The 57,671-nt window shown below is 31.8% G+C and carries 54 protein-coding genes, 1 other RNA gene and 1 pseudogene (2 of these 56 only partly in view); 49 read left to right on the plus strand and 7 right to left on the minus strand.

The window, feature by feature from the left end:
• The 4 genes in view from recJ to SYNTR_RS02515 are tightly spaced (at most 14 nt apart) and all read left to right on the plus strand, a layout consistent with a single transcriptional unit that may run on beyond the window.
• Positions 1 to 1,083, plus strand: the 3' portion of a protein-coding gene (gene recJ / locus SYNTR_RS02500; protein WP_156203040.1) for a single-stranded-DNA-specific exonuclease RecJ. 1,740 nt of this gene lie to the left of the window's left edge; only the last 1,083 of its 2,823 coding nucleotides appear in the window; the start codon falls outside the window, past its left edge; the stop codon is at positions 1,081 to 1,083.
• A gap of 2 nt (positions 1,084 to 1,085) precedes the next feature.
• The gene (locus SYNTR_RS02505; RefSeq protein ID WP_156203041.1) at positions 1,086 to 3,257 is read left to right on the plus strand and encodes a RelA/SpoT family protein; all 2,172 of its coding nucleotides are present in this window, start codon (positions 1,086 to 1,088) and stop codon (positions 3,255 to 3,257) included.
• A 2-nt stretch (positions 3,258 to 3,259) separates the two neighbouring features.
• Positions 3,260 to 3,709, plus strand: a complete 450-nt coding sequence (gene dtd / locus SYNTR_RS02510; RefSeq protein WP_156203042.1) for a D-aminoacyl-tRNA deacylase — start codon at positions 3,260 to 3,262, stop codon at positions 3,707 to 3,709.
• Positions 3,710 to 3,723: 14 nt separating this feature from the next.
• Positions 3,724 to 4,344, plus strand: coding sequence for an MBL fold metallo-hydrolase (locus tag SYNTR_RS02515; RefSeq protein WP_156203043.1), 621 nt, complete (start codon positions 3,724 to 3,726; stop codon positions 4,342 to 4,344).
• A gap of 32 nt (positions 4,345 to 4,376) precedes the next feature.
• Here SYNTR_RS02515 and SYNTR_RS02520 read toward each other — a convergent pair whose 3' ends face one another.
• Genes SYNTR_RS02520 through SYNTR_RS02530 form a run of 3 tightly spaced genes read right to left on the minus strand, consistent with a single transcriptional unit; the run spans position 4,377 to position 6,759 of the window.
• Positions 4,377 to 5,069: an ABC transporter ATP-binding protein gene (locus SYNTR_RS02520; RefSeq protein WP_156203044.1), complete on the minus strand. Its 693-nt coding sequence runs from the start codon at positions 5,067 to 5,069 to the stop codon at positions 4,377 to 4,379.
• Positions 5,054 to 5,800: an ABC transporter permease gene (locus SYNTR_RS02525; protein ID WP_156203045.1), complete on the minus strand. Its 747-nt coding sequence runs from the start codon at positions 5,798 to 5,800 to the stop codon at positions 5,054 to 5,056. The genes SYNTR_RS02520 and SYNTR_RS02525 overlap by 16 nt, the downstream gene beginning before the upstream one ends.
• Positions 5,797 to 6,759, minus strand: coding sequence for an ABC transporter substrate-binding protein (locus SYNTR_RS02530; RefSeq protein ID WP_197079163.1), 963 nt, complete (start codon positions 6,757 to 6,759; stop codon positions 5,797 to 5,799). Before SYNTR_RS02530 ends, SYNTR_RS02525 begins: the two co-directional genes overlap by 4 nt.
• Before the next feature lie 157 nt (positions 6,760 to 6,916).
• Here SYNTR_RS02530 and hemZ point away from each other — a divergent pair, with 157 nt between their 5' ends.
• From hemZ to SYNTR_RS02570, 8 genes are all read left to right on the plus strand, one after another.
• Positions 6,917 to 8,398, plus strand: coding sequence for a coproporphyrinogen dehydrogenase HemZ (gene hemZ, locus SYNTR_RS02535; RefSeq protein WP_156203046.1), 1,482 nt, complete (start codon positions 6,917 to 6,919; stop codon positions 8,396 to 8,398).
• A 34-nt stretch (positions 8,399 to 8,432) separates the two neighbouring features.
• A complete protein-coding gene (gene hisS, locus SYNTR_RS02540) occupies positions 8,433 to 9,689 on the plus strand; it encodes a histidine--tRNA ligase (protein ID WP_156203047.1) in 1,257 nt (418 codons plus the stop codon).
• Between the two features lie 22 nt (positions 9,690 to 9,711).
• On the plus strand, positions 9,712 to 11,472 hold the full coding sequence (gene aspS, locus SYNTR_RS02545) for an aspartate--tRNA ligase (protein ID WP_156203048.1): 1,761 nt from the start codon (positions 9,712 to 9,714) through the stop codon (positions 11,470 to 11,472).
• Positions 11,473 to 11,587: 115 nt separating this feature from the next.
• Positions 11,588 to 11,763, plus strand: a non-coding RNA gene (gene ssrS, locus SYNTR_RS02550) — 6S RNA.
• An 18-nt stretch (positions 11,764 to 11,781) separates the two neighbouring features.
• The gene (locus SYNTR_RS02555) at positions 11,782 to 12,483 is read left to right on the plus strand and encodes a tRNA threonylcarbamoyladenosine dehydratase (RefSeq protein ID WP_243140222.1); all 702 of its coding nucleotides are present in this window, start codon (positions 11,782 to 11,784) and stop codon (positions 12,481 to 12,483) included.
• 51 nt (positions 12,484 to 12,534) lie between these two features.
• A complete protein-coding gene (locus tag SYNTR_RS02560; RefSeq protein WP_197079164.1) occupies positions 12,535 to 13,206 on the plus strand; it encodes an endonuclease III domain-containing protein in 672 nt (223 codons plus the stop codon).
• 16 nt (positions 13,207 to 13,222) lie between these two features.
• Positions 13,223 to 14,521, plus strand: a complete 1,299-nt coding sequence (locus tag SYNTR_RS02565; RefSeq protein ID WP_243140223.1) for a phenylacetate--CoA ligase family protein — start codon at positions 13,223 to 13,225, stop codon at positions 14,519 to 14,521.
• Between the two features lie 14 nt (positions 14,522 to 14,535).
• Entirely contained in the window at positions 14,536 to 14,964 is a 429-nt protein-coding gene (locus SYNTR_RS02570) for an ACT domain-containing protein (protein ID WP_156203050.1), read from the plus strand.
• Between the two features lie 195 nt (positions 14,965 to 15,159).
• Here SYNTR_RS02570 and glnA read toward each other — a convergent pair whose 3' ends face one another.
• Positions 15,160 to 16,485, minus strand: coding sequence for a type I glutamate--ammonia ligase (gene glnA / locus SYNTR_RS02575; RefSeq protein ID WP_420885504.1), 1,326 nt, complete (start codon positions 16,483 to 16,485; stop codon positions 15,160 to 15,162).
• Between the two features lie 311 nt (positions 16,486 to 16,796).
• On the opposite strand from glnA, the gene SYNTR_RS02580 reads away from it, so the two are divergent.
• The 23 genes from SYNTR_RS02580 (at position 16,797) to SYNTR_RS02690 (ending at position 41,986) form a co-directional block, all read left to right on the plus strand.
• Complete coding sequence (locus SYNTR_RS02580) at positions 16,797 to 17,840, plus strand: PHP domain-containing protein (protein WP_156203051.1); 1,044 nt, start codon at positions 16,797 to 16,799, stop codon at positions 17,838 to 17,840.
• Between the two features lie 307 nt (positions 17,841 to 18,147).
• Entirely contained in the window at positions 18,148 to 18,579 is a 432-nt protein-coding gene (gene mraZ, locus SYNTR_RS02585; RefSeq protein WP_156203052.1) for a division/cell wall cluster transcriptional repressor MraZ, read from the plus strand.
• A 2-nt stretch (positions 18,580 to 18,581) separates the two neighbouring features.
• A complete protein-coding gene (gene rsmH / locus SYNTR_RS02590; RefSeq protein WP_156203053.1) occupies positions 18,582 to 19,508 on the plus strand; it encodes a 16S rRNA (cytosine(1402)-N(4))-methyltransferase RsmH in 927 nt (308 codons plus the stop codon).
• A 28-nt stretch (positions 19,509 to 19,536) separates the two neighbouring features.
• Positions 19,537 to 20,019, plus strand: coding sequence for an FtsB/FtsL family cell division protein (locus SYNTR_RS02595; RefSeq protein ID WP_156203054.1), 483 nt, complete (start codon positions 19,537 to 19,539; stop codon positions 20,017 to 20,019).
• A 20-nt stretch (positions 20,020 to 20,039) separates the two neighbouring features.
• A complete protein-coding gene (locus tag SYNTR_RS02600; RefSeq protein WP_156203055.1) occupies positions 20,040 to 22,154 on the plus strand; it encodes a stage V sporulation protein D in 2,115 nt (704 codons plus the stop codon).
• A 35-nt stretch (positions 22,155 to 22,189) separates the two neighbouring features.
• Positions 22,190 to 23,644, plus strand: coding sequence for a UDP-N-acetylmuramoyl-L-alanyl-D-glutamate--2,6-diaminopimelate ligase (locus tag SYNTR_RS02605; RefSeq protein ID WP_156203056.1), 1,455 nt, complete (start codon positions 22,190 to 22,192; stop codon positions 23,642 to 23,644).
• 6 nt (positions 23,645 to 23,650) lie between these two features.
• A complete protein-coding gene (locus SYNTR_RS02610; RefSeq protein WP_156203057.1) occupies positions 23,651 to 25,048 on the plus strand; it encodes a UDP-N-acetylmuramoyl-tripeptide--D-alanyl-D-alanine ligase in 1,398 nt (465 codons plus the stop codon).
• A gap of 46 nt (positions 25,049 to 25,094) precedes the next feature.
• Positions 25,095 to 26,069 (plus strand): phospho-N-acetylmuramoyl-pentapeptide-transferase, encoded by a 975-nt coding sequence (mraY, locus tag SYNTR_RS02615; RefSeq protein ID WP_156203058.1) that lies wholly within the window; start codon positions 25,095 to 25,097, stop codon positions 26,067 to 26,069.
• 15 nt (positions 26,070 to 26,084) lie between these two features.
• Positions 26,085 to 27,470, plus strand: a complete 1,386-nt coding sequence (gene murD / locus SYNTR_RS02620; protein WP_156203059.1) for a UDP-N-acetylmuramoyl-L-alanine--D-glutamate ligase — start codon at positions 26,085 to 26,087, stop codon at positions 27,468 to 27,470.
• An 87-nt stretch (positions 27,471 to 27,557) separates the two neighbouring features.
• Positions 27,558 to 28,658 (plus strand): stage V sporulation protein E, encoded by a 1,101-nt coding sequence (gene spoVE, locus SYNTR_RS02625; RefSeq protein WP_156203060.1) that lies wholly within the window; start codon positions 27,558 to 27,560, stop codon positions 28,656 to 28,658.
• 12 nt (positions 28,659 to 28,670) lie between these two features.
• Entirely contained in the window at positions 28,671 to 29,762 is a 1,092-nt protein-coding gene (murG, locus tag SYNTR_RS02630) for an undecaprenyldiphospho-muramoylpentapeptide beta-N-acetylglucosaminyltransferase (protein WP_156203061.1), read from the plus strand.
• Between the two features lie 329 nt (positions 29,763 to 30,091).
• Positions 30,092 to 31,483, plus strand: a complete 1,392-nt coding sequence (murC, locus tag SYNTR_RS02635; RefSeq protein ID WP_243140224.1) for a UDP-N-acetylmuramate--L-alanine ligase — start codon at positions 30,092 to 30,094, stop codon at positions 31,481 to 31,483.
• An 18-nt stretch (positions 31,484 to 31,501) separates the two neighbouring features.
• Entirely contained in the window at positions 31,502 to 32,767 is a 1,266-nt protein-coding gene (murA, locus tag SYNTR_RS02640; protein ID WP_156203063.1) for a UDP-N-acetylglucosamine 1-carboxyvinyltransferase, read from the plus strand.
• A gap of 109 nt (positions 32,768 to 32,876) precedes the next feature.
• On the plus strand, positions 32,877 to 33,662 hold the full coding sequence (locus SYNTR_RS02645) for a cell division protein FtsQ/DivIB (protein WP_156203064.1): 786 nt from the start codon (positions 32,877 to 32,879) through the stop codon (positions 33,660 to 33,662).
• Positions 33,655 to 34,377, plus strand: a complete 723-nt coding sequence (locus tag SYNTR_RS02650; protein WP_156203065.1) for a DUF881 domain-containing protein — start codon at positions 33,655 to 33,657, stop codon at positions 34,375 to 34,377. Before SYNTR_RS02645 ends, SYNTR_RS02650 begins: the two co-directional genes overlap by 8 nt.
• Positions 34,378 to 34,381: 4 nt before the next feature.
• Positions 34,382 to 34,717 carry a small basic family protein gene (locus SYNTR_RS02655; RefSeq protein ID WP_156203066.1) on the plus strand — a complete coding sequence of 112 codons (336 nt, stop codon included), beginning with the start codon at positions 34,382 to 34,384 and terminating at the stop codon, positions 34,715 to 34,717.
• A 98-nt stretch (positions 34,718 to 34,815) separates the two neighbouring features.
• Complete coding sequence (gene ftsA, locus SYNTR_RS02660; RefSeq protein WP_279285962.1) at positions 34,816 to 36,024, plus strand: cell division protein FtsA; 1,209 nt, start codon at positions 34,816 to 34,818, stop codon at positions 36,022 to 36,024.
• 20 nt (positions 36,025 to 36,044) lie between these two features.
• Positions 36,045 to 37,109 carry a cell division protein FtsZ gene (gene ftsZ, locus SYNTR_RS02665; RefSeq protein ID WP_156203068.1) on the plus strand — a complete coding sequence of 355 codons (1,065 nt, stop codon included), beginning with the start codon at positions 36,045 to 36,047 and terminating at the stop codon, positions 37,107 to 37,109.
• 257 nt (positions 37,110 to 37,366) lie between these two features.
• Positions 37,367 to 38,254 carry a sigma-E processing peptidase SpoIIGA gene (spoIIGA, locus tag SYNTR_RS02670; RefSeq protein ID WP_156203069.1) on the plus strand — a complete coding sequence of 296 codons (888 nt, stop codon included), beginning with the start codon at positions 37,367 to 37,369 and terminating at the stop codon, positions 38,252 to 38,254.
• Between the two features lie 13 nt (positions 38,255 to 38,267).
• On the plus strand, positions 38,268 to 38,993 hold the full coding sequence (sigE, locus tag SYNTR_RS02675) for an RNA polymerase sporulation sigma factor SigE (RefSeq protein WP_156203070.1): 726 nt from the start codon (positions 38,268 to 38,270) through the stop codon (positions 38,991 to 38,993).
• A gap of 213 nt (positions 38,994 to 39,206) precedes the next feature.
• On the plus strand, positions 39,207 to 39,977 hold the full coding sequence (gene sigG, locus SYNTR_RS02680) for an RNA polymerase sporulation sigma factor SigG (protein WP_156203071.1): 771 nt from the start codon (positions 39,207 to 39,209) through the stop codon (positions 39,975 to 39,977).
• Positions 39,978 to 40,006: 29 nt separating this feature from the next.
• A complete protein-coding gene (gene spoIIR / locus SYNTR_RS02685) occupies positions 40,007 to 40,591 on the plus strand; it encodes a stage II sporulation protein R (protein WP_156203072.1) in 585 nt (194 codons plus the stop codon).
• Between the two features lie 69 nt (positions 40,592 to 40,660).
• On the plus strand, positions 40,661 to 41,986 hold the full coding sequence (locus SYNTR_RS02690) for a DNA methyltransferase (RefSeq protein WP_197079165.1): 1,326 nt from the start codon (positions 40,661 to 40,663) through the stop codon (positions 41,984 to 41,986).
• 50 nt (positions 41,987 to 42,036) lie between these two features.
• On the opposite strand, the gene SYNTR_RS02695 is transcribed toward SYNTR_RS02690, so the two are convergent.
• The 3 genes from SYNTR_RS02695 to SYNTR_RS02705 form a co-directional block, all read right to left on the minus strand.
• Positions 42,037 to 42,831 carry a S1 family peptidase gene (locus tag SYNTR_RS02695; RefSeq protein ID WP_156203074.1) on the minus strand — a complete coding sequence of 265 codons (795 nt, stop codon included), beginning with the start codon at positions 42,829 to 42,831 and terminating at the stop codon, positions 42,037 to 42,039.
• Between the two features lie 167 nt (positions 42,832 to 42,998).
• Positions 42,999 to 43,145 carry a hypothetical protein gene (locus SYNTR_RS02700; RefSeq protein ID WP_156203075.1) on the minus strand — a complete coding sequence of 49 codons (147 nt, stop codon included), beginning with the start codon at positions 43,143 to 43,145 and terminating at the stop codon, positions 42,999 to 43,001.
• Between the two features lie 19 nt (positions 43,146 to 43,164).
• Complete coding sequence (locus tag SYNTR_RS02705) at positions 43,165 to 43,347, minus strand: hypothetical protein (RefSeq protein WP_156203076.1); 183 nt, start codon at positions 43,345 to 43,347, stop codon at positions 43,165 to 43,167.
• A gap of 192 nt (positions 43,348 to 43,539) precedes the next feature.
• Between SYNTR_RS02705 and dprA the strand changes: the two genes are divergently transcribed.
• From dprA to fliI, 14 genes and pseudogenes are all read left to right on the plus strand, one after another.
• Positions 43,540 to 44,634, plus strand: a complete 1,095-nt coding sequence (dprA, locus tag SYNTR_RS02710; protein ID WP_156203077.1) for a DNA-processing protein DprA — start codon at positions 43,540 to 43,542, stop codon at positions 44,632 to 44,634.
• A 46-nt stretch (positions 44,635 to 44,680) separates the two neighbouring features.
• Positions 44,681 to 46,756 (plus strand): type I DNA topoisomerase, encoded by a 2,076-nt coding sequence (gene topA / locus SYNTR_RS02715; protein ID WP_243140225.1) that lies wholly within the window; start codon positions 44,681 to 44,683, stop codon positions 46,754 to 46,756.
• Positions 46,743 to 48,059 carry a methylenetetrahydrofolate--tRNA-(uracil(54)-C(5))-methyltransferase (FADH(2)-oxidizing) TrmFO gene (gene trmFO, locus SYNTR_RS02720; protein WP_156203079.1) on the plus strand — a complete coding sequence of 439 codons (1,317 nt, stop codon included), beginning with the start codon at positions 46,743 to 46,745 and terminating at the stop codon, positions 48,057 to 48,059. The genes topA and trmFO overlap by 14 nt, the downstream gene beginning before the upstream one ends.
• A gap of 60 nt (positions 48,060 to 48,119) precedes the next feature.
• Entirely contained in the window at positions 48,120 to 49,034 is a 915-nt protein-coding gene (gene xerC, locus SYNTR_RS02725; RefSeq protein WP_156203080.1) for a tyrosine recombinase XerC, read from the plus strand.
• 3 nt (positions 49,035 to 49,037) lie between these two features.
• Positions 49,038 to 49,571, plus strand: a complete 534-nt coding sequence (gene hslV / locus SYNTR_RS02730; RefSeq protein WP_156203081.1) for an ATP-dependent protease subunit HslV — start codon at positions 49,038 to 49,040, stop codon at positions 49,569 to 49,571.
• A 217-nt stretch (positions 49,572 to 49,788) separates the two neighbouring features.
• Positions 49,789 to 51,189, plus strand: a complete 1,401-nt coding sequence (gene hslU / locus SYNTR_RS02735) for an ATP-dependent protease ATPase subunit HslU (protein ID WP_156203082.1) — start codon at positions 49,789 to 49,791, stop codon at positions 51,187 to 51,189.
• Positions 51,190 to 51,201: 12 nt separating this feature from the next.
• Positions 51,202 to 51,986: pseudogene (gene codY / locus SYNTR_RS02740) on the plus strand (GTP-sensing pleiotropic transcriptional regulator CodY).
• Between the two features lie 466 nt (positions 51,987 to 52,452).
• Positions 52,453 to 52,878, plus strand: coding sequence for a flagellar basal body rod protein FlgB (gene flgB, locus SYNTR_RS02745; RefSeq protein WP_156203083.1), 426 nt, complete (start codon positions 52,453 to 52,455; stop codon positions 52,876 to 52,878).
• A 3-nt stretch (positions 52,879 to 52,881) separates the two neighbouring features.
• A complete protein-coding gene (gene flgC, locus SYNTR_RS02750) occupies positions 52,882 to 53,337 on the plus strand; it encodes a flagellar basal body rod protein FlgC (RefSeq protein WP_156203084.1) in 456 nt (151 codons plus the stop codon).
• Between the two features lie 11 nt (positions 53,338 to 53,348).
• Positions 53,349 to 53,648: a flagellar hook-basal body complex protein FliE gene (gene fliE / locus SYNTR_RS02755; protein ID WP_156203085.1), complete on the plus strand. Its 300-nt coding sequence runs from the start codon at positions 53,349 to 53,351 to the stop codon at positions 53,646 to 53,648.
• Between the two features lie 22 nt (positions 53,649 to 53,670).
• Positions 53,671 to 55,287: a flagellar basal-body MS-ring/collar protein FliF gene (gene fliF, locus SYNTR_RS02760; protein WP_156203086.1), complete on the plus strand. Its 1,617-nt coding sequence runs from the start codon at positions 53,671 to 53,673 to the stop codon at positions 55,285 to 55,287.
• Between the two features lie 10 nt (positions 55,288 to 55,297).
• A complete protein-coding gene (gene fliG / locus SYNTR_RS02765) occupies positions 55,298 to 56,311 on the plus strand; it encodes a flagellar motor switch protein FliG (protein WP_156203087.1) in 1,014 nt (337 codons plus the stop codon).
• Positions 56,304 to 57,107, plus strand: coding sequence for a FliH/SctL family protein (locus SYNTR_RS02770; protein ID WP_197079166.1), 804 nt, complete (start codon positions 56,304 to 56,306; stop codon positions 57,105 to 57,107). Before fliG ends, SYNTR_RS02770 begins: the two co-directional genes overlap by 8 nt.
• Positions 57,100 to 57,671, plus strand: the beginning of a protein-coding gene (fliI, locus tag SYNTR_RS02775; RefSeq protein WP_156204673.1) for a flagellar protein export ATPase FliI. Its footprint extends 751 nt past the window's final position; 572 of the gene's 1,323 nt are visible here — the first part of the coding sequence; it begins with the start codon at positions 57,100 to 57,102; its stop codon lies beyond the right edge, outside the window. Before SYNTR_RS02770 ends, fliI begins: the two co-directional genes overlap by 8 nt.

Here is a 57,671-nt window from a genome sequence, read left to right on the forward strand (position 1 = left end):
GAAAATACAGTTAATGAAATTGATAATGGTAGTCCAGTTCTATATGTTTATCCTACATATAGAAGCTTATTAAAACATAAACATCTTTGGAAAAACTATTTACGTTCTAATAAATTAATTGAACTGCATGGTAATACTACATATTACTCTAGAAAGAGAACCGAAGAACAATTAGTTAATGAAGAACCAAAGGTTTTTTTAACTACTACAGCTTATTTAGAATATTATTTAAAAAAAAGACAACTACCTTCTGTTCTTAAATATTTAGTATTTATTTGGCAAAAGGTAGATTTGGATAAATGGCTTAACTTACAAAAAAGGTATAAAATTGATACTATAGATTTTCCTTTAGCCAATTTTTCATGGCAACCCAAAAAACCATTGATAGAACCAACAAATTATACAATAATTTATGCAAATAGAAGTAATACTATTAGTAAAATTAAGGAAAAATTTAAAAATGTAAATATTGAAGCTGGTGTGAAAGAAAACTTGAAAAGGAAAGTTATACGGCAACGGTTTATTTCATCCCAGCCAAGTATTCTTCTTGTAGACGGAAGTTATACCGATAAAACGATAGAAACTAAAAATATTAAAGAAATATTTTTAGCAAATGCACCTTTTGGTGAATATGAATTAATGTCAGTAGCTGATCAAATGTGTGCTACTTCTGAAATGGAAGTAGTCGTTTTGTTTTCAGATAATGAAGTTAACTTAAATAAAAACTATCTTAATCGAAAATATCCAAACCATGATCTTGTAAAAAATGCCTTAAGTTACTTTAAGTATCGTTCAGACTTATTAATTAATGAAGATAAAGATAGTTTAGCTCAAAAAATGGCTAACTACATGAAGTGTGATTTCACAGTATTTGATTTAATTCCAATACTTAACATATTAATGGATCTAGGGTTGTGTCATGTCGAAAAAAACGGTAGTATTATTTCAATAAAGTTTTTCAAATCTGTTGAAGCGGTTCTAAATCTGTACGATTCGCCATATTATCTTGAGGGTATAGCTGAAAAAGAAGCTTTTTGCAAATTTGAAAAAGTGTTAAATAATGTAATAAAATGGTGTGATTAATTATGGGACCTGACTTAATAACTGAACAAGTGAAAAAGTATGATCCAAGTGCAGATCTTGATTTAATCGATAGAGCATATAATTATGCCAAAATGGCTCACTTAGGACAAACTAGGATTTCAGGTGAGCCATATATAATTCATCCGGTTGAGGTAGCTTTAATATTAACTGAAATTGAAATGGATACTGCTACAATATGTGCTGCATTACTTCACGATGTTATTGAAGACACCAATATTACTTATTTGAATTTGGTAAATGAATTTAGTGATGAAATAGGTTTGTTAGTAGAGGGAGTAACAAAATTAAGTAAGATAAAATTTAAAACCAAAGAAGATGCTCAAGCCGAAAACCTTAGAAAAATGCTAATTGCAATGGCTAAAGATATTCGTGTTATAGTTATAAAACTTGCGGATAGACTCCACAATATGAGAACACTTCATCATAAAGAAGAACATAAACAAAAAGAAGCTGCACTTGAGACAATGGAAATTTTTGCTCCATTAGCTCATAGAATTGGAATTTTTAAATTTAAATGGGAGCTTGAAGACTTATCATTTCAATATTTAGATCCTGAAACTTATTATAAAGTAGCAAAGCGGTTAAAACAAAAGAGGAAAGAAAGAGAAGAATATGTTAATGAACTTATTAATCAAATAGTAGAAGGTTTAGACCAAATAGGTGTTGAAGCAGATATAGCAGGTAGACCTAAAAATATCTATAGCATATATAAAAAAATGCTTAAACAAAATAAAGACATAGATGAGATTTATGATAAAGTAGCTATTCGTGTAATAGTTAATAGTGTGCGTGATTGTTATGGTGTACTAGGGATAATTCATACTATGTGGAAACCTCTTCCTGGTAGATTTAAAGATTATATAGCTACTCCTAAAAGCAATATGTATCAATCTTTACACACTACCCTTATAGGAAAGGGTGGTGAGCCATTTGAAGTTCAAATTCGCACATGGGATATGCACCGTACATCGGAGTATGGAATAGCAGCTCATTGGCGTTATAAAGAAGGGTTTAGTAATAAAGAAAAGAAATTTGATGAAAAATTATCTTGGTTAAGACAAATTATGGAATGGCAGCATGAAGTAAAAGATACAAAAGAATTTATGGAATCATTAAAAATAGACTTGTTTGATGATACGGTATTTGTTTTTACACCAAAAGGCGATGTTATAGAACTACCAAAAGGATCATGTCCAGTTGATTTTGCGTATCGTGTTCATACAGAGGTCGGACATAAATGTATAGGTGCTAGAGTTAATGGACGAATAGTACCGTTAGATTCACCTCTTAATAATGGTGACATTGTTGATATAATGACTTCAAAAAGTTCTCCTGGTCCTACTCATGACTGGTTAAATTTTGTCAAAACTTCTTCTGCAAAATCAAGAATCAAGCAGTGGTTTAAACGTGAAAAAAGACAAGAAAATATAATTAAAGGTCATGACATACTTGAAAATGAACTGAAAAAGAAACACTTAATACCTAAGGAGTTCATGAAAGAAGAACAACTTTTAGAAGTAGGCACAAGGTTTTCTTTCCATACGGTTGATGATTTATTTGCAGCTCTAGGTGATGGGACAATAACAGCTAATCAAGTTATTAATAAGTTAAAAGACATGTTTTTCCATGATAAGCATATGGAAGATATATTAGAGGTTCCAGCTTTTAAATCAAAAGTTAGTAGGGAAACTAATTCAATTCGGATTAGGGGTGTAGATGATGTAGTAATGAGACTTGCTCGTTGCTGCAATCCATTGCCTGGAGATAAAATTATAGGGTATATTACCAGAGGCAGAGGAGTATCTGTACACAGACAAGATTGTCCTAACATGATTAACTATTTGAAAAATGAAAAAGATAGAATAGTCGATGTAGAATGGGCAAATGACGTAGGGGTTTATACAGTAGAATTAGAAGTTAGAGCATATGATAGACATAGACTAACAACAGATGTTCTAAACGTATTTGCTGATATGAAAATTCATATTAACTCAGTTTATTCTAGGGTAACAAAGAATAACTATGCGGTAATGAACTTTAAGCTTGAAATTAAAGATATAAGCCATTTGCAGGCTGTTATTCAACGAATTAAAAAAGTAAGAGATGTTTTTGAAGTGAAAAGAGTCTTACCTAGTGAAATAAGAGGTGAATAAATTTGCGAGCAGTTGTACAGAGGACAAGTTCAAGTTATGTTGAAGTAGATAATGAAAAGGTAGCAGAAATCTCTGATGGTTTAACAGTATTACTAGGTGTAAAATCGGGTGATACTTTAAAAAATGCAGAGTATATTATGGATAAAATATTAAATTTGAGAATCTTTGAAGATGAAACTGGAAAAATGAATAACTCGGTTTTAGACATCCAAGGTGAAATTCTTGTGATAAGTCAATTTACTTTATATGGAGATGTGCGCAAAGGGAGAAGACCTAGTTTTACAGAGGCAGCTTTACCTGATGAGGCTTCAGCAATGATCGATTACTGTATAGATTATGCTCGAAAATATGATATAAATATTAAGACTGGAATATTTGCAGCTAATATGCAGGTAAGTTTAATAAATAATGGTCCCTGTACTATTATTTTAGACAGTGAAAAAAACTTTTAAAGGAGGATAATAATATGATTTTGCATGCCCTACAAATTAACCATATGGGGGTAAATTGTTACATAGTAGGTTGTGAGGAAACAAAAGAAGTTGCAGTAATAGATCCGGGAGGAAATCCCAAAGGTATAGTAAATTTTTTAAAGGATAATGAATTAAAAGCGGTATACATTATTAATACTCATGGTCATATAGATCATATTGGTGGAAATTCAGGAGTTAAAGAACGAACAAATGCAAAAATACTAATTCATGAAAATGATGCCGAAATGCTTACTAATTCAGTTGCAAACTTCTCTTTCTTAATGGGAGATAAAGTAACTAGCCCTGCTGCCGATGAATTTATGGAAGATGGAGATGTAATTAAAATAGGTAACACAGTTGAGCTGGAGGTAATTCATACTCCAGGTCATAGTACTGGTGGAGTATGTTTAAAATGTGGTGACGTAATTTTCGTAGGAGACACCCTATTTCAAGGTTCAATAGGTAGAACTGATTTTCCCGGTGGCTCTCACAAAGAATTAATTCAAAACATAAAAGATAAACTTTTATGCTATGAGGACGAGGTTGTAGCATACCCGGGCCACGGCCCTGCAACAACAATCGGCTTCGAAAGAAAAAACAACCCCTTCCTGTAAAAATATATCACTAGAAACGTCCCTGTGATATATTATAAATTTGTAATGATGTTGAGAAGTTTTGCTTCTAGTTCAAGTAGTTTTGTAGAAGTAAAACTTCTTTCATTTTCACTTAATTCTACTTTAATATCATGTATTATCGAAGATGGTCTTGGTGAGATAATAATTATTCTATCAGCAATATAAAGAGCTTCTTTTAAATCATGGGTTACTGAAATACAGGTGAATTTTCTTTGGTTCCATTGTGATAACATATCCTTCATAATGTGTATTTTTACTGCCCAATCTAAAGAGGAAAAAGCTTCATCTAGTATTAGTATATCTGGATCAATCATTAATGCTCTAGCTAAGTTAACTCTTTGTTGCATACCTCCACTTAGTTGGTGGGGGAAGTAGTCTTCAAATTCTGAAAGTTGAAGACGTTTTAATATTTCGGTGGGGTCTGAATTATTATTTACAAACAAGAGATTATCTTTAACAGTTCGCCATGGTATAAGGCGTGGTTCCTGAAATACCATGGCGATTTTTTTTGTAGTTATATTTATGGTTCCTGATGAAGGTTTTTCTAGACCAGTTATTACACGTAAAAAAGTTGTTTTACCTGCTCCAGAAGGTCCAAGCAAAACAATACGCTCGCTATTAGAAATGGTGAAATTCCAATTGTCTATAACTTCAAGATTAGCAAAACTAACACTAAGGTTATCTATAGTTAAGCTGGTACCCACCTTAAAGAGAGCCTCCTTAATCCTATTTTAATTAGTCGTTCTGCTATTAATCCAATAATTACTGCAATTAGAGTTAATGCATATACCTGTGGAATATTAACTTCCCATCTTGCAGCTAAAATTAAAACCCCTAAACCATTGTTTCCGGCTAGATATTCTGCTACTAGGATGACCTTCCAAGCCTGTCCTATGGTTACATCAACAACTGCAATTATAAAAGGTACAAGTGATCCTAAGTATATATCTTTAAAAACAGTTTTGAATGGAACCCGATAAACTTTAGCAACTTCAATTAATCTATTATCAAGACTTTTTACTCCAGCAACAGTTGTTAATATTGCAATAGGTAGAAGTGATAAAACAGCTATAAACACTGGTCCCTTCCAACCTATTCCCCAAGCAAAAATCACTAAAGATAACCACGAAACTACAGGTACAGCTTGTATTATAAGGATTATTGGTCTAAACATATCGTATAAAGGAGTAAACATGCCCAGTATTAAACCTACTAAAACTCCAAAAAACATTACAATTACAAGAGTTAGGACTACCTTCCAAATAGTATGGAAAGCAGCCATAATAATTGTATTATCAAAAAATAAATTAAAAAATATACCAAAAACCTCATTAGGTGGTGGCAATATAATAGCTTCATCAAGAATAAAAGCTGTTAAATACCAAATAGCAATAAATACTGCAATTCCAACTAAAGAGCGAAGAAACTGAATCATTGAGCATAAAACCTTTCATCAGGTAATTCCCTAATACCCTGTGGATACAATTCTTGCATTTTTCTTAAAAAGTCATCTACTTCTTCCTGACACCTAGATGCAGGTACATAGTAAAAATCAATTCTTGTAAGTGCATCTTTCATAATAGGTTGAGGTATTGGTAATGTTTCTTGTGATACTTCTATAGCTTTATCAACATTTGCATTTGACCAGTTTATTGATGCATCAAAAAGTTGAACTATTTCTTGTGTTTCTTGAGGATACGAATCTAAAAAATCATTTTTTACAAAAAGTCCTGTTATCGGTATTCGCTCATTGGTTTCATTAATCTTACCCCAATACTCTTGTAAATCTAAAACAATTTCTCCATTTCCATCATTTATTGCTAAGGAAGCAAAAGGCTCTGGAAGTGCTGCATAGTCTATTTTACCAGTCTGGAATAAAGTCACTATTTCTTGAGGTGGTGCATATTGTATTTCTACTTCACTTTCAGGGTCAACACCTTGTTTACTTAATGCAAACCTCATAAGTATATCTGCTGTTTGTCCACGACCAATAGGAGTATAGACTGTTTTTTCTTTCAAGGAACCCCAATCATTAAATTCTACTTCATTAGAAGCAACCATATAGAACACTTTCCAGTTATATACTCCTAACATAGTAATATCGATACCACTATTATAAATGTTAGCGGCAGCAGTAACTGGAAGAACAGCAAATTGTCCACTATCAGAAGATAGCATAGCAATTGCTTCATCAGTGTTTTTATAAAAATGGACATCAACAGGTATGTCGGATTCTAACTTATCACCGGTTATTCCAGCAACTGGTATGACCGTTGGTCCTAATGGATTAAGAATAGTTGGTTGAAATTCCGTTTCTTCTTGTGTTGAGCCTGTACCCCATACAATAATAACAATGATTATTATAGCGAATAATAAATAAATTAATCTTCGCACTTAATTCCCTCCCTATCTAAATCTCTATAAAAATATAATACTTCACAAATATCGACATTAAAAGCATAATGTTAATTTTGTTATTACCAAGTATGTGTAATTAGCTTGTATTTTAGGATAAAATACTAAATATAAACAATAAGAACGGAAGTGCTTTATGAATATTTTTTGTTTTTTGAATCCTAGCAAATTATATAATTATATACACGACTTATTGAGACTAGCTTATCCAAATGCAACTATTTACATAGATAATACAAACCAATCAGATATAATAGTAACTATTAAAGTTATATCTACTGATGAATTAATTATTATAGAAGGGGGGATTGACTCCTTAGATAAAAAAACAAACTTAAGAAAAGAGTTTAATATAAAGGTGTCTGACCAAGCTAGTAATCAAATTAGAAAGTTTACTAGACTATTTACATATGAGCTATTAAGTAAACATCTAAATAAAGAACTGAGTTCATATGGCATTTTAACGGGTATAAGGCCAATTAAAATAATACATAGGCTATTAGATAAAGGTTATACAAAAAATGAAATAAGAAATGAAATGAATTCAGAATATAGAGTCAAAAAAGAAAAAACTGACTTACTTTTAACGGTAGCATTAAATAATCGGGAATACTTATTAAGTTCTGATGATACAAGAAGATATATAAGTGTTTATATAGGCATACCTTATTGTCCTTCAAGATGCTATTATTGTTCATTTCCTGGTGCAGTCCTTAAAAATTATGAAACAGATATTCCTCCCTTTTTGTCTAGTTTGGTTAAAGAAATTCAGGCAATCAGTAATGTTATAAAAGAAAAGAACATTGCTGTACAAAACATATATTTAGGGGGAGGAACTCCTACTATATTAAATGAAGAAGATATGGTTAGTTTATTGAAAACCATAAAGGACAAGCTAGTTAGTAAAGCTACTACTGAGATAACAGTTGAAGCTGGAAGACCTGATACCATAAGTTTAAATAAGCTAAAAATATTAAAGGAATATGGGGTTGAAAGAATCTGCATTAATCCACAAACGATGAAAGCGGATACTCTTAAAATTATAGGTAGAAATCATGATATTTCTCAATTTAAAAAAGTTATAGAATGGGCAAAAAAAATAGGCTTTAAACAAATAAATACAGACTTGATAGTGGGATTTGAGCAAGAAAATATTGATGATAATATTTTAACATTACATAAGGTTTTAGAGTTTGAGCCAGAGAATATAACCGTTCACACTCTTGCTACAAAAAAAGGTTCTTTGCTAATGGAAAAAGAAGGAAAACGAAATGTTTTAGATAAAGTAGATATTATAAAAAAAACAATAGATAAGATAAACTCAATTTTAATTAAAAATCGTTACGAACCTTATTATTTATATCGTCAAAAATTTATGTATGCAAACATGGAGAACGTAGGATATTCTTTATCAGGAAATTATTGTAATTACAACATTCAAGTAATGGAAGAACGACAGACAATTCTTGGTTTAGGCGGAGGTGCTTCAAGCAAGTTTATTAATCCAGATGATTTTACATTAGTGTCTATATATAATCCTAAGAATCCTAATGCTTACATAAAATCGGTTGAAGAGCTTATTAGACGCAAAGTTGACAAGCTAATGACCGTAAATTAGAATTATCCAAGGAATGTTTTAATGGAGGAAAATTATGAAAATACAAGCTCCTAGAGGTACATATGATATTTTACCTGAAGAATCCTGGAAATGGCAGTACGTTGAGCAAGTTATTAAGGAAACTGCTGAATTATTTGGCTACAAAGAAGTAAGAACACCTATATTTGAGCACACTGAATTATTTGAACGTGGGGTAGGAGAGAGTACAGATATAGTTGCTAAAGAGATGTATACATTTACAGATAAAGCTGAACGAAGTATAACCCTACGCCCAGAAGGAACAGCTTCATGTGTTCGTTCGTTCGTTGAAAATCGCTTATTCGGTGGGGTTTTACCTATAAAATGGTATTATTTTGGCCCAATGTTTCGTTATGACAGACCACAAACAGGGAGATATAGGCAATTTTATCAATTTGGTGTAGAGGCATTTGGAAGTGATAGTCCGTTACTAGATGTTGAGATAATATTACTTCTTGTAGAAATTTTAACTAAATTAGAGCTTACTGATTATGAATTACACATTAATTCGGTAGGATGTCTAGAATGTCGAACAGTATATCGTCAAAAGCTGATAGATTACATTACACCTATAAGCAAAAAGCTTTGTAAAGACTGTAATAGTAGATATGACAATAACCCATTACGAGTGCTTGATTGTAAAAATGACACTTGTAAGCAAGCAATAGAAGGCTTTCCTATTTTATATAATAGTTTGTGTAATAATTGTACTAATCATTATCAAAGTGTTTTAAGTGTACTTAAGGATAATGAAATATCTTTTGTGCACGATGATAACCTTGTACGTGGCTTAGATTACTATACCAATACTGCATTTGAAGTACATTTAAAAAGTATAGGGGCTCAAAGTGCTATTGGTGGTGGCGGCAGATACGATAATTTAGTAGCACAATGTGGTGGCCCAGACACCCCTGGAATAGGATTTGCAATTGGTATGGAAAGATTATTGCTTGCATTAGATGATAAAGTCAATTTAAATAAAGATAGTTTAGACACATTTGTAGTGGTTATGGATAAATCTTTTGAGTTATATGCAACAAACTTATTAAATAAATTAAGGCGTGAAAATATAAAGGCTGATATAGATTATAACAATCGTAGTGCCAAAGCTCAGATGAAATATGCCCATAAATTAGGTGCTAAAACCACTATTTTTATAGGAGAAGAAGAAATAAAAACAGAAAAATTTACAATTAGAAACATGAAGACTAAAGATCAAGTTCAAGCAAACATTAGTGAATTAATATCAACAGTAAAAAACATTATTAGCTAGCTATTTAAGGAGGAAATAATTGATGAAAAGGACTCATAATGCAACAGATATTGATGTTAGTAATATTGAACAGGAAGTAATACTTAGTGGATGGGTTGATACCAGGAGAGATCATGGTGGTCTTATATTTATAGATTTACGTGACCGCTCAGGTATTATTCAAATTGTTTTTAGTCCAGATGTAAATCTAGAGGCATTTCACTTAGCAGAACAAGTAAGAGGAGAATATGTTGTTGCAGTAAGAGGAAAAGTTTCTAAGCGCCCTCAAGATACTGAAAACCCAAGCTTAAAGACAGGTGAAGTAGAGGTTTATGTAGAGGAAATGGAATTATTAAATGCTGCTAAAACCCCACCCTTTTACATAGAAGACAATGTGGAAGTTGATGAATTACTTAAGTTAAAGTATAGATATCTAGATTTAAGAAGACCAGAGATGCAAAACAATTTAATGCTAAGACATCGTGTAATTAAAACCATGAGAGACTATCTTGACAATAAGGGTTTTGCCGAAATAGAAACACCCATTTTAACTAAAAGCACTCCTGAAGGTGCTAGAGATTATCTAGTTCCAAGTAGAGTAAATGCAGGTGAATTTTTTGCTCTTCCACAATCCCCTCAAATTTTTAAGCAAATTTTAATGGTTGCAGGTACTGAGAGGTACTTTCAAATAGCAAGATGTTTTAGAGATGAAGATTTAAGAGCTGATAGACAGCCTGAATTTACTCAACTAGATATGGAAATGTCTTTTATTGATGAAGAAGATATATTTACAATAGTTGAAGAAATGATGGCAAAGATTTTTGAAGAAGGTACTAATCAAGAAATTAAAACTCCATTTCCAAGAATAACTTATAATGAAGCTATCACCAAATATGGTTCAGATAGGCCTGATCTTAGATTTGGACTAGAAATTTTAGATTTAACAGAATTAGTTCAAGATGTAGAATTTAAAGTGTTTGCTAGTGCTATAAAATCTGGAGGAGTAGTAAGAGCACTAAATGCTAAGAAATGTGGTTCATTTTCTAGAAAAGAAATTGATGATTTGACAAACATAGCAATAGAAAATGGTGCTAAAGGAATGGCTTGGATAGTTGTAGGTGAAAATGAACTAAAATCTCCTATAATAAAGTTTTTTGAAGAAGAAAAATTACAGTCTATTCTTAAGGAATTAGAAGCAGAGCCAGGAGATTTACTATTATTCAGTGCGGATTCTGAAGATATTGTTGCTAAGGTTTTAGGTGTGATTAGGTTAGAGCTTGCAAAGAGATTAGATATAATTGATAATAATAAACTTTCTTTTGCATGGATCACGGATTTCCCATTAGTGGAATATGATGCAGAAGAAAAAAGATATGTAGCAGTTCATCACCCATTTACTGCTCCAAAAGTCAATGATATTGAAGAAATGATAAATAACCCAGATAGTATTAAAGCAAGAGCTTATGATTTAGTATTAAATGGAATTGAAATTGGTGGAGGAAGTATAAGGATTCACAAACGAGATTGGCAGGAAAAAATGTTTGCACTTTTAGGGTTAACCCCTGAAGAGTCCCAAGAAAAATTTGGTTTTATGCTTGAGGCTTTCGAATATGGAACACCTCCACACGGAGGAATAGCTTTTGGTATAGATAGGTTGTTGATGCTTATGGCAAAACGTGATAGCATTCGTGATGTTATAGCATTTCCTAAAACGCAAAAAGCAACTTGTCCAATGACCGAAGCACCGTCTAATGTTAACTCTAAACAGTTAAGAGAGCTTTCAATAAAACTAAGAGAGCAATAGCTTACAATGGTTGATTTACCGGATAATGACAATTTAGTATCCTTGAAGATTAACCTAATCTATGATATGCTTTTCCTAGTAATAGTAAGAATATACAGTAAAAAGAAAATAGAGCTAACCCCTGCTGTGTACGTGAATAGCCTTTAAGTTTTTTCCAACACCAACAATAAGGGAGCTTGGACTCTGCATATGGCGTGTAAGCCCATCAAATGGGACACACTAAGTATGCAGGAGAGCACCCACCTGCAAGAGCGGGTTTAAACTTTGGCTTCACGGCTCGGTGGGGCTTTTTTTATGGAGGAAGAAAGTATGGAAGCATTTAAGAGGACTAAGCTACTAATTGGTCAAGATGGCTTAGATATATTAAAGCAATCCTCAGTTTTGATAGTTGGATTAGGAGGAGTAGGGTCTTATGCAACTGAGGCTATAGTTAGATGTGGTGTAGGAAATATTACAATAGTTGACTATGACTACATACAACAAAGCAATCTTAACAGGCAAATACCTGCTTTAACCTCAACAGTTGGAAAACTAAAAACAGAAGTTATGGCAAATAGAATTTTAGATATTAACCCATTTGTAAATTTAAAAGTTATAAATGATTCATACAACGAAAAAACAAGTAAAGATATCTTAACACGATACGACTATACTATAGATGCTATTGATTCTTTACCTGATAAAATACATCTTATTAAAACTTGTATAAACAAAAACCAACCAATCGTAAGCAGTATGGGAATGGCTAACAGGTTAGATCCATTAAAACTCAAAGTTGAAGATATATCAAAAACATCCTGTTGTCCTATGGCAAGAAAAATCAGAAAAGAGTTAAGGATCTTAGGGGTTGAAAAAGGTCTTAAAGTAGTATTCTCCGAAGAAATCCCTGAAAAATTAAAGGAAGAAGATAGTGATACAAAATTAGGTAGTATATCATTTGTACCATCTACAGCAGGATTAATTTTAGCAAGTGTAGCAATTAATAATATATTAGCAAATGGTGAACTATAAAAGAGCTTGTTGAAACATGAAAGGACAGGCACTATATTGAAAGGATTATGTATGTTATCAAATAATGAAAAGTTATTAATGCAAATATATAATTCATTATTAGGGCATTTTGGCCCTCAAGAATGGTGGCCTGCTGAGTCTAAATTAGAAATAATTATTGGTGCAATCCTTACTCAAGCAGTAGCATGGAGAAATGTTGAAAAAGCAATTAATAACTTAAAAAATAAAAATTTAATTGATGCACACAAGTTATTAGATATAGAAGAAGAGGAACTAGCTTTATTAATAAAACCTGCATTATACAATTATCAAAAAGCAAAAAAAATAAAAGTATTTATGAACTATTTAATTGACAATTATGACGGAAATTTAGATTTAATGTTTAATAACTCTTTGCACAAATTACGTAATGAATTATTATCAATATGGGGAATTGGTGAAGAAACTGCAGACTCTATTCTTTTATATGCTGGTAATTATCCAATATTTGTTGTTGATGCATATACAAAAAGGATTTTTTACCGAGTTAGTTTAACAAGTGAAAAAATATCTTATAAAGAAATGCAACAATTTCTACAGCAAAATTTACAACCAAGTGTTGAAGTATATAATGAGTATCATGCATTAATAGTTTCACTAGGTGCAGTTTATTGCAAAAAGAAAAATCCTTTATGTAACAGTTGTCCAATTATTAAAAATTGCAAATTTCAGAAGGGAAAATAAAGAAGGAGGTAGAAAATTGTATTGGGATAAAGAAAAAGAATGTATGCCTCAAGAAGAATTAAAAAATTTACAGCTTAGACGTTTAAAAGAAATAGTTTATCGTGTTTATGCATTTGTTCCTGCTTATAAGGAAAAAATGGATGAAGTAGGCATAAGACCAGATGATATCAATAGTTTAGAAGACTTAAAAAAATTACCCTTTACTAACAAACAGGATTTACGGGATAATTATCCATTTAACCTTTTTGCCATCCCTATGTCAGATGTAGTTAGAATTCACTCTTCATCAGGTACCACTGGAAAACCAACAGTAGTTGGATATTCAAAACGAGATATTGAAATATGGGCAGAATTAATGGCAAGGGCTTTGTGTAGTGCTGGTGCTTCTAAACACTCTGTAATACATAATGCATATGGATATGGACTTTTTACAGGTGGTTTAGGTGTACATTATGGTGCAGAGAGGTTAGGTGCATCTGTTATTCCAACTTCGGGTGGGAATACCAAAAGACAAATATTGCTAATGCAAGATTTTGGTTCAACAGTATTAACATGTACTCCATCATACGCTTTGTTTATGCATGAGGTTATTGAAGAAATGGGAATAAAACCTTCTGATTTAAAGCTTAAAGCTGGTATATTTGGTGCTGAACCTTGGTCTGAAAATATGAGAAGAGAAATAGAAACTAAGCTAGAAATAGATGCATATGATATATATGGTCTAAGTGAAATTATTGGTCCAGGTGTGGCCATTGAGTGTCCATGTAAAAATGGACTACATATAGCAGAGGATCATTTCATTGCAGAAATTATTGACCCGATTACCGAAGAAGTTCTACCAGATGGCGCTCAAGGAGAATTAGTAATAACTACTATAACCAAAGAAGCCTTACCAATAATAAGATATAGGACTAGAGATCTTACAGCATTACAAAGAGATAAATGTGAATGTGGAAGAACTCATGTTAGAATGCAAAAAGTTTTAGGGCGATCTGATGATATGGTAATAATACGTGGTGTTAATATTTTTCCTTCTATGATAGAAAGTGTTTTATTGAATATACCAGGGGTAGAACCACATTATCAATTAATAGTTGATAGAATAGGTAATTTAGATGTTTTAGAAGTTCAAGTTGAAGTATCTGAAAAAATATTTAGTGATGAAATTAGGAAGCTTGAAGGACTAAGAAAAACTTTAACTGCAGAATTAGAAAGTGCGTTAGGAATAGGAGTGAAAGTTCGCTTAGTCGAACCTAGGACAATAGAGAGAAGTGAAGGTAAAGCAAAAAGAGTTATTGATAAGCGTGAATTTTAAGGAGGGCTAATTTTATGGCTAAACAAATATCAGTATTTCTTGAGAATAAGGCAGGTAGATTATCACATGTAACTAGAGTATTAGGTGATGCAAAAATTAATATTAGAGCATTATCTATTGCGGATACCTCAGACTTTGGAATCTTACGTATAATAGTAAGTGATCCTGATAGAGCATATAAAATACTAAAAGAAGCTGGTTTCACAGTTAGTGAAACAGAGGTTATTGCTGTACAAATACCTGACTCACCAGGAGGGCTTGCTACAGTACTAGAACAAATGTCTGAAGCAAATTTAAATATTGAATATCTGTATGCTTTTTTAGGAACATCTGAAAATAATGCATTAGTTATTTTTAAAGTGGAAGATATAGAGCAAGCCATGCAAACATTTAAAGAAAAACAGATTAAGTTTTTAGATGAGAACCAATTATATACTTTGTAGGTAGTAAGTTTTTCTAAACAAAATTGATTCTGCTGCAAAAAGTAACTACAAAAAAATTTAAGGCTGAGTAAACATGTTTACTCAGCCGATTCCATAGTCTAAGTTTAGCTTTTCGCAGTGAAACTAAAATTATATAAAAAAGTTAGCAGATGAAAATATCTGCTAACTTTTTTGTTATGATTAATATTAAATAAATTAATATTTCTTTAGATATTTAGTAATTTCCCAAGTATGGACTTCATCACTAAATTCTTTCCATTCTGTTTTTTTAGCTTCAATAAACTTTGAACTAACATGAGAGCCAAGAGCCTCTAAAATAAGTTCATCTTTTTCTAAAGCTTCTATTGCTTCAAGCATAGTTCTAGGTAAAAATTTTACTCCTGCTTTAATTTGGTCTTTAATACTCATATCATATGCATTTTTATCTATGGGTTCTGCAGGATTAGATTTATCTTTTATACCTTGAATACCAGCTTTAATCATTACTGTGAAAAGTAGATAAGGATTACTAGTAGCATCTGGACTTCTTAATTCCATACGAGTTCCCAATCCTCTTCCAGCAGGAATACGAATTAATGTACTGCGGTTAGCTGTTGACCAACCTATATTTACAGGAGCTTCAAAACCAGGAACAAGTCTTTTATAGGAATTAACAGTTGGATTAGCTAAAGCTGTTATAGCTGGTGCATGCTTTAGTATTCCTCCAATATAATATTTAGCAGTTTCACTTAACTCTAAAGGATCATTTGGGTCATAAAAGATGTTTTCCTCACCTTTAAATAATGACTGATGGCAATGCATTGCCGATCCTTGTGTGTCCCGAAAAGGCTTGGGCATAAAAGTTGCATAAAGTTCGTGCTTTTGAGCAATGTTTTTTACAACATATTTAAAAGTACAGAAGTTATCTGCTGTTCTTAAAGCTTCATCATATTTAAAATCAATTTCATGTTGTCCTGGAGAAGCTTCATGATGTGATGCTTCAATTTCAAATCCTAAATCACGTAATGCCAGTATCATTTCACGACGTGCTCTTTCCCCTCTATCAATTGGGGAGAGATCAAAGTAACCAGCCTCATCATGGATATCAAAGATTGGATTTAATTTATCATCTGTATAGAAAAGAAAAAACTCTCCTTCAGGTCCGATGTTAACTGTAAAGCCCATCTCTTTTGCTTCAGCAAGAACTTCTTTTAATCGACGTCTTGGACAACCTGAAAATGGATTTCCATTTGAATCATATATATCACAAATAAACCTTGCCACTCTATCTTCTTGTGGGCCCCATGGGAAAATATCAAAAGTATCTGGGTCTGGAACAATCAACATATCTGATTCTTCAACTCTTGCAAAACCATCAATACTTGAACCATCAAACATAATTTCCCCGTTTAAAGCCTTGTCGAGATCATCGGCCATTATAGTAACATTTTTTAAAATTCCAAAAATATCAGTAAACTGTAGCCTGATGAACTGAACATTTTCTCCTTTAATTTTTTTCTTAATTGAGTCTTCAATAGACAAAAAAAGCACCTTCCTTTTTTAAAATATATTTGTATTCTTAATAAAATTTCGTTTTTTAATATTATGATTCCTTTTATTAGTAAAAAATACGAAGAAATAATAAGTTTTTAATAAATATAAAAAGCATAATAGAAATATATTAAAATGTAGGGGTAATTTAAGGTGTTAACCTAATATTTAACAATATATAGATAAATAGTTTGTTATATTATTATTGATAATAGATTAGAATTTTATTTGGCTTATTTTTAGCATAACGAATTTCATCAAAAAATATTATAATAACAAGATAAAAATAAGAGGAGAATACTATGTTTGAATATCAAGGAAATATCCATATACATTCTAAGTATAGTGATGGAGAAGGCACAATAAAAGAAATAGCTAAAGCTGCAAATAATGCTAGCCTAGATTTTATAGTTATAACAGATCATTTCAACTTAGATGGACTAAAAAACAATCAAGAAGGATATGTGAATCATGTTTTAGTATTAGTAGGTATGGAATGCAATGATACAGCTAATCATTACCTAGCACTTAATATAGATAAAGTAATCCCAAACAATGTAGATAAACCTCAAAAAGTAATTGATGAAGTTAATGCACAAAAAGGTATTGGAATAATAGCACACCCAATTGAGAAAGGTTCCCATTTATATGAAAATAACAAAACATATGAATGGAAAGACTGGAATGTAAACAATTTTCAAGGTATTGAGGTGTGGAATTATTTATCCCAATGGCGTGATGGCATAAACAATATATTTAAAGCAATATACTTATATTTTTACCCTCATGCAGCCTTAAAGGGACCTTATAAAGAAATAATGAAAATATATGATGAGTTCCAAAAAAAAGGGAGCGAAGTTTGCTTATATGGAGGGTCAGATGCTCATGGAACAACTGTTAAAATAGGACCAGTAAAACTAACCATTTCAGATTACGAATTTAGTTTTAAATGTATTAATACACATATACTGACTACCAAAAAACTAAGGCGTAATTTAGCTGAAGATAAATTATTAATATATGAAGCACTTAAAAATGGTTCGTCATGGATTAGCTATGATTACTTTAAAAATAGTAGTGGATTTCGTTTTAAATTAAATGCGTTAGAAAAAACATGGTATATGGGGGAAAAAGCAAAATATGAAAAAAACATGTATATAACAGTTAAAACCCCTTATAAAGCGAAAGTCAATATCTTGAAAGATGGCGAAATTGTGCATGTCAGCAAAGGCAAAAAGCATATATATAATAATATAACACCGGGGACATACCGAGTAGAATGCTATCACAAGCATTTACTAGGATATCGCCCATGGATTTATAGCAACTCGATTAGAGTATATTAGGTATAATATATCAGGGGGAACAGCCCCCATGATATACCCTTAACATTAGGACCTTAAGACTATACTTTGAATAGGATATTATCATCATTTTTGCAAGCAATTTTTTGGGACCTTGAAGCAAATTATTGCCCGAAAGCTTGGACTTTCGGTGTTTAAATAAGTAACAATATGTAAAAAAATGAAATATATTTTTGTTTTTTATTCCCTTCATAAAGAAGGGTTTTTTTTTTCTTGGTAGAATAAAGTGGTGTATAGTGGAGAGAAGTGGGGTAAAATACCTCGAATTAATAGTTAAGGGGAAGAACATATGTTCTTGGGTGAATATCAGCATTCATTGGATGTGAAAAATAGAATTACTGTTCCATCTAAGTTTAGAGAAGGGTTAGGAGTTAAATTCGTAGCAACAAAGGGACTTGATAACTGTATTTTTTTATATCCAATGGATGAATGGAAGGTGATTGAGGAAAAACTTAGGTCTTTACCTGTTACAAGATCTGATGTTAGATCCTTTGCGCGCTTTTTCTTTTCTGGTGCTTCAGAGCTAGAAGTTGATAAACAGGGAAGAACTGTATTGCCTCCAAATTTAAGGGAATATGCTGGTATTCAAAAAGAACTAGTAATTATAGGTGTAGGATCAAGGGTTGAGATTTGGTCAGCTGATAAATGGGAAGACTATAATAGTGAAGCACAATCTTCTTATGAAGATATTGCTGAGAGCTTAGAAGATTTAGGTATATAGGAGTGAATGTTTTGCATAAACCAGTATTGCTAGATGAGACCATTTCTTACTTAGTTACTGATCCACAAGGCATTTATGTAGATTGCACATTGGGTGGTGGAGGGCATTTAAATCAAATGGCTAAAATGCTAAAACCTTCTGGAAAAATTATAGCAATAGATAAAGATTTAGATATTATAAATAAAACAAAAAAGAATATAAGCTTTTCTAATGTAGAATACATACACTCAGATTTTAGGTATCTAGACCGAATCTTAGGAAATGAATATTTATGCCAAATTAATGGAATTATGATGGACCTAGGTGTTTCTTCCTTTCAACTTGATGAAGCAGATAGAGGATTTAGCTATCATGAAAACGCTAGACTAGATATGCGAATGAATAGAACCCAAGAATTAACAGCTTGGGATATAATTAACAACTTTGAAGAACAAGATATAAGTAAAATTATATTTGAGTATGGTGAAGAAAGATATGCTCGTAAAATCGCAAGGGCAATTGTTAATAAAAGAAAGGAACAACTAATAAATACAACACTTGAATTAGTAGATATTATAAGATCAGCAGTTCCCGCAAAATATAGGCATGATAAGCATCCGGCACGAAGGACATTTCAAGCTCTAAGAATTGCAGTTAATGCTGAATTAGATGCTTTGAAAGATACTCTTCCTCAAGCAATTAACTATCTTAAGCCGGGTGGAAGATTGTGTGTAATTACTTTTCATTCGTTAGAAGATAGATTAGTAAAAAAATTCTTTAAGGAAGAGTCAATAGAATGTATATGTCCACCCGATTTTCCTATATGTAAATGTGAACAAAAACCAAGGTTAAAAATTATTACAAGAAAACCGATAGTACCTGATGAAAAAGAATGTGAAGAAAATTCTCGGGCTAGAAGTGCTAAACTTCGAGTGGCCAGCAAAATTTAGTTCTAAAGGTAAGGGAGGAAGAATAGTAATGTTACAGGCAGGATACGATTATTCTAGGTTGCCAAATTACGATGATGAAACAAAAAAACGCAATAAAGTAAAGAAAATAAAACGTACATATAAAGTAGTTAATCCTGAAAGAAAATTTATTATAAAAATTGGTTGTTTAGCTTTTTTATATGCTTTGCTATTAGTATTTCTTTGTATAAAAAGTTCTACTTTAGGTTATCAAGTAGTTGAATTGGAAAATGAAGTACATCGTATCGAGACTGCCAATAATAGAATGAGTTTTGCTATATCTGAAAAAAGTTCTTTAGAAAGAATAGAAAAAATAGCTATGCAAGATATGGGAATGGTTAGAGCAGGATTTAGTTCAGAAATGGCTATACCTAAAACTCAGCATACTATTAATGTAGCTGAAATAGACAGTGAGGTAAAAGTAACGGCTGATAAAGAAAAGCCATTGGATAGGATAATAAACTCATTGTCATTCTTAGCTCAAAATAATTAAATTTAAAGAGGTGTAGATTAATGCAGACCACCAATCTGCTTGTGAGAAAGCGTATTGCAGCGCTTTTTTTCTTGTTTTCAATAGGCTTTGTTATCTTAACCGGAAGGATTTTTTGGGTACAGTTTGTACGTGGTGCAGAATTATCTGAAATGGCTATACAAAACAGAATGCGTGATGTACCTGTAGAATCGAAAAGAGGAATAATATATGATAGAAGTGGTAATGAACTAGCTTTATCAATAAGTGCAGATTCGGTTTATGCTATTCCTGCAGAGGTTAGGTATTCAGAACAGCAAAAAGATATAGCTAGGCAAGTAGCTGCAGTTTTAAGTTTAGAAGAAGAAAAGGTTTATGAACGCATTACTAAACATAGCTCATTTGAGTGGGTGAAGCGAAAAATAGATGTGGAACAGGCTCAAGAATTGAGAGAGCTAAACCTTCCTGGAATTGGTTTAACTGAGGAAAGTAGGAGATTTTATCCCAAAGGTACACTTGCTAGTCATGTCTTAGGGATATCAGGTGCTGATAATACTGGTTTGGAAGGGGTAGATTTTGTTTATAATGATTTGGTAGGTGGGACTAAAGGTAGAATAGTAATAGAGCACGATGCAGCAAATAGGCCCATTCCTGAGGCTACGCATAGATATATTCCGCCTATTAATGGTGCAAACTTAGTTTTAACATTAGATGAAACAATACAATATATTACAGAGCGAGAACTTGATAAAGTATTTAGAGAGAAAAATGCTAAGGCTGCTACAGCTATAGTAATGGATGTTCAATCAGGAGAAATTCTTTCTATGGCTTCACGTCCTACGTTTGATCCTAATAATTATAGTGACTATCCAGATAGCAATAGAAGGAATTATGCTATTAATGATTCATATGAACCGGGATCTACTATGAAAATTACCACATCAGCAATGGTATTAGAAGAAAGTGTTGTAGGTTCTGATTCTAAATTTGTATGTAAAGGCAGTGTTAAAGTAGGAAGTGAAACAATTAGCTGTGCCAATCATAAAGCTCATGGTACGCAAACATTTGCAGAAGTTGTAGAAAATTCATGTAATGTTGGATTTGTAAATATAGGATTAGATTTAGGCTTAGAAAAATATTTTAAATATCTTAATGCTTTTGGTTTTGGAAAAACAACCGATATTGATCTTCCGGGAGAAGCAACAGGAATATTAGTGCCACAAAGCAGAGCTAAACAAATTGATTTAGCTACTATGTCCATGGGGCAAGCAAATGCAGTTACACCGTTACAATTAATCAGGGCTATGGCAGCAATAGCTAATGGAGGTCAATTAATTGAACCAAAAATTTTAAAAAAAGCAATTGATGCTGATGGTAATATATTAAGGGAACATGAACCTAATGTAGTAAGGAATATTATATCGGAAGAAACTTCTAAAGAGCTATCATTGATATTAGAAGGAGTAGTGGCTAATGGAACAGGAAGAAATGCTTATATAGATGGATATAGAGTAGCTGGAAAAACTGGTACAGCACAAAAGATAGCACCCGGTGGTGGATATCTTGCTAATGAGTATGTTGCTTCTTTTATAGGTTTTGCTCCAGCAAATGATCCTAAATTAGCTTGTATAGTAGTTGTAGATGCTCCGCAGGGATATCCATACTATGGAGGATGGGTAGCAGCCCCTGTTTTCAGAGAAATTATGCATGATTCACTCAGATACTTAGAGGTGCCAATTCAAGCTAAAGAAAGTGAAATAGATAATGAAAAAGAACAAAAAGTGATTGTACCAGATGTGGTGAATTTACCACTAGCAGAGGCTTCAAATATAATTCAATCACGTGGCTTAGAAGTAAAAGTAAAGGGTACTGGCAATATTGTATGGCAACAAACTCCTAATCCTAATACACAAATAACTAGTCAATCGCAAGTAATAATACATTTATCTCCATTTGAGAAGGATAATGAAAGTGGAGAAGTCACAGTTCCTGATTTACAAGGGAAATCAATGAAAGAGGTTGCAAAAATACTTTCTGATTTGGGGTTACACCTTGTTCCTGAGGGCTATGGTCTTACATATGATCAGTCTCCAAACCCCGGGAAAGTAATAACTAGGGGATCGACTATAAAAGTAAAATTTCAACCCGTTGATGAATGATTTACCTACTTTAATTATGATAGGAGGAAGGGGTAATGATATTAAATAGATTATTAAATGGTGTTGACTTAAAAAGCTATAAAGGTAATTTAACAGAAGAAATTGCAGGTATTGCTTATGATTCTAGGAAAGTAAAACCAGGTTACTTATTTATATGTATACCTGGTTTTAAAACTGATGGGCATCTTTATATTGACCAAGCCATAAAAAATGGTGCTTCTGCAATTTTAGCAGAAAAAGAAATTAATGCTCCACAAGACTGTGCGTTTATTATCACAAATAATACTCGCAAATCAATGCCTATAATAGTTTCAAACTATTATCACAAACCTTCGGAACAACTGAAGGTTATAGGGGTTACAGGTACTAATGGAAAAACTACAACCGCACATCTAGTAAAGAATATATTAGAAGAAAGCAATAAAAATGTTGGTATCATTGGTACTCTTAATGCTCAAATAGGTGACATAGAATATAAGTTAAATCATACTACTCCCGAATCATTAGAGTTAGAACAATTTATTAGTTTAACCCGTGATGAAAATGGTGAGTATGTGGTTATGGAGGTTTCTTCCCATGCACTTGATTTAGCAAGAGTAGATCAAATTGATTTTAATGTTGCTATTTATACTAATTTAAGCCAAGATCATTTAGACTATCATGATAATATGGATGAATATAAAGAAGCTAAATTAAAGTTATTTAGGAAAATGAATAAAGAGGGCAAGTATAGCATTATTAATATAGATGATACTTATTCACAGGATTTTATAAACATAGCTAGTAATTGTGTAACTTATGGGGTTAATGAAAAGGCGGACGTAAAAGCAACTGATTTAAATATAGGTCTTGAAGGAAGTAGTTTTACGGTAAATTATCGCAATGAAAGTTTTAAAATAAATATCAAATTAATAGGACTTTTTAGTGTATATAATGCTTTAGCTGCAATTGCGTTTGCGTTAAATGAAGGAATAGATATTAATACAATTAAAAAATCTTTAGAAAAAGTTGAAGGTGTTGCGGGAAGATTTGAAAAAGTTGATTGTGGACAAGATTTTTCAGTAGTTATTGATTATGCACATAGTCCTGATGGTTTAAAAAACATTTTAAAAACTGCAAAAGAAATTGTTGACAATAGAATAATAACAGTGTTTGGGTGTGGAGGAGACAGAGATAGAACTAAGAGGCCATTAATGGGGAAAATTGCTGCTATATATAGTGATTTTTGTATTGTTACATCAGATAATCCAAGGAGTGAAGAACCAAAGGCAATTATTGAAGATATTTTACCAGGTTTAAATGAAGTTGCTAATTCACGCTATGCAGTTATTGTTGATCGAAAAGAAGCTATTAGACATGCTATCAACTTAGGAAAAAAAGGAGATATAATTATTATTGCGGGAAAAGGACACGAAACATATCAAGAAATTAAGGATAAAGTAATTGATTTTGATGATAAAAAAATTGCTGAGAATTTTTTGAAAGGATAAGAGTAAATGAAATTCGGATTACAATTAATTAATGATTCTATAAACCCTAAGTTAATAAGAGGAAATGCTAATTTAGAATATTCTGGGGTATCTACTGATTCACGAAATATTGTATCTCAAACTTTATTTTTTGCATTAGCTGGAGATAAATTTGATGGACATGACTTTGTTAATATAGCATTAGAAAATGGAGCTAATGGTGCTGTAATAAGTAAAAAAATAGATATTTCGACCAAATTTATAGATGATAAAACAATAATTTTAGTAGAGGATACGTTACAAGCATTACAAGATTTAGCAACAGGATATAGAAAAACATTTAGCAATACAAATTTTATTGCTATTACCGGTAGTGTTGGAAAGACAACTACTAAAGAACTACTGGCTGATTTTTTTAATACTGAGTACAGTACTTTAAAAACCAAAGGAAACTTTAATAATGAGATTGGATTGCCTTTAAGTATTTTAGATTTAGAAAGTCATCATAAAGTTGCTGTTTTTGAGTTAGCAATGAGAGCAAAAGGAGAAATAAAAAATCTTTCAGACATATTAAACCCAAATTATGCTATTATTACAAATGTTGAACCAGTTCACTTAGAACCTATGGGTAGTTTTAAAAACATTGCTAGTGCAAAATGCGAATTATTAGAAAATATAGGGTTAGACGGTTATGCTTTAATTAATGGTGATATAGATATATTAGTAAAAACTGCACAAGAATATAAATGTACAAAATATACATTTGGTTATAAGGAAAATAACGATATACAAATTGTAAATGTTGAGACTAATGAAAATGGTTTATATATTAGGTTAAGAATAATAGATTTTATTACTAATTTATTTTTTCCAATACCAACTGAAAAACTAGCATATAATATAGCGGCTTCAACAGGATTAGCTTATCTTTTAGGGGTAGATATTAATAATATAAAAGAAGTTTTATCAAAGTATAAAACTACACATGGAAGGCTACATACAACACAACAAAATGGTGTAACTATAATGGATGATACCTATAATGCAAATCCATTATCCATGATAGCTGCAATAGAAACACTGAAAAATATCGGTGGTAAAAACAGGAGAATTGCTGTATTAGGTGATATGTATGAATTAGGGCACATGGAAAAAACTGGTCACATCAAAGTGGGTGAAGCAGTTGTATCTAATTCAATAGACGAACTTGTAGCTATTGGCAAAAATGCTAAATATATTGCCGAGGGTGCAGCAAGTAATAAAATGAATAATGAAAATATAAATTGTTTTTCAAATAAAGAAGAAGCATTTAATTGGTTAAAAACTAACATTAAAGTAGGCGATTATATATTATTTAAGGCTTCAAGAGGAATGGGATTAGAAACCATAATAAAAGATTTAAAGGATTTTTTAACCAATAAATAATATAAATTTTCAAATATACACTTAGTAAATGTGGAGGTACCTTTTCATGGAGGTCTATATATTAAATTCACTATTAGCTGCTAGTATAGCTTTAATCATATCCATTATATTGGGTCCGATAATGATACCATTTTTAACTAGACTTAAAGTTGGGCAAAATATTAGAGAAGAAGGACCGGAGAGTCATTTCGAAAAAGCAGGAACACCTACAATGGGAGGAATAATAATTTTATCCTCTGTTATGGTAGCTAGTTTTGTTGTTGCACCAACTAATATTCAAGTATTACTAGCATTATTTATTATGTTAGCTTTTGGAGCTATAGGTTTTTGGGATGACTATATTAAAGTTGTACTAAAGAGATCTTTAGGCTTAAGAGCGCGGGAGAAACTTATTCTTCAATTATTGATAGGATTATTATTTGCAATAATACTTATTTTTTATATAGATAGAGGTACTGATATTATTGTACCATTTACAGGTTATAATATTGAATTAGGTTATCTTTATATTCCTTTTGTAATACTTGTTCTCTTGGGTACTTCTAATGCAGTGAACTTAACTGATGGGCTTGATGGATTGGCAGCTGGGACTACAGTATTTGTTAGCATTGCATTTGCACTAGTATGTATAATGACATCTAATTTTGAACTCCTAATATTTGCCGGGGCATTATTTGGTGGATGCCTAGGCTTTTTGGTGTATAATAAACATCCAGCCAAAGTTTTTATGGGAGATACTGGATCAATGGCATTAGGAGGAGCAATAGCAGCAATTGCTGCTATGACTAAAGCGGAACTTTTTCTTGTAATTATTGGTGGAATATATGTTATTGAAGCTTTAAGTGTAATAATACAAGTTGGGTTTTATCAATTAACAGGTAAAAGAGTTTTTTTAATGAGTCCAATTCATCATCATTTTGAATTAAAGGGTTGGCATGAAAAAAAAGTTGTTATTGTTTTCTGGATTATTTCATTTGTCTTTGCTGCAATTGGTATTCTAGGATTTAGAAATATTGGCTAGAGGAAGTGTGAAATATTGAATTTTGATAATAAAAATATATTAGTATTAGGACTTGCTAGAAGCGGTTTAGCTGCTATTTATACATTACATAAAAGGGGAGCTAATATTACAGCTTGTGATATTAGAGATAAAGAACAGTTAACTAATGTTATATCTGAATTAAAATTTTTAAATATTGAAATATTTGTAGGTGGATATCCTGAAATAACCAAAGAGCAATATGATGTTATGGTAGTAAGTCCTGGAGTGCCTTTAGATATAGAACCGGTACAAAATGCTATAAACGAAGGTATAAAAGTTATTGGTGAGGTTGAGCTTGCATACCTCTTAAAATCTCCTGAAGTTCAAATGTATGCTGTAACTGGTACTAATGGAAAAACAACAACAACTGCTTTATTACAAAATATGTTTGAAATAAATGGTGATAACTCAGTAGCAGGTGGTAATATAGGAGTGCCTCTGGTTAAGCTTGTAGATACTTTTGAAAAAGGTATTATTTCTGTTGAAGTATCTAGTTTTCAACTTGAGAGCATAGAACAGTTTCAACCCCATATATGTGGAATTCTTAATATTACTCCCGATCATCTAGATCGTCATAAAACTATGCAAAATTATATAGACGCAAAAGCAAAAATTTTTAAAAACCAAAATTCTTCGAATTATACGATATTAAATTATGAGGATGAAACCGTTAAAGAGTTTAAAAAAATAACTAATGGAAAAGCAGTTTTGTTTTCAACGAACAGAGTTCTAAATGAAGGGGTATTTATTGAAAATGATACTATAATATCTAACTTATTTAATAAATATATAGAAATATGTAATGTAGATGATGTTAAATTACTTGGAAAACATAATTTAGAGAATGCTTTGTGTGCTGTAGCAATGGGATTAGTTGCAGGTTTAAATAAAGAAGTTATACATAAGGCATTGACCACGTTTGATGGAGTAAGTCATAGACTAGAAAAAGTAGCTATAGATAATGATGTTTTATACATTAATGACTCAAAAGCAACTAATCCGGAGTCTACTATTAAGGCTATAGAGTCATTTAAACAACCTGTAATTTTAATTGCAGGAGGAAGAGCTAAAGGAGCTGACTTTTCTGGGTTAGCAGAATTAGTTGCTAACAAAGTAAAGTGTTTAGTGTTAATAGGAGAAGCTAAAGATTCACTAAAAAGAGCAGTAATTGATATTGGATTTACGAATATATATGAAACAGATGATTTTTATGATGCAGTAGAAATCTCAAAAAATCAAGCAGACAAAGGAGATGTAGTATTGTTATCACCTGCTTGTGCAAGTTGGGATATGTTTAAAAGTTATGAAGAGCGTGGAAACTTGTTTTGTCAAATAGTAAATAAACTTATTAATGATAAAAAATTAGATAAATCTATTTAGCAAATTACGACAACAATTAAACTCTGTTGAAGTGTTAAATACTAATTTTATACAAAACATTTCTCTACTTTGAGGAGGAATCACTGAGTGAGGGTAAAAAAAGGACCACCCGATTTTATTCTTTTTATGACTACTCTTTTATTAATAGGAATAGGTCTTATAATGGTTTTTAGTTCTAGTGCAGTTACTGCTAGTATACGATATGATGATGCCTATTTCTTTTTTAAAAGACAGCTTGCTTGGGCAACTGTTGGCGTTATAGCAATGATTGTAATAATGAAAATTAATTATATGAGATTAAAAGATTTTGCTATTCCATTAATGATTATTTCTGTTGTTTGCCTTATATTAGTAATTACACCTGTTGGTATTGAATCAAAAGGAGCTAGTAGATGGTTGGGAGTAGGACCATTTAGCTTTACACCTTCAGAATTGGCAAAGTTAGGAATGGTTATGTTTTTAGCAAAAAGTCTTACAATGAACTTAGACAATATGCAGTCTTTTAAAATTGGTGTTTTACCATATCTTGTTGTTTTAGCTGGGGTATGTGGTCTCATTATGGCTCAACCCGATTTGGGAACATCAGTAGCCATCGCTGGAACAACCTTTTTTATGCTTATGATTGCTGGAGCAAAATTTTCCCACCTTAGTTTACTTGCTGCTTCAGGCTTAGCTGCGGTTGGTGCTGCAATTGCGGTTGCGCCTTATAGAATGGAAAGAATTATTGCATTTGTAGACCCATGGAAATATGCTAGTGATGAAGGTTTTCAAACAGTTCAATCATTGTATGCCCTTGGTTCAGGAGGGTTATTTGGTATGGGTCTAGGGATGAGTAGACAAAAGTTTTTTTACCTACCTGAGCAGCACACCGATTTTATTTATGCTATTCTTGGAGAAGAATTAGGTTTTATAGGAGCAGCACTAATTATAGCACTATTTTTACTATTTGCTTGGAGAGGATTTAAAATAGCGATTAATGCTCCTGATAACTTCGGCAGTTTGCTTGCTGGAGGTATTACCATTATGATAACTTTACAAGCTGCTATTAACATAGGTGTTGTATCTGGGTTTTTACCTGTTACTGGAATTACCTTACCCTTTTTAAGTTATGGAGGAACATCATTGTTGTTTACCATGATAGGGGTAGGTCTTATTTTAAATGTATCACGTTATAGTACATATAGGTGAGGTGTATTAAAAATGAGGTTAATAATTACTGGAGGAGGTACGGGGGGTCATATATATCCTGCAATTGCAATTGCAAATGAGATAAAAGAGAGGATTCCTACAGCTGAAATATTATTTGTAGGTACAGAACAGGGCTTAGAAAATAAAATTATTCCGGAAGCAGGATATGACTTAAAAACTATTAATATAACTGGCATTGATAGAACATCCTTAATGAAGGCTGGAAAATCATTACTAAAGGTTCCTGTTAGTTTTTGGCAGGCAAAAAAAATCATAAATAAATTTAAACCGGAAATTGTAATTGGTACTGGCGGTTATGTATCTTATCCAGTTGTATTAGCCGGTACTTTTTTTGCTAATAAAACAGTTATACATGAACAAAATGCTATACCTGGATTAGCTAATCGGAACCTTGCTTCACGAGTTGATTATACTCTGCTTACCTTTGAGGAGGCAGCTAGTTATTTAAAGGCCAAACAGTTGATTGTAACTGGATTACCGGTACGCAAAGAAATATTAAAAGCTGATATTCATAAAGCTCGTAAAAAATTAGATTTAGCTAATAAATTCACTTTATTAGCTTTTGGTGGAAGTCGTGGTGCTATGTCTATTAACCAGTCAATGTTATATATAAATGAAAAGTATAAAAACGAAAACATGCAAATTTTGTGGATAACTGGTGAGGAAAATTATGATACAGTCATAAATAACTTGAAGCAAACTATGGATACAAAAAATACTATTTCAAAAATTGATATAAGGCCTTATATGCATAATATAGAAGACGCATTTGCTGCATCTGATTTAGTTGTATGTCGTGCGGGAGCAAGTACTTTGAGCGAATTAGCTGTTATAGGATTACCAGCTATATTAGTTCCATATCCATATGCAGCAGAAAACCATCAAGAAAAAAATGCTCGGGCATTAGTAGAAAAAAATGCTGCAGAAATGGTTATTGATGAGTTTTTAGATGGGGATACTCTATATAAAAAGATAGAAGAAATTAGAAATAATAAGAATAAACTAGAACAAATGAAGAAAAATATTTTAACAGAAGCAAAACCTAATGCATTAAAAGAAATTGTAGATATTATCTTAAAATGATAATATTGATTCTGCTGCAAAAAGTAACTACAAAAAACATAAGGCTGAGCAAACATGTTTATCTAAGTCCTTAAGTAGCAAGGCGTGGTGAATGATCACGGCTAAGTAAAATAAAAAAATAAACTTAGATAATAAGTGCTAAGCTAAAATGGAGGTAAAGACCGATGAGCGTGATAAACATGTCTGCTCAGCTGAATTCCATAGTCTAAGTTTAGCTTTTTTTAAAGCTAAAGTAAGACAAGCCTTATTGAAATGTAACCACTTTTATTAATTTTGCATACTATAAATGTATTAAAACAGAATTTATTATGTTAGAAGGTGATGAGGGAGTGACAACTAAAACATGGCAATTGATTCATATGGTTGGAATTGCTGGAGCTGGAATGTGTGGAATAGCCAAGGTCTTATCTGAACAAGGAATAAAAGTCAGTGGTTCAGATTTACAGTGTAATGATACAACTGAAAAATTAAAAGAATTAGGTATAAAAACCTATAAAGGACACGATTCATCAAATGTTAAACAGGAAGTAGATATGCTAGTTATTTCTACGGCAATCCCTCATGACAATCCAGAAGTTAAAAAAGCAGTTGATAGAAACATACCTGTATTAAAAAGAGGGGAGATGTTAGCTAATATAGTTAACCAATATAAAGGAATAGCTGTTGCTGGGGCTCATGGCAAAACAACAACTACCTCTATGATGTCTATGGTTTGTTCTGAAGCTAAAATTGATCCAAGTTTTATTATAGGTGGAGAAATACAAGGTAGTAATGTAAATGCTAGATTAGGTGAAGGTGATTATTTCATAGTAGAAGCAGATGAGAGTGATGCTTCCTTTTTAGATTTAAATCCTCATATTGCAATAGTAACAAATATTGAAGATGATCACTTAGATTATTATAAATCTTTTGACAAATTATTAGATGCATTTAAACAATTTTTAGATAGGGTAAACCCAAATGGTTTTGCTTTATTATTCGGCGATGATCCACATTTAAACTATTTAAAAGATAAAATTACTCCACAAACTATTATTTATGGTGAGAATGAAGATTACGATTATTATTTAAAAAACTGGAGAATTGTAGGTCCTGGTTCAAAGTTTGAAGTGTTTAATAAAAAAACTTACTTAGGTACTTTGCAATTGTCTATACCTGGAAAGCACAATGCTTTAAATGCTCTAGCAGTTACTGCGGTAGCAAATGAGTTAGGTATATCCTTTGAACACATACAAAGTGCATTAATTAAATTTAAAGGTGCTAAAAGAAGATTTGAGATAATTGGAGTTGCTCAAAATATAACAATTGTTGATGATTATGCTCATCATCCAACAGAGATAGCAGTTACAATAAAAGCAGCTAAAGAATTTCATAATGGCAGAGTTGTTGTAGTTTTTCAACCCCACAGATATTCACGAACCAACTTGTTAGGAGAGGAGTTAGGTGAAGCATTTTTTAATGCAGATTTGGCAATTATTAGCGATGTGTACTCAGCTGGAGAAGAACCTATACCAGATGTTAATGGAGAAGTAGTTTGGAGATCAGCAGTTAAGGCTGGTTACAACGCACTGTATATCCCTAAAGTTAATGATATAGAGACATATTTACTCAAATATTTACAACCCAATGATTTAGTTATTACCATGGGTGCTGGAGATATATGGGGCTTAGGGATAAAACTATTAGAGAAATTAGAAGGTCTAAGTGTCCTTCGTTCATAATCCAGCGGGGGTGTTAAATTGGAACAATTTAATATTTGGGGAGGTACACCATTAAAAGGTCAGATTAGAATTAGTGGTTCTAAAAATTCAACTTTGCCTATAATGGCTGCAAGCATTATGTCTTCAGAAGAAGTGATAATAAAAAATGTTCCTGATCTTGAAGATGTAAGGGTTATGGCTTTAGCTTTACAGGAGTTAGGAGCTAAAGTTACTAAAGAAAAAGATGTCCTTATAATTAATAGCAAAAATATAAATTCATCAGAATTACCTGAAAAAATATCTAGAAAAATGCGAGCATCTAACTTGGTTATGGGGGCGCTATTAGGACGACTTAAGAATGCACAAGTAGCATATCCTGGAGGATGTGCTATTGGCTCAAGGCCCATGGATCTACATGTAAAAGGTTTTGAGAAGCTAGGGTATGTTATTACTGAAGAGTATGGTTATATGAAAGGAAAAGCCCAAGATATTAAAGGAAATGAAATAATGTTAGATTTTCCTAGTGTGGGTGCTACTGAAAATATAATGATGGCAGCTGCTTTGACACCAGGAACAACCATAATAAGGAATGCAGCACGAGAACCTGAAGTAGTAGATTTACAAAACTTTTTAAATAGAATGGGTGCTAATATAAAAGGAGCAGGGTTAGATGCTATAAGGATAAAAGGTGTGGAAAGACTAGGTAGGGTTGAGCATACTGTTATTCCGGATAGAATTGAAGCAGGTACCTTTATGATAGCATCGGCTATAACAAGTGGAGATGTGTGGCTTGAAAATGTAGTTGTAGAACATATTCATCCAGTAATCTCTAAGCTAAGTGAAATAGGAGTAATGGTATCAGTAGCTAATGGTGGCTTAAGAATAGTAGGTAATCGCAAAAGATATAAACCATCAGATATAAAAACAATGCCTTATCCTGGGTTTCCAACAGATATGCAGCCACAATTTATGTCATTTCTCTCAACAATAAATGGCACAAGTTTAGTAGTAGAAACTATTTTTGAAAATCGATTTATGCATGTTCAAGAGTTGTGCAGAATGGGTGCAGATATAAAGATTGAAGGTAGGGTAGCAATAATAAAAGGTAGTGATAAATTAGAGGGTGCACGTGTTGAAGCTTCTGATTTAAGAGCTGGAGCTGCTTTAGTTCTAGCAGGGTTATCTGCTATAGATGAAACAGTCGTTACTGGAATAGAGCATATTAATAGAGGTTATGAAAACATACTAGAAAAATTAACAACACTAGGTGCCAAAATAACAAGTACTCAAAAGGTTGATGGTTAACATCAGCCTTTTTTTATTTTTGCTGTAAATTAATTGTAATGATTTTGTTACATATATCTGTTATAATCTTTACAGTAAGTGCAATAAATAGGGGATAGGGTGAATTTTCATGAAAAGCTCTTTGCGTTTAGTCTTTAGCTTTTCTATTATGTTTTTTATTGTTTTAGTATCTGTCTATCTTTTTCTACATAGTTCTTTTTTCAAAGTTGATAAAATTTACGTTAGTGGAGATGAAACAGTTCCCCCTGAAGAAGTTATTTCTTTGTCAAGTTTAGAGAAAGGTATAAATATTTTTAGGGTTAATAAAGAGCTAACTTCCAGATCAGTCGAAATACATCCAATGATAAAAAAAGCTAATATAAATAGAAGAATTCCTAGGAGTATTGAAATTGATATCCATGAAAGAAAAGTATGGGCTGTTGTTCCCGCCAATGGAAACTTATTATTTATAGATAATGAAGGAGTATTATTAGATAGAGCCTCAAGTGCTAAAATAAATAACTATCTCATTATTACAATGGATAAAGTACCTGAACGTATAACCTTAGGACAAGTTGTTAATAAAGACGTTGTTAGAATGATATCTCCATTAATAGAACAGTTGAGTTCGGATGAAAAAAGACATATATCCCAATTTCATTATCATAATAAGGAAGATTCATTAACAATTTTTACTTTGAATGGTACAGAAATTAGATTTGGGGATAAAGAAAGGTTTGAAGAAAAAGTAAAATTTTTTAATAATATTTTATTATTTGAACAGCAGCTAAATGAAGAGGGTAGAGATGTATTAAAATATGTAGATTTAAGGTTTAAAGGACAACCTATAGTTAGTACTTTACTAGGATCATCCACTAGTACAACCCAAATGCCAGAGGTGAATATTTATGAATAGTAAAAGTGCACAAATTTCTATAGCTATTGTTTGTTTAGTATTAGGTATAATGTTAGCTATTCAATTTAGAGCTACAGAGGAAAATCCTAATAATATAAGAACTGCTAGAACAGGGGACATAACGTTAAAGTTAGTTACATTAACTGAAGAAAGGGATGTACTAGCTCAAGAAGTTGTGTCTTTAAGAGAAAAGTTAAATAATGTAAGAGAACATGATCAAGCTATGGCTGATTTACAAAGTGAACTACAGGTAGCTAGCATGTATGCGGGACTAATAGCTGTTGAAGGACCAGGTGTAATTGTTACCTTAGACGATAGTGATAGGGAACTTTATCCTGGAGAAGATCCAAATAATTTATTAGTTCACGATGAAGATATTCTAAAAGTTATAAATGAACTTAAGGCTTCAGGTGCAGAAGCTATTGCAGTAAATGATGAACGTGTAACTTCTATGTCTGAAATACGATGTGCAGGTACAACCATTCTTGTTAACTGGACTAAAATTGCACCACCTTTTGAAATTAAAGCTGTTGGTGAACCCGATATGCTAGAAAGTGGACTTGCTATGCGAGGTGGAATCTTAGAATCTCTTAAAATATATGGAATTGAAACGGATATAGAAAAACATGAGAGATTAGAGATACCTGCTTATGCAGGTAGTATGAGATTTAATTATGCACAACCTCTACAATCTAATGAAAAGGCGGCGAATTAAGCAAATGTGGTTATTAGTACTTTTTTGTTTAATATTAGGTATTTTTATTGGTTTTCAACTACCTTTATTTTTACCAGATTTTTATGCAAAATATATGTCAATTGCTGTCCTTGCTGCATTAGATTCGGTTTTTGGAGGTATTAGAGCTTATATAGAAGAAACATTTGATAATACAGTATTTATTACTGGTTTTATTACAAATACTCTTTTAGCAGCTGCTATAGCATATTTAGGAGACCGTCTAGGGGTTGAATTGTACTTAGCAGCAGTGATTGTATTTGGTGTAAGGATATTCCAAAATTTAGGGATAATACGTCGATATCTAATTAAAAAATACTAAATATTTTAAAGATATAAAAAAGGTATATAAATACGTTTGTGGTATTTTAAAGTAGTATATTTTTTAAGGGGTGCGTTGATATTAACAGGCGAAATATTATTGTTAGTTTAGATGTAGGTACTAGTTCGATTAAAGCTACCCTTGGTGAAGTTGGTCAAGCAAAAGATGTTAGCATATTAGGGATTTCACAAGTGCCTTCATTAGGTCTAAGAAAAGGTAATATAGTTGATATAGAAAGCACCGCTAAATCTATTGATACATGTCTAAATGATTTAGAAAGACTGACAGGTACACCTATTGATAAAGCAATAATAGGGTTTTCAGGTGCAAGTGTTTATGCACTAAATAATCATGCAGTAGTTGCTGTTGGCAATCCAACTTATGAAATAACAAAAGATGATAAAGAAAGAGTGCTTCAATCAGCTCGAAATATGGCATTGCCACCAGATAAAACAATTGTACAAACCATAGAAAGGCAGTATATAGTTGATGGTTATGATGGAGTAAAAGATCCAGTCGGAATGGTAGGGAGTAGGTTAGAAGTTGAAGTAGTTATAATAATTGCAACTACTGCTGCTATACAAAACCTACAAAGAAGTATCAATAGAATTAATTTAGATATTGATAACTTAGTATATACTCCCTTATTAACAGCAGAATCTGTACTTACACCTACAGAAAAAGAAATGGGTGTTGTGATTGTAGATATTGGTGGAGGAACTACAAATGTAACTGTTTTTGAGCAAGGAAGTATGTCAACAACTACCGTTTTGCCTGTTGGTGGTGAGTTTGTAACAAAAGATATTGCAATAATTCTTAGAACATCAATTGAAGAAGCCAATAGGGTGAAAGAACGCTATGGTGTAGCCTCTACTGAATTGGCCAAAACAGATGTACTTATAGATATACATAATTTACAAGGTAGTGATGTTAAACAAGTTAATCAGTATATGGTTGCAGAAATTATTTATGCTAGAATTGAAGAATTAGCACAATTAATTTATGAAGAACTTCAAGTAGCAGGGGTTATAGATAAACTTCCTGGTGGAATAGTCTTATCTGGTGGAGGAGCCCAACTAACAGGTATAGTAGAAGTTTTAGAAGAACTTCTTGAGTTGCCAGTACGGTTAGGTATTCCCGAAAATATTAGAGGAGTTCCTACTGATTTTAATAAACCACAGAATGCTGTAGTGCTAGGAGCATTAAATTATAAAGTTAACCAATTAGGTTCAGAAGTAGAGTTGAATTATAGCCAGGAGAGTTTACTTGATAAAATTATTTACTGGTTTAAAGATCTATTTAGATAGCAAGCTAAGGAGGTATTTAAATGCCATTAGACTTTGATGTAGAAATGCAACAGTTCGCTGATATTAAAGTTGTTGGAGTAGGTGGTGGGGGCAGTAATGCCGTTAATAGAATGATAGAAGCAGGTTTAAAAGGTGTGGAATTTATTGCTATTAATACTGATTCACAGGCATTATTCCTATCAAAAGCAGAGAAAAAAATACAAGTTGGTGAGAAACTAACTAAAGGTTTGGGAGCAGGGGCTGATCCTGACGTTGGAAAAAATGCAGCAGAAGAAAGTATAGAAGAAATTAAAAAATCAATACAAGGTGCAGATATGGTATTTGTTACTGCTGGTATGGGTGGAGGAACTGGAACTGGTGGAGCTCCAGTTATTGCAAGTATTGCTAGAGAATTAGGGGCTTTAACAGTTGGTGTTGTAACTAAGCCATTTACGTTTGAGGGGAGGAAGAGAAACCTTCAAGCTGAAAAAGGTACACAAGAACTACGTACAGAAGTTGATAGTTTAATTACTATACCAAATGACAGATTATTACAAGTAGTCGATAAACATACAGCATTCAATGATGCATTTAGAATAGCAGATGATATACTGCGACAAGGTGTTCAAGGAATATCAGATCTTATAGCTATACCAGGGGTTATAAATTGTGATTTTGCAGATGTACAAACAGTAATGCAAAGTACTGGCTCAGCATTAATGGGTATAGGAAAAGCCAATGGAGAAAATAGAGCAGCAGAAGCTGCAAGGATGGCTATATCTAGCCCTCTTCTAGAAACATCTATAGAAGGAGCACAAGGAGTTCTATTTAACATAAGTGGTGGTAATGATCTGACTTTATTTGAGATTAATGAAGCTGCAGAAATAATACATCAAGCCGCAGATATAGAAGCTAATATTATATTTGGAGCTAATATAGATGAAAACTTAAATGATGAAGTTAGAGTAACGGTAATAGCCACTGGGTTTAATTCGGAAAATGATAAACAACATGATCTTCCAACTAAAAGTAAAGGCTTAGATTCTCCTCCAAGCTTTGTAGATAAAAGTGATTTAGAAATACCTCCATTTCTAAGAAGAAAATAAAACATAGTATTCACAAGAAAAACTGGGTATAAATACCCAGTTTTTTTTTGTGAATATTATTCACGAAGTACGTCTGTTTTTTAATTTTTATGCTTAAATTACGTTTTTTACGCAGAATCATCATTTAAATAAATGTTTTTTTTATACTTTTAAAGACAAATTATAAGTTCTGGTTTTGGTATAATTTGGAATACATAAGAAGTATTTATTATCATAAAGATTAAGTGGCGGTATTTGCCTAAGTTTTTGAGAGTTTGGTGATAATTTTGCCGGATCAAAAAATATATGCTGACCTTACATTTATAATAAACTTTGTTATGGATTTTTGTATACTATGGGCAACTGCTAAACTGGCTGGAATAAAAATTGTATATAAACGACTTATTATAGCTTCCATAATTGGGGGATTATATGCAGTTGGATATCTTTTACCGGATATGAGCCAGTGGTATACACTACCTTTAAAAATAATATTCTCATGCTTGTTAATCATTCTGGCACTGTGGCCTAAAGGTTGGGAAGAGTTTAAAAAAGCATTCCTGTATTTTTATGCAATAAATTTTACAGTAGCTGGAGCAACTATAGGTATATCTTATCTTTTTCATACTAACACGCAAGCAGCAACATACTCCTATTTATGGCTATTAGGTGGAATTTTATGTGCTATTACAATAGGCATAGCTGGAGAAAAGTATTTTGTGAAAAAAGTTATTCCTAACTTATTACGTTTTAATGTAAAGCTTAAATTTGGTGATCTAATATGTAATGGTGAGGGTTTTCTAGATACAGGTAATGGTTTGCGGGATCCAATAACTAACAAACCAGTTGTAGTTGCTGAATACAGATTAATAAAGGGGTGTCTTCCTGATGATTTTATTAACGTTTTAGAAAAGTCAAATAATGAAACTGATATGTTAGAAGCTTTGGCTGATACATCATGGGCTAGTAGAATAAGACTAATTCCTTTTACCTCTATTGGGAAAAAACATGGTCTTTTAGTTGGTGTTAGGGCTGATGAAATATTAGTTGAAACTGGTGATATGGATTTAGTTCATAAAAATGTAGTAGTTGGTATCTATAAAGATATTTTATGTGCTGAAGGGCAATATCAAATGTTAATACCTTCTGAAATAGTACAAAACTAAAGGGGGATTCATTATGAATCTGTTGGAAAAATTGTCTAGTTGGAAACTGATTTTATTAAAATTTTATGTGAAAAAAAAGCATCCCAATTTAATCCATTACATTGGATCTACAGAAGTTTTACCACCCCCTCTTAAAGAAGATGAAGAAACAAGTTTAATATCAAAACTTGAAAAAGGAAATTCAGATGTAAAAGCAACATTAATTGAACATAACCTTAGATTGGTAGTATATATTTCTAAAAAATTTGAGAATACGGGTATAAATATAGAAGATTTAGTTTCTATTGGAACTATTGGACTAATAAAAGCTGTTAATACTTTTCAACCTCAAAAAAATATAAAACTAGCTACTTATGCATCACGTTGTATTGAAAATGAAATACTAATGTATCTTAGAAGAAATTTAAAAAATAGAGGAGAAGTATCGCTAGATGAGCCATTAAATGTTGATTGGGATGGAAATGAATTGTTACTATCTGATGTATTAGGTACTGAAGGGGATATGATTTATAAAAAAATTGAAGGAGAAGTAGAAAAAAGTTTACTTTGGAAAGCAATGCATAAACTAAATCCTCGTGAAAAAACAATTATACAACTTAGATTTGGTTTAAATACTGAGGGAATAGAAAAAACTCAAAAAGAAGTTGCAGATATTTTAGGTATTTCTCAATCTTATATATCTAGGCTTGAAAAGCGTATATTAAAGCGCTTACAACGTGAAATTCGAAAAATAGAATAGCTTTATTAAAATTAATAAAACTTAAATTTATTAATTCTTTGGCTGCGCGGATTAGATAAGGATTTTTTTGTAGCAAATATCTATTGACCTCATTTCGAGGTCTTTTTTTATTTGTATTTAAAATTACATTGGATAGTCGAATAATATTTATCTAATTAGTAAATAATTTTAATGAAATAAATATAAAAAATATTTAGGGGAAGGGGTGGCTAGTTGATTAACAAGGTAGAAATATGCGGAGTAAATACTTCTAAACTGCCAGTTCTTAAAAATGAAGAAATGAAAAACCTCTTCGTTTCTATGCAATCAGGTGAATATGAAGCACGTGAAAAATTGATACAAGGAAATTTAAGATTAGTACTTAGTGTTATTCAGCGTTTTAGTAATAGAGGTGAATATGTTGATGACTTATTTCAGGTAGGATGTATTGGATTAATTAAAGCTATTGATAACTTTGATTTAAGTCAAAATGTAAGATTTTCAACATATGCTGTTCCGATGATTATAGGTGAAATAAGAAGGTATTTACGTGATAATAATGCTGTTAGAGTATCTAGGTCTTTGAGAGATATAGCCTATAAAGCTTTACAAGTACGGGAAAAGATGTTGTTAAACAACTCAGCAGAGCCTACTATTGCTCAAATTGCACAGGAACTTGAGGTAGGGCGTGAAGAAGTTGTGTTTGCATTGGATGCGATACAAGAACCTGTTTCATTATTTGAGCCGATATATAATGATGGTGGCGATCCAATCTTGGTTATGGATCAAATAAGTGATGACAAAAATTCAGATGAACTGTGGTTAGAAGAGATATCAATAAAAGAAGCATTAAAAAAATTAAATGATAGAGAAAAACATATAGTTTCTTTACGTTTCTTTAATGGAAAAACACAAATGGAGGTCGCTGAAGAAATAGGTATATCACAAGCTCAAGTTTCACGTTTAGAAAAGGCAGCCTTAAAACACCTGAAAAAATATATATAAGATGTGTTCATTTAAAGGGAGGCATACTAATGAGACATAGTTTAGTAATACTATTTTTATTAGCAGTAATACTTGCATTAGCAGTACCTATGACAGTCAATTATTATGATGTTGAAGAAGCATTTACTCCCGACAATCTAATAAGGGTTCAAATTATTGCCAACAGTGATAATGAAGAAGATCAATTTATAAAGTATCAGATTAAAGACGAACTTGTAAAAGTATTATCAAATAAATTAGAAGATGCTGAGGATGTTAGTGAAAGCGAAATAATAATAAAACAAAATTTAGGAACAGTAGAGAGCATAACAAAAAAAGTATTAAACTTATATAATAAAGAATATGATTCAACTGTAGCATTTTCTAATATAGAGTTTCCAACTAAATCATATGGTGATTTTGTATTACCTCAAGATGAATATAAAGCATTAAGAATAACACTAGGAAATGGTAAAGGAACAAATTGGTGGTGTGTATTATTCCCACCATTATGTTTTGCGGGTGACCCAGACAAACAAATTTTAGAGAATGAAGATACTCCGCCATTTTATGTAGTAGAAAAATTACAGAATATTAGAACTCCAAGAGTAACTATATACGACCTAGAGGAATAAAGTAGAAAAGTCCTGTTTATCAGGACTTTTTTTATGTTAAACTTTTTCAAAAGGGTATTGAGGTTAAAAATGAGCAAGAAAAAATCTACGGTTCAGCTAAACTGGGAAACGAAAAATAAGCAAATAACAAATAGCCAACAATTACTAAAGGATATTGAATTTGTACAACCTAATCCTATAATTCTTGATCAAGGAATGATAGTTGATTTTAAAAATGATTACTTTAAACATTCTAAACAAAAAACAAATAAACTAATTAAAGGGGATAATTTATCAGTAATAAATGCATTAATAAACCAAAAATATAGCCAAAAAATTGACTTAATATATCTTGACCCACCTTATTTTAGCAATATGGATTATACATCTAATATTTACATAAATAATGATTCAAAAAAAGCAGTAAAAAGACCTGCTTTTAAAGACACTTGGGAAAAAGGCATTGATTCATACCTAGATATGATGTATCAAAGGTTAGTTTTAATGAAAGAACTATTATCTGATAATGGCAGCATATTTGTTCATTTAGACTGGCATATTAATCACTATGTAAAAATATTGCTAGACGAAATTTTTACTCCTAATAATTTTATAAATGAAATAATTTGGTGTTACGGAGGCGGAAGTAATACTAAGAAATCTTTTCAAAAAAAACATGATACTATTTTATGGTACGCTAAAGGCTTAGACTATATATTTAATCCACAATATAGACCTTATACAGATGCTACTAGACAACGTGGATTAACCAAAGTAAAAGGTGAGAAATATAAATTAAATAAAAAAGGTGCTTTAATGCAGGATTGGTGGATAGATATTAATAAAATATTAAGTCCAACTGCTAAAGAAAACTTAAAATATCCAACTCAAAAACCTGAACCACTTCTGAAAAGAATAATTAGTACTGCTTCTAATGAGAATAGTTTAGTGGCTGATTTTTTTTGTGGTAGTGGAACATTAGGTAGAGTATGTGATGAATTGAATAGGCAGTGGATAATGTGTGATGATAGCAACATCGCTATTAATACTTGTAAATATGGCTTAATTACTAACTCACATTCACTTCCATTTTTAGTTCAAACTAATCATCTTAATGAAAATTTAGATAAAGAAGAAAAAGCTTTAGAGATTGTAAATAGCAGTGAGGATAAAATAACAGTAAATATTAACTTAAATGATTTTTATCATTCATCTGAAATTGAATATTTGGAAATAGATCCTAATTATAATGGAAAGTATTTTTGTTCTAATTATCAATTTATTAGTCAAAAACGTTTTAATAATTTTTCTTTGAATAATATCAACATAGAGCTAAATAAAAAATTAAATCCATATAATTTAGCAGCAAAGGCTACTAATGTATATGGAAATAATAAAATTATAATTTATAGATAATTATTAACGCTTTGTCAATAAAATCTCGGAAGGTTTTTATTTAATGTAATTTATTCATGTTCTGGAATATAATAATCTAGATTTGAGGCAGATATAGCTAGTGCCCTTGATTCTATATCATCCTCAATTTGTATTTGAGTTAATGCGAATACTATACCTACGACTTTACCATTTTTATTTACTACTGGACTGCCACTGTTGCCTTTTCTTATATCACTATCTATCTCAAACAAATAAAAATCTTCATTATCACTTCTATAATGATTCCCTATTTTTCCTTGAACTGCTATATTAGGAAATCCTAGAGGATTACCTATAATAAAAACTGTTTCATTTGTAGATGCTAAAGTATTTTGCAATGAAGCTTTAGGAAGATTTTCACCTTCAATAAATATAAAAGCTAAGTCTATATCAGGTATTTTTTTAAAATTATTACTAGTAAAACTTTTACCATCAGAAAATTCAATAGTTGCAGAAACAGCATTTTCTAATAAATGATGATTAGTTACTATTAATCCATCTGAACAAATGTTAAAACCAGTCCCCTGTCCACTTGTAATCATAGTCCCTTTGCTATTTTTAACATTTAAATATACAACTGCAGGTTTAATTGACTCTACCACTGGATTATCATTTAATTTATTACTTTCAGTTAAAAAAGAAAAGTTCTCTGATGTTATGAGTGGGAATAATTGACTAAAAGATAAACTAAGAAATGCTATTAATACAACAACAGAAAATAATTTTATAAGTATAGATTTTAAGGGACTTTTGTATTTTTCATCTTCTTCTAAATCACTTAAATTAAAATCATTATTTGAATATTTATCATTATCATTGTACATATATTTTTTTCACCTCTCCCCTTGAATTGATTTTAACATATAAATTAGTGGTTTCACCTGCAAAAAGCTAAACTTAAATTTAAGCTGAGCAAACTAACAAGTTAACTCAGCTTAAAATTTTTTGTAATTACTGTTTGTTTGTAAATAAAGAAATTATAATTTATCTACTAATAATGCCCTATTCTTTCTTGACGAATCAATCTATAGACATCAGTTTCTTTATTATCGCCAAATGGAAGCCAAACATTTTGATAAACATTTAAATCCAAAACATCTTCATAATCAAGAATAGCTTTATGATGTTGTTTTTGCAATTAATTAACCTCCAAGTTTTTAATAATTGTTTTTAAAAGATTTTCCTATTTTATGACCTAACATATAAATACTTCCAATTGCTACAGCATGAAATGCCCACCAGCCTGGTTCCATCAAACTAAAAGTTCCAGGATCTGGTTTATCCTCATTCATTATTTTTTTAGTTACTGAATTTTTAACATCCATTAAATCTGACATCATTATTTATCACCACCTTTATTTATATTTCATTATTATTTTCTCCACATAAAAAAAATTGACTAACACAATTTGTGCCTTAGAAAAAATAACCAAAAATACCAATTGGAAGAAAAAACTCTTGCATACTCGTCTTATTTGTGGTATCAATTTTGTAGGTTTAATATCATAAAATAAATCAAGAGGGATGTTAAAATGGATTTATTTGAGCGTTCTGTTTTATATTTTATTCATTGCATTAATGGAGTAGGGAATAGTACACTATGGACAATAAAAAAGTCATTTGGAAGTTTTACAAAATTTTATGAATCCAATAGTAAATTAATGTACAGTAGCTCGATACCTAATCAAATCATTAATGAAATAATAAATACAAGAAAAAATGTTGATCCTTTAAAAAATTTGGAAAACCTATTCTCAGAAGATATTAAAATAGTTTGTGTTGTCGAGGATGAATATCCTGAAAGTTTGCAAAATATATATAACAAACCATATATGCTTTACTATAGAGGTGATTTAAAGGTTTTAAATCAAACTGCTTTTGCTATTGTTGGAGCAAGAACTGCAACACCATATGGAAGAAAGGTTGCCAGACAATTTGGTCGAGATCTTTCAGCACAAAATATATCAATAGTAAGTGGTATGGCTAGAGGCATTGATGCAGAAGCACATTGGGGTGCATTAGAATCTGGAGGGAAAACAGTAGCTATACTAGGCAGTGGGATTAAAATAATCTATCCAAAAGAAAACGTAAAACTATATGAGGAAATTACTAAAAAAGGTGTAGTTTTATCTGAATTTGTACCAACAGCACAACCTAAACCAGGAAATTTTCCACAAAGAAATAGAATAATTTCTGGTTTATCAAAAGGTTTATTAGTAGTTGAAGCGAAGGAAAAAAGTGGGGCATTAATAACAGTTGATTTTGCACTCGAACAAGGTAAAGATGTTTTTGCTGTTCCTGGTCCTATAACAAGCAATAATAGTAAAGGAACAAACCAATTAATAAAAGATGGGGCAAAAATTGTTACTCAAGTAGATGATGTATTGGAGGAATATAAAGATGTTTCAATAGTTATGAATAGCCCAAGTTTTTTCCAGGAAAAATTAAAATTGCTAGACAATAATGAAAATAAAATAATACAATATATTGGATATAATCCTATACACTTAGATGAGGTAATTAAAAATGTAGGTTTAAACATTGGTGAGGTTAGTACTATTATACTTAAGCTAGAACTAGATGGCATAATACAAGCTCTTCCTGGTAACTACTATGTAAAAGTTTAACAAGCTTAAATTCAGTGAGGTGATATTTTTGGCAGCCACTACATTAGTGATAGTAGAATCTGCAGCTAAGGCAAAAACTTTAGGAAAATTTTTGGGAAAAAACTATAAAGTAAAAGCATCGGTAGGACATGTGAAAGATTTGCCTAAAAGTAAACTAGGGATAGACGTAGAAGATAATTTCGAACCAAAATATATAACCATAAGAGGAAAAGGTGATATTCTTAAAGAGATAAAAGATAATGCTCAAAAGGTTTCAAAAGTTTTACTTGCAACAGACCCAGATAGAGAAGGAGAAGCAATTGCATGGCATTTGAGAAATGCTATAAAAATTGATTCCGAAACAAAGTGTAGAATTGAATTTAATGAAATTACCAAGGATGCTGTAAAGCAAGCTATAAAAAACTCTAGAACAATAGATATGAATAGGGTGAATGCCCAACAGGCAAGAAGAATCCTAGATAGATTAGTAGGGTATAACCTATCTCCTTTATTATGGAGCAAGGTGCGCAAAGGACTAAGTGCGGGTAGAGTACAGTCAGTTGCGGTAAGACTTATTTGTGAACGAGAAACAGAAATTAATAATTTTCTGCCAGAAGAATATTGGACTATTCAGCTAAAAGTAGAAGATGAAAATAAACATATATTTCTAGCACGATTAAATAATTATAAGGGCAAAAAATTAGAAATTAACAATGAGACCGAAAAATCAGAAATTATATCAGAGCTTGAAAAAGCAAATTTGACAGTAGAAAAAGTAGTTACAAAAGAAAAAAGAAGAAAACCTAACCCACCTTTTACAACAAGTACTCTGCAACAAGAAGCTTCTAAACGTTTAAACTTTATGGCCAAAAGAACTATGCGAGTTGCACAGGAATTATATGAGGGATTAGAAATAGGCAAACAAGGAACTATTGGTTTAATAACGTATTTAAGAACGGATTCAATAAGGGTTTCTAGCACTGCGCAAGCAGAAGCGTTAGAATATATAAATGATGAATTTGGAAAAGAGTATGCGCCTAAAACACCAAATGAGTATAAGAGTAAAAAAGCTGCTCAAGATGCTCATGAATCAATAAGACCTACATCAGCTTCAAGGTCACCTCAGAGCTTAAAACAATATTTAAGTAGAGATCAATTTAGATTATATAAGCTTATATGGGAGCGTTTTATAGCTTCACAGATGACTCCAGCAGTTTATGACACAATTAGTGTTGATATAAGCGCAGGAGATTACGGTATTCGAGCCAGTTCATCTCAGTTGAAATTCCCAGGGTACAAAAAAGTATATAATGATAATGAAGAAGAAGAAATTAAGAATCCTATACCAGAATTAACTAAGGGACAGGAATTATTTTTAAATGAATTACTGCCTGAACAACATTTTACTCAACCACCGCCAAGATTTACTGAAGCAAGTTTAGTAAAATTACTTGAAGAAAAAAACATAGGCAGACCAAGTACCTATGCTCCAATCATAGATACTATTTTAAGACGAAACTATGTTGAAAGACAGAATAAGCAATTCATTCCTACAGAACTAGGATATATTGTTGTTGAATTATTAAAAGATAACTTCTCAAATATAATCGATGTAGAGTTTACTGCCCGAATGGAAGAAAATCTTGATCTAATTGAAGAAGGTGAGCTTGACTGGAAACAAGTAATTAAAGATTTTTACTCTCCATTTGAAGATGAAATGGAAAAGGCTCAGGAATTAATTGAAAAAATTGAAATTAAAGACGAAGAAGCGGGTAAGGATTGTCCTGAGTGTGAGAAACCAATATTAATAAAACATGGAAGATTTGGCAAATTTTTAGCTTGTTCTGGATTTCCTGACTGTAGACATACCGAATCTTATACTGAGGAAGTAGGTGTAAATTGTCCGGTATGCCAAGGAGAAATTATAGCTCTTAAAACAAAAAAGGGTCGAAAATTCTTTGGGTGTAAAAACTATCCTGAATGTGATTTTAAGACATGGAATAAACCTACAGGAGAATTATGTCCTCAATGTAGTAACGCAATGGTTGAAAAGACTAGTAAAAACAAAGATGTACATGCTATATGTCAAAACAATGAATGTAAGTACAAGAAAGAAATGGGTGTAGAAGTTGCAACAGATTAATGTAATAGGTGGGGGCTTAGCTGGTTCTGAAGCAGCTTATGCTATAGCTAATTGTGGTGTTAAAGTAAAATTATGGGAAATGAGACCAAACAATAATACACCAGTTCATCAAACGTCAAACCTTGCAGAATTAGTATGCAGTAATTCATTAAAATCAGAGTTAATAGATACATCACAAGGATTATTAAAAAAAGAGATGAGTATTTTAGGTTCTCTACTACTAAAATGTGCTGAATCCACAAAAGTTCCGGCTGGATCTGCATTAGCTGTGGATAGAGAGCTGTTTTCCAAAGAAGTTACAAAAACCTTGGAAGCAACTCCAAATATAGAAATTATTAGGGATGAAGTAACAGAATTAGATCATAACCAAATTAATTTAATTTGTACAGGACCTTTAACTTCAAAGACATTGCACGAAAGTTTGCAAAAATTAACTGGAGAGGAAAATCTATATTTTTTTGATGCAGTTGCACCTAGTATAACAGCCGAAAGCTTGGATAAAACTAAAGTATTTAAAGCTTCGCGCTATAATAAAGGTACAGCTGACTATTATAATTGTCCATTTACAGAGGAAGAGTACAATGATTTTTATCAAAATTTAATTAAATCAGATATAAAGCAAGGACACTCAGTTGATAAGAAACTTTATTTTAGCGGTTGCATGCCTATAGAAGTAATTGCTCATGGAGGCATAGATTCACTTAGATATGGCCCACTCCGCCCTGTTGGCTTAATAGATCCTAGAACTGGCCAACAACCTTATGCGGTATTGCAGCTTAGACAAGAGGATAGAGATGGCAACATTTATGGATTAGTAGGTTTCCAAACCCGTTTAAAGTGGGGAGAACAAGATAAGGTTTTTCGTTTAATTCCGGGTTTAGAGCAAGCTGAATTTATTCGTTATGGTGTAATGCATAGGAACACATTTATTAATAGCCCTAAGCTATTACTACCTACATTACAATTAAAACAAAATGAGAATATATTTTTTGCAGGACAAATTACTGGTGTCGAAGGTTATATGGAATCAGCTGTTACCGGAATAATAGCAGGTATTAATGCAGTAAGATATATAAAAAAAATGCCCCTAATGTATCCTAATAGATTTACTATGACAGGTGCCTTAATAGACTTTATAACTACATCTGAATCCAAAGATTTTCAACCTATTAATGCTAACTTTGGATTAATTCCTCCATTAGAAGAACGTATTAAAAACAAAAAAGAAAGATACAAACAATATTCAAATAGAGCGATAAAGGCAACTAAGAAATTTTCAGAATTGTTTCTGAGTAACTTGTAAAAAAAGGTATATTATGTTAGCATTTTTTTAGCAAAGAACTTCGGAGGTACATATAAGGGGATGCTGCTATTTGAGCATATAGAAAGTTTCTTTAACCACCTTAAAATTGAAAAAAATGCTTCAGAGTTTACTATAATTAGTTACAAAACTGATATTGAACAGTTTTTTTCTTTTTTATCACAAAAATATGGCATACCTAAAGAGGATATAACAACTGATCATATTGTACATAAGTCTGCAAGAGAATACCTTATATTAATGCAGAATAAACAAATGAGTAGAGCGACTATAGCGAGAAAACTTGCAACAATAAGATCTTTTGTGAAGTTTTTATGTCGTGAAAATGTGTTAGCCAATAATCCCATAGCGACACTAAGCACTCCTAAACAAGAAAAAAAACTTCCACGTTTTATATATCCGACTGAAATATCTCTTCTTATAGAAGCTCCTAACATAAACAAATCAACAGGTATAAGAGATAAAGCAATTTTAGAAACATTATATGCAGCTGGATTAAGAGTATCAGAACTAGTTAATTTAAACTTAATTGACATAGATATTAATGAAGAATTTATTAAGGTTAGTGGTAAAGGAAAAAAAGAACGTATCATACCATTCGGAACGCAAGCTAAAAAAAGTTTAATAGAATATATTCGCACAAGCAGAAATATTTTATTAAGTAAAAATGATAAAAATACAGATGCAGTATTTTTGAATAGGTATGGAAATAGACTGTCAAGCAGAAGTGTTAGAAATATAATAAATAAATATGTAGAACAAGTAGCAATTAATCAAAAAATTAGTCCACATACTATAAGACATTCTTTTGCTACTCATCTTTTAAATAATGGAGCAGATTTAAGATCGGTTCAAGAACTACTTGGTCATGTGAAACTTTCTACGACTCAAATCTATACTCATGTTACCAAAGATAATATTAAAAATATTTATGAAGAAACACATCCTAGGAGGTAAATAATGTTTCATGCCACAACTATAGTAGCAGTAAAAAAACAAAATAAATCTGCTATAGCAGGTGATGGTCAAGTTACTTTTGGACAAAATATAGTAATGAAACAAAATGCTACTAAAATTCGTAAGCTTTACGATGGTAAAGTACTTGCTGGGTTTGCTGGCTCAGTTGCTGATGCGTTTACTTTATTCGAAAAATTTGAGGATAAGCTAAAACAAGCTGGAGGTAATTTAACTAAAGCATCTGTTGAAATAGCTAAAGAGTGGCGGACAGATAGGGTTTTAAGAAAATTAGAGGCTTTATTAATTGTTATGAATACAGAAAAAATGTTTATTATTTCTGGTAATGGTGAAATAATAGAACCGGATGAAGGTGTTACAGCTATTGGTTCAGGAGGTCCATATGCATTAGCAGCAGCTAAGGCATTACATGAATATTCTGATTTAGATGCTAAAGAAATTGCTTACAATTCCTTAAGTATTGCAGCAAATATATGTGTCTATACAAATAATAATATTACAGTTGAAGTATTAGAATAAGAAAATATTTTATTTAATATACCCTTCATAATATAGTCAAATTTAACATAGAAAAATAACCATATATTATAAGTGTACAAATAAAGCTTAATTTTAGCTATGAATCTCTATCTATATGTAGATGATTATATAGCCCTACCTACGCAGTGAATAAAATTTTTACTGCGTTTATAATATACGTTTAAAATACAATAAGTAATTTTAAGGAGGAAATGCCTTGTACAAACTTACTCCTAGAGAAATTGTTGAAAAACTAGATAAATACATTATTGGTCAAAAAGATGCCAAAAAAGCAGTTGCCATAGCCTTAAGAAATAGATACAGAAGAAAAAAATTACCTAATGAGGTTAGTGAAGAAATTTACCCAAAAAATATAATAATGATAGGTTCTACAGGTATAGGAAAAACAGAAATTGCCCGACGTTTAGCTAAACTAGTAAAAGCACCATTTATAAAAATTGAAGCTACAAAGTTTACTGAAGTAGGTTATGTGGGTCGTGATGTTGATTCTATGATAAGGGATCTCTTAGAGACATCAATAAGTATTGTTAAACAAGAAAAAATGGAAGTTGTAGAAGATAAGGGGAGAAAACTTGCGGAGGAGAGAATAGTAGATTACATATTACCTTTACCAGAAAAGAAAAGTAATACTCCTAAAAATCCTTTTGAAATGTTACTGGGTCAAAATAACGAAACAAATCAATATGATGAAGAATATAAAAATAAGATAAAAGATATAGAGGAAAGAAGAGAAATAGTCCGACAGCAACTAAAAAGATATGAGCTAGAAGATGAAATCATTGAAATTGAAGTTGAAGAAAAAAACACTTCTTTTATGGAGGTTATTTCTGGATCAGGAATTGAAGAAATGGGAGTAAACATGCAAGATATGTTTGGTGGATTACTCCCTAAAAATAAGAAAAAAAGAAAAGTTACAGTTGCGGAAGCTAGAAATATTTTAACATATGAAGAAGCCCAAAATTTAATAGATATGGATGAGGTTCATAGAGAAGCTATAAAAAGAGTAGAGGAAGATGGGATAGTATTTCTGGATGAAATTGATAAGATAGCAGTACAAGATAGTCCACATGGTCCCGATGTTTCTCGGGGTGGAGTGCAAAGGGATATACTTCCTATAGTTGAGGGTTCAACTGTAACTACCAAATATGGTCTTGTTAGAACAGATCATATATTATTTATAGCTGCTGGAGCTTTTCATGTTAATAAACCTTCTGATCTTATACCAGAACTCCAAGGAAGGTTTCCTATTCGAGTAGAATTAGTAAGTTTAAATAAAGAAGACTTAAAACGAGTTCTAACAGAACCTAATAATTCATTAATTAAACAATATATAGCACTAATATCTACAGAAAAGGTGGAAATAAAATTTTCAGATGAAGCAATTGATTATATAGCTGAAATTGCACATGAGGTTAATCTTAAAACTGAAAATATTGGTGCAAGAAGGCTTCATACTATAATGGAAAAAGTTTTAGAGGATTTACTTTTTGAGTCTTCGGATATGAGTGGCCAAAGCATATCTATCAATAAAGACTATGTTAAAATTCGATTACAAAAGATTATTGAAGACGATGATTTAAGCAGATATATCTTGTAGGAGGTCATATATTTGAATAATGGAATTTTAAAAAAGTCTAGAGCCATAAATAAAATACTGCAAAAAATAGCTGGAAATCCAGTTGATTTTTTTGAAATGGCATCTGTTTTATCAATGAATTTAGAATGTGGTGTTTTTATTGTAGGAAGAAGAGGTCAAATAATAGGATATGCTTTTAATGCAAGTGATGGGTGTACAGATATTGATAATTTAATAAGCCATGCAGAACGATTTCCCGAGAGTTTTAATCAAGATTTGATTTATATTCAGGAAACTAAAACCAATGTTGTTCTAGACGAGGGAAGAAAATGTATTTTTAATGTTTCCGATGATTCTTCTTGTATGTGTTCCTCCCGTATATGGTCAATAGTGCCTGTTTTTGGAGGAGCAAGAAGAATAGGTACACTGATTATAACTAGAGCAACCCAAAACTTTAGTGATGAAGATATTGTATTAGCTGAATATGGTGCAATTGTTGTAGCAAATGAAGTAATGCGAATGAGAGCAGAGAGAATAGAAGAAGATGCACGTAAGAAAGCTTCTGTTCAAATTGCTATTGCTACCTTATCATATTCGGAGAAGGAAGCGATTGATCATATTTTAGCTGAGCTTGATGGTAATGAAGGCTTATTAGTTGCAAGTAGAATAGCCGATAAAGTGGAATTACTAGATCTGTTATAGTAAGTGCTCTTAGAAAATTTGAAAGTGCGGGTGTTATAGAGTCCCGATCATTAGGAATGAAGGGCACATATATAAAGGTACTTAATGACTATTTATTTGAAGAACTAAAGAAATAATATTTTAATAATACTATATAGTACTTAAGAACCAGCTTACAAGGCTGGTTTTTTTTATTTTTAGTGTATGAAAAAAATGTAAATTCAATATATTTATCTACATTTTTTTTATTCAAGGGAGGATTTTAGGATAAAAACTAGAATTCACAAAATGTAGACCAAATGGAACATAGAGAAATATAAGGAAAAATATTCCGCATTAATTACTTGCTTTAACTGTCGGATGAATTTTGACATATTATGAAATATATTACAAGATATCTGCGAGCTAACCTAAGAAAAAAGATTGAAGTCCTAATAATAATGACAATTTATGCTATAATAACTCATGGAAATAAAATACAAGTACCAAAACACAAAAAATGATGGAAATAGTTCTACTGCAAAAACCCTATTACGAAGCAGTAGAATCAAAGTTTAGATATAAAAGGACTCTATAGGATGATTAAATGGGACGGTGTTATTTATGTTAAAACAAGTATTTTCCTCTTCAACACATTCTATTTTGCAAAAATCTATGGATACAGCTAATTTACGTAATGAAGTTATAGCAAATAATATTGCTAATGTTGATACTCCTGATTTTAAACGTAGTGAAGTTGTTTTTGAAGACAAATTAAAGGAGCTTTTGTCAACCAAAGCTAATCGAAGTGAACTTCAAACGACCAACCCTAAACATATTCAATTAGGTGGTAATAACAATAGCATAAAACAAATAGAGCCAACTATTCACCAAGTTGGCGACTATAGCTATAGAAATGATAAAAATAATGTTAATATCGATACTGAAATGGCTAAATTAGCCAAGAACAAAATTAATTATGATGCATTAACTCAGAGTATGAGTAATGAAATACGTCTTCTTAGGATAGCTATAACAGGGAGGGGTTAGTGAATGCGGTTTTTAAATAGTATTGATGTTAGTGCTTCTGGCTTAACAGCCCAAAGATTAAGAATGGATACCACTGCAAATAACATGGCTAATGTCGAAACTACTAGAGTTAACAATGGTGAAGGACCTTATAGAAGAAAAGTAGTAGTACTAGAGGCACGAGAAAATAATAAACCCCAATTTAACAACGTTTTAAAAAATCAAATGAGTAATAATTCTGGTCAAGGAGTTAGGGTGAGTGGAATTAGAGAAGTAGATGATAATGAATCACCATTTAGAAGGGTACACGATCCTTCTCATCCGGATGCTGATGAGGATGGTTATGTTAATTATCCTAATGTCAATATCGTAGAAGAAATGATAAATATGATATCTTCAACCCGTGCTTATGAAGGAAATGCTAAGGTTATAGAAGCAAGTAAAAACATGGCGATGAGGGCTTTAGATATTGGTAGATAGGAGGATATCTCTTGAAGTTAAATTTATTAGAAGGTAGTGAAATATTAAAAAATATAGCCCAAAACAATCCAGAAAGCAAAGTTGAAAATAAAGACTCTTTTAGCAAGTATTTTAAAAACGCACTAAATGAAGTTGATGAGTTACAAAAGGAAGCATCTTATAGTGCACAAAGGCTTGCTCTTGGAGATGAAAGCTATCTACATAATACTATGATAGCTTATGAAAAAGCTAATTTATCCTTACTACTAACAATAGAAATTAGAGATAAATTACTCGAATCTTATCAAGAAATAATGAGAATGCAAATGTAGTAGAGTGGGAGTTTTATAGCAAATGGAGAATTTTGTAACAAGATTAAAGCATTTTGCTTCTAGGGCTAAGGAATTTTGGTCAAACACAACCTTGAACCAAAGGGTGCTCTTTTGTGGTGCTTTACTGTTAACTGTTATTGTAATAATAGTTTTGTTGACAGGTAGCAGGACAGGTGATTTTGTTACTCTTTATACAGAGCTAGATGATCGTGATGCTGCTGCAATAACAGAAAAGTTAGAAGAATATAGAGTATCCTACCAATTTGCAGATAACGGTAGGACTATTTTAGTGCCATATAATGAAAAACACGAAGCACGTCTAAAACTAGCTAGCGAGGACCTTCCCCGTGGTCCAGTAGGTTTTGAAATTTTTCAGGAAAGCTCATTTGGTGAAACCCAAGAAGATAAACGTGTTAAGTATCAAATGGCTTTACAAGGAGAATTAGAAAGAACTATTCAAAGTCTAAATAAAATCAACTCTGCTAGAGTACACCTAGTAATTCCTGAACCTACATTATTTTCAGATAGAGAAGAGTTTCCAAGTGCCAGTGTTACAGTTAGAGTACGTGATCACAATACCTTAAATAAAAGTGAAGTTAAGGGAATTGTTAACCTTGTAGCTAATAGTATAGAAAAGCTAGATCCTGAAAATGTAGTTGTAGTTGATCAAAATGCTAATATCTTATCAGATCCACTTGATTCAATGGAAAGTAGTTCGGATATGTTGAAGGTTCAAGCTGCAATGAAAAGGCAAGTTGAAAGGGAGAAACAACAAGCTATACAAAGCATGCTAGATAAAACGCTTGGACCTGATAATGCTGTTGTTAGGGTTAATGCAGAACTTAACTTTGATCAACGAGAACAATTAGATGAGAGATACTTTCATGATCCAGATGGAAGGTTTATACGAAGTGAAGAATTAATAGAGGAGTCGGGTGAACAAACTACTCCTGCTCAACAAGGTATACCAGGTGTTGATGAAAATGTACCTGAATATCTTGAAGAAGAAGGAGAAAACGGTTATTCATCTTATGAAAGCTCACATACAACTCGAAATTATGAAATTAATAGGACTGAAACAATCACTACTTATTCAGTAGGAGATATAAAATATGATTATTTAACAGTTGCTGTATTAGTTAACAATGAAGTTGCTGACCAAGCATTTCTTGGTGCTGACAATCAAGAAAGAGCTGATAGCATAAGAGGAATAGTAGCAACAGCAGCAGGCTTAAGAGAAAACAGAGAAAATGAAAATGTATTACTAGATGATAATATTGCAGTTACATTTATGGATTTTTATACTGAGCCTGAAGAAGATATAGTTGAAGCAACATTTATGGAAGAACTCTTAAGGTCACCATATACCCCATGGTTTATTTTGGGATTAATTATTACTATACTTATTATGGTGTGGTTATTAGCTAGACGTAGAAAAGTTGATGACGAAAGCTTAACGGAAACAAATCAGTTTGAGACTGTAGTAGAAGAAGAAATAAATATAGATGATATTATTGATAAAAACTTAACTCCTGAGGAAAAAGAACGTCAAAAAGTTAAGCAAGAGGTAGATAAGATAATTGATCAAGATCCAGATAATGCAGCACAGGTTATAAAAACTTGGCTTTCAGAGGATTAGAGGTGAAAAAATGGCAACCAAGAAAAAAGGATTAACTGGTAAACAAAAAGCTGCCAATTTTTTAATATTTTTAGGCCCTGAACGATCAGCACAAGTATTTAAGCATATGACTGAAGAGGAAATAGAACAGCTAACACTTGAAATTGCCAATGTTCGTAAAGTACCAACTGAAAAAATGGATGACATATATAAAGAGTTTTATGAAATGTGCTTAGCTACCCAATATATTGGTCAGGGCGGTATAAATTATGCTAAAGAAGTATTAGAAATGGCTTATGGTTCTGAAAAAACTACAGAAATTATAAGCCGAATTTCAGCTTCATTGCAGGTGAGGCCATTTGATTTTATGCGTCAAACTGAACCATCTCAACTTCTAAATTTTATTCAATCAGAACATCCTCAAACAATAGCCCTAGTTCTTGCCTATATAGAGCCGGAAAAATCATCAGTTATTTTATCAGCCCTACCTCCAGAAAGGCAAGCAGAAGTGGCTAAGCGAATAGCTATGATGGATACTACCTCACCGGAGATAATAAAGGAAGTAGAAAGAGTATTAGAAAGAAAGATATCTTCGATTGAGCCACAGGAATTAACTGATGCTGGTGGTGTAAAATCTGTTGTTGAAATAATTAATAGAGTAGATAGATCGACTGAAAAAATTATTATGGAATCTTTAGAAGTTCAAGATCCAGAATTAGCAGAAGAAATTAAAAAATTAATGTTTGTATTTGAAGATATAGTTATGATAGATAATCGTTCAATTCAAAGGGTATTACGAGAGGTTGAAACTTCTGATTTAGCCTTAGCACTAAAAGGGGCAAGTAGCGAAGTTACCGAAAAGATTTATGTTAATATGTCTAGCAGAGCATCCGAAATGCTTAAAGAAGATATTGAGTTTATGGGTCCTGTAAGGTTGAAAGATGTTGAAGAAGCACAACAGCGAATAGTAAATATTATTAGACGGCTTGAGGAAGCTGGTGAAGTTGTAATTGCACGTGGTGGAGGGGATGAAGTCATTGTCTAAAATAATAAAAGGATCTGCATTAAATATATCCGAACCTCGAATAGTTGAAGCTTCCTTGAATGAACGAACACCTATAATTAATCCTAAAATAACATCTAATGAAAAAAATTTAAATGAAGAACAAATTAATGAAATTAAATTAGAAAGTGAAAGAATTTTATCTGAAACTGAATCAATGGTAAAAGAACTACTTGATAAGGCTAAAGAGCAGGCTAATGAAATACTAAGTGAAGCACAAGATGAAGCTGAAGAAATTATAGCTAAAGCAAATAAAGAGGCGGAAGAATTATATCCTAAAGCTAAGAAAAAGGGGTATGATGAGGGGTTAAAAAAAGCTCAAAAAGAGATGAAAAAAGAACGCACCGCTGCACTTGAAAAATCTGAAAAACTTATAGAGGAAGCTAAACAGAAAAAACTAGACACAATTAAATCAAGTGAAAAAGATATGATCAAATTAGTATTAGCAGTAGCAAAAAAAGTGATAAGTACTGAAATACAAACCAACCCTCAGGTTATTTCAAATGTTGTAAGGGAAGCAGTAAGTTATATAGATAATCCCTCAAATATTAACATTTATGTAAATCCTAATGACTTAGATGAACTATTAAAAACTATTGAGACCAAAAATATTAGTGAAATTGGTTGTCAAGAACCGGAAATTACTACTACTTCTGATGACCGTGTTACTAAAGGAGGATGCCTTATTGAAAGTTCCTCGGGTTCAGTAGATGCTAGACTTGAAACTAGAATAGAAAATGTAGAAAAAGCTTTTCTGGAAGTGGATAATGATGAATAAAACACTAAGTGTTGACAAATATCTCAACATTTTAGATGGTATAAATATTTGTGAGTTAAAAGGTAGGATAAAACAGGCAATAGGTTTAACACTTGAAGCCTCAGGACCTAGGATGAGCTTAGGTGAGCTATGCTATGTAAAAACCAATACCTTTGACAAAAAGATGCTACCATGCGAAGTGGTGGGATTTAAAGATAATAGCATGCTTTTAATGCCATTAGGTAATACAGAAGGAATTGGACCTGGATGTGAACTTTTTTCAAGTGGAACTATGTTGAAAGTTCCTGTCAGCTTGGAGCTTAGGGGAAGAGTGTTAAATGGATTAGGGCAGCCGATTGATGATTTAGGAAAAATAAATTCACAGAGTATGTATTCAGTAATGAACCAACCTCCAAGTCCTCTTAAAAGAGAACGAATAAAAGAAATTTTGCCAGTTGGAATTAAAGCAATTGATGGTTTAGCTACAATAGGAAAAGGACAGAGAATGGGGATTTTAGCAGGTAGTGGTGTGGGAAAAAGTACTTTGATTGGAATGATAGCTAGAAATACAGAAGCAGATATAAA

Source organism: Candidatus Syntrophocurvum alkaliphilum (genome assembly GCF_009734445.1).
GTDB lineage: Bacteria > Bacillota > Syntrophomonadia > Syntrophomonadales > Syntrophomonadaceae > Syntrophocurvum > Syntrophocurvum alkaliphilum.

Excerpts from the sequence above, each read along its gene's own strand:
- SYNTR_RS02505 (WP_156203041.1), top strand. The coding sequence starts at position 1,086 with ATGGGACCTGACTTAATAACTGAACAAGTGAAAAAGTATGATCCAAGT.
- SYNTR_RS02705 (WP_156203076.1), bottom strand. The coding sequence starts at position 43,347 with ATGATGTCAGATTTAATGGATGTTAAAAATTCAGTAACTAAAAAAATA.
- SYNTR_RS02600 (WP_156203055.1), top strand. The coding sequence starts at position 20,040 with ATGCAGACCACCAATCTGCTTGTGAGAAAGCGTATTGCAGCGCTTTTT.
- flgC (WP_156203084.1), top strand. The coding sequence starts at position 52,882 with ATGCGGTTTTTAAATAGTATTGATGTTAGTGCTTCTGGCTTAACAGCC.
- spoIIR (WP_156203072.1), top strand. The coding sequence starts at position 40,007 with ATGAGACATAGTTTAGTAATACTATTTTTATTAGCAGTAATACTTGCA.
- hemZ (WP_156203046.1), top strand. The coding sequence starts at position 6,917 with ATGAATATTTTTTGTTTTTTGAATCCTAGCAAATTATATAATTATATA.
- mraZ (WP_156203052.1), top strand. The coding sequence starts at position 18,148 with ATGTTCTTGGGTGAATATCAGCATTCATTGGATGTGAAAAATAGAATT.
- flgB (WP_156203083.1), top strand. The coding sequence starts at position 52,453 with ATGTTAAAACAAGTATTTTCCTCTTCAACACATTCTATTTTGCAAAAA.
- SYNTR_RS02525 (WP_156203045.1), bottom strand. The coding sequence starts at position 5,800 with ATGATTCAGTTTCTTCGCTCTTTAGTTGGAATTGCAGTATTTATTGCT.
- SYNTR_RS02570 (WP_156203050.1), top strand. The coding sequence starts at position 14,536 with ATGGCTAAACAAATATCAGTATTTCTTGAGAATAAGGCAGGTAGATTA.
- SYNTR_RS02650 (WP_156203065.1), top strand. The coding sequence starts at position 33,655 with ATGAATAGTAAAAGTGCACAAATTTCTATAGCTATTGTTTGTTTAGTA.
- SYNTR_RS02560 (WP_197079164.1), top strand. The coding sequence starts at position 12,535 with ATGTTATCAAATAATGAAAAGTTATTAATGCAAATATATAATTCATTA.
- dprA (WP_156203077.1), top strand. The coding sequence starts at position 43,540 with ATGGATTTATTTGAGCGTTCTGTTTTATATTTTATTCATTGCATTAAT.
- SYNTR_RS02655 (WP_156203066.1), top strand. The coding sequence starts at position 34,382 with ATGTGGTTATTAGTACTTTTTTGTTTAATATTAGGTATTTTTATTGGT.
- SYNTR_RS02515 (WP_156203043.1), top strand. The coding sequence starts at position 3,724 with ATGATTTTGCATGCCCTACAAATTAACCATATGGGGGTAAATTGTTAC.
- xerC (WP_156203080.1), top strand. The coding sequence starts at position 48,120 with ATGCTGCTATTTGAGCATATAGAAAGTTTCTTTAACCACCTTAAAATT.
- fliF (WP_156203086.1), top strand. The coding sequence starts at position 53,671 with ATGGAGAATTTTGTAACAAGATTAAAGCATTTTGCTTCTAGGGCTAAG.
- fliG (WP_156203087.1), top strand. The coding sequence starts at position 55,298 with ATGGCAACCAAGAAAAAAGGATTAACTGGTAAACAAAAAGCTGCCAAT.
- SYNTR_RS02690 (WP_197079165.1), top strand. The coding sequence starts at position 40,661 with ATGAGCAAGAAAAAATCTACGGTTCAGCTAAACTGGGAAACGAAAAAT.
- sigE (WP_156203070.1), top strand. The coding sequence starts at position 38,268 with ATGAATCTGTTGGAAAAATTGTCTAGTTGGAAACTGATTTTATTAAAA.
- SYNTR_RS02555 (WP_243140222.1), top strand. The coding sequence starts at position 11,782 with ATGGAAGCATTTAAGAGGACTAAGCTACTAATTGGTCAAGATGGCTTA.
- SYNTR_RS02610 (WP_156203057.1), top strand. The coding sequence starts at position 23,651 with ATGAAATTCGGATTACAATTAATTAATGATTCTATAAACCCTAAGTTA.
- hisS (WP_156203047.1), top strand. The coding sequence starts at position 8,433 with ATGAAAATACAAGCTCCTAGAGGTACATATGATATTTTACCTGAAGAA.
- SYNTR_RS02605 (WP_156203056.1), top strand. The coding sequence starts at position 22,190 with ATGATATTAAATAGATTATTAAATGGTGTTGACTTAAAAAGCTATAAA.
- ftsZ (WP_156203068.1), top strand. The coding sequence starts at position 36,045 with ATGCCATTAGACTTTGATGTAGAAATGCAACAGTTCGCTGATATTAAA.
- aspS (WP_156203048.1), top strand. The coding sequence starts at position 9,712 with ATGAAAAGGACTCATAATGCAACAGATATTGATGTTAGTAATATTGAA.
- SYNTR_RS02595 (WP_156203054.1), top strand. The coding sequence starts at position 19,537 with ATGTTACAGGCAGGATACGATTATTCTAGGTTGCCAAATTACGATGAT.
- SYNTR_RS02645 (WP_156203064.1), top strand. The coding sequence starts at position 32,877 with ATGAAAAGCTCTTTGCGTTTAGTCTTTAGCTTTTCTATTATGTTTTTT.
- SYNTR_RS02695 (WP_156203074.1), bottom strand. The coding sequence starts at position 42,831 with ATGTACAATGATAATGATAAATATTCAAATAATGATTTTAATTTAAGT.
- mraY (WP_156203058.1), top strand. The coding sequence starts at position 25,095 with ATGGAGGTCTATATATTAAATTCACTATTAGCTGCTAGTATAGCTTTA.
- SYNTR_RS02580 (WP_156203051.1), top strand. The coding sequence starts at position 16,797 with ATGTTTGAATATCAAGGAAATATCCATATACATTCTAAGTATAGTGAT.
- hslV (WP_156203081.1), top strand. The coding sequence starts at position 49,038 with ATGTTTCATGCCACAACTATAGTAGCAGTAAAAAAACAAAATAAATCT.
- murG (WP_156203061.1), top strand. The coding sequence starts at position 28,671 with ATGAGGTTAATAATTACTGGAGGAGGTACGGGGGGTCATATATATCCT.